Consider the following 57,671-nt stretch of genomic DNA (forward strand, 5'->3'; position numbering starts at 1 on the left):
CGCGCGAGCGGGTGACCCTCGCCGATCTCGCCGATCTGCCGCGGCTCACCTTCGACCAGGGGTCCGACAACTCCTTCTACTTCGCGGAGGAGATCCTCTCCACGCTGTCGAGCGACCGGGAGATCCGGGTGTCCGACCGGGCGACGATCTTCAATCTGATGATCGGCCTCGACGGCTACACCATCTCGACCGGCATCATCAGCGACGACCTCGACCCGGCCATCGTCGCGGTCCCGCTCGACGTCGACGAACGGATCGAGATCGGCTGGATCGGTCACTCCGCCATCCCCCTCACCGAGCAGGCGCGGCGCTACCTGACCGAGCTGCGCACCGTGGTGACCGTGGGCGGCATCACCCTGCTCGGATGAACGGCACGGGCCGACCGCCCCGCCGCAGCTGCGGTGACGACTCCGACAACTCGTCGGCATCAATCTGATCAAACGCTTGAACATCGCGAGCGACCGCGCTAGCGTCCTTCTTGTTCAAGCGTTTGATCAAAGGTGATCCCCATGACAGAGACGATCGGCACCGCCGGCGAGGCCCAGTCCTCCTCCACCCTCGACGGAACCGGCGCCCCCGCCCACGACCTCCTCTTCCAGCCCGCCCGCGGCTGGGTCGGCGACGTGATCCCCGTGGAGCGCGACGGCGAGTTCCACCTCTTCTACCTGCACGAGCTGCGCGACGATCCCAAGCCCGGCACCGCGTGGTCGCTGGTCACCACGCGGGACTTCGTGCACTTCGAGGACCGCGGCGTCTCGCTCCCTCACGGCGGGACGGACGAGGACGACTTCAACGCGTACACCGGCTCGGTCGTCCACGACCACGGCGTCGACCACCTCTTCTACACCGGTCACAACCCGTGGCGGATGGGCCCCGACGGCGTCACTCCGCTGCAGGTCGTCATGCACGCGACGAGTGTCGACGGCATGCGCACCTGGGTGAAGCAGCCGGAGGACACCTTCGGAGCGACCGAGGGGTTCGAGCCCGGCGACTGGCGCGATCCGTTCGTCTTCCGCCCGGAGCCCGAGGGGGAGTGGCGGATGCTGCTCGCCGCCCGCCACGTCGACGGCCCCTCGCGCCGCCGCGGCACGATCGCGCAGCTCGTCTCGAGCGACCTGCGCAGCTGGCGTCCGGTCGCTCCGTTCTGGGACCCCCGCCGGTACATCGCGCACGAGTGCCCGGACGTCTTCCAGTGGGGTGCCCACTGGTACCTCGTGTCGTCGGAGTTCTCGGAGGACTTCACCACGCGCTACCGCATCGCGGACTCGGTCGACGGACCCTGGCGCGTGCCGCTGCACGACTCCGTCGACGGTCGGGCGTTCTACGCCTCGAAGAGCGTCGAGCGCGACGGGCGGCGGTTCTTCGCCGGCTGGATCGCCTCCAAGGAGGACTCCCGCGACGACGGCGCCTACCAGTGGGCCGGCACGATGTCGGTGCTCGAGGCGCTGCAGCGCGACGACGGCACTCTGGCGTTCACGCTCCCGGAGGAGGTCCTCGCGGCCTTCGACGAGGAGCTGCCCGTCGTGCTCCACGACGAGAGCGGAGCGGTCGACTCCCGCGACGAGATCCGCCTCGCGGTGCCCGACGGCTACGCGGCCCGCCTCGGCGCCTTCGACCTGCCGCCGGTCTTCTCGGCCTCGGTCCGCTTCGACCTCGCCGAGGGCACGACCGAGTGCGGGATCCTCCTGCGCAGCAGCGCCGACGGGGACGAGTCCTACATCCTGCGCCTCGAGCCCACGCGGAACCGCATGCTGCTCGACCGCTGGCCGCGCCGCCTCACCGGTCCGATGCAGTGGCAGATCTCGGGCGACGTGCCCTTCGCCGTCGAGCTCGAGCGCCCGGCCGACCTCTCTCCCGGCGAGCACCGCCTCGACCTGATCATCGACGGCTCCGCGCTCGTCGCGGTCCTCGATCGTTCCGTCGCACTCAGCGCGCGGATCTACGACCGGCCCACCGGCCGGATCGGACTCTTCGCGGGGGAGGGGGAGGTCGTGTTCCGCGACCTCCGACTCCGCCGCAGGACGACCTGACACCCACCCTCCCCCACAGAAATGGAAACCCGATGAAGCGAATCCATTCCGCCGCAGCGATCGCCCTCTCGGCGGTCCTGCTGGCAGGCTGCGCCACCGCCGCCGGCGGCAGCGACCCCTCCGACGTCGACCCCTCCGGCGACGTCGTCCCCCGCGAGATCTCGTGGCTGCTCTCGCGTCCGATCGACGGACCGACCATCTCGATCATGGAGGACCTCGCCGACGAGTACGCGGCCGACCACCCCGGCTTCGCGCTCAACCTGATCACCACTCCCGACCGTCCCTCCTACGTGCAGAAGTACGAGACGCTCGCCGCGGCGAACAAGCTCCCCGAGCTGTTCGACACGGATGCGACCCCGTACGCGAAGAAGCTGGCCGACCAGGGCCGGATGATGGACGCCGAGGCCCTGCTCAAGGACCTCGGCCTCTACGACAGCTACCGCCCCAACGCCCTCGACTACCAGCGCTTCGACGACGGCTCGCTGCGCATGATCCCGTTCGAGTTCCAGCTCGAGTACTTCTGGTACAACAAGGCCCTCTTCGAGCAGGCGGGGGCGAGCATCCCGACGTCGCTCGACGACTTCCCGGCGCTGTGCACGCAGCTCCGCGAGGCCGGCATCACTCCGATCGCCCTCGACGGGCAGGACCAGTGGCCGCTCGAGCGGTACATGGCGTTCCAGCCCTTCCGCCTCGCCGGCCCGGACTACGTCCAGGGCGTGAAGACGGGGGAGACGTCGCTGAGCGACGAGGTCGGCACGAAGGCCGTCCAGTGGCTCTCGGACCTCGGCGCGGCCGGCTGCTTCGACGAGGGCTTCTCGTCGACCGGATACTCGGACGCGCAGTCGACCTTCACCTCCGGCACCGCCGCGATGTACAACATCGGCACGTGGGAGCTGGGCAACCTCGCCACCGACTCCCTCGACGCCGGAGTGCGCGACGACGTCGACTTCTTCACCCTGCCGACCGTCGCCGACTCCGCCACGGAGCCGAACGAGTACGTCGTCAGCTCGGGCATCGGCATGGCGGTCAACGCCAAGACGTACGACCCGCTGGTGCGCGACTTCCTGAAGTTCGCGCTCGAGAAGTACCCCGCGCTGTACGCCGCCACCGGTGCGCTGTCGCCGACGACGGATGTCGAGACCACCGTCCCGGCGAACGCCACTCCGCTGTACCAGAAGGCGCTCGACCAGGCCGACGACCTCGGCTCGGCGCTCGCCATGCCGTGGGACACGCAGCTCGACCCCGCCTCGAACACGCGTCTGCAGCAGGAGCTCGTGCTCCTGATCCAGGGCAACGCGACCCCGCAGGAGTTCACCGACACCGTCGACTCCACCATCGCCGAGAACGCGCCGAAGTTCTTCGGCTGATCCTCCCCCATCGGGGCGGGGGCCCACCGGCCCCCGCCCGAAAGGTGACGACATGCTTCCCAGTCGCTCGCGGCTCTCCGTCGCGGTGTTCCTCCTCCCGCCCCTCCTCGTGTACGGCATCGCCGTGCTCCTGCCGATCGTGCAGTCCCTCTTCCTCAGCCTCTTCAGCTGGGACGGCATCAGCTCGCCCGAGTTCATCGGCCTCGGGAACTACGTCCGCATGCTGACCGGCGACGACGTGTTCTGGACCGCGCTGGGCAACAGCCTCGGCTACCTCGTGATCTGCCTCGTCCTCCAGCTCGGCGGCGGCCTCCTGGTCGCCAGCCTGCTGACGGCCCTGACCCGCGGGCGCGAGCTCGTGAAGACCCTCTACCTGCTGCCGGCCGTCATCTCGACCGTCGCCATCGCCTTCCTGTTCCAGCGGATCTACTCGACCTCGCCCGAGGGGCTGCTCAACCAGCTGCTCGAGTTCGTCGGGCTGGGCTCGCTGGCACGGCCCTGGCTCTCGGACGTCAACACCGTCCTCGCGGCGGTCTCGATCCCCGAGGGCTGGCGGTTCACGGGCCTCTACGTCGTGATCCTCTACGCCGCGCTCATCGCGGTGCCGCAGGAGCTCGAGGAGGCGGCCCGCCTGGACGGCGCGTCCCGGTGGACGGTCTTCTCGAAGATCCGCTTCCCCTACATCCGCCCCGTGTGGATCACGACCACGATCATGGCCGCGACCTACAGCCTGCGCGGCTTCGACATCCCGTTCCTGCTCACGAACGGCGGACCGGGTCAGGCGTCGGAGCTGCTCACCACCTACATGTACAAGAAGGCCTTCGTCGGCACCGACTTCGGCTACGCGAGCGCGATCTCCGTGTTCATCGTCGTGGAGTGCCTCCTCGCCGTGGGCCTCATCTACCTCCTCCTGAGAAGAAAGGCCGACGCATGACCGGCACGGCCACCGCGGTCCGCTCCGCCCCGCGCACCAGCCCCCTCCCGCGGCCCCGACGCCGACGCCCCGACCGCTTCAAGGTCCTGACGGCGATCCTCGTCACGGTCATCGTGATCGTGCAGGTGTACCCGCTCGCCTGGCTGTTCCTCACGAGCCTGCGGACGGAGGAGGACTTCGTCACGGGCAACCCGTTCGCCCTCCCGAGCTCGATCACCTTCGACAACTACGTCCGCGCCTTCAGCCTCGGCAACCTCGGGCTGAACATCCTCAACAGCCTGATCGTCACCCTCGGCGCGAACGTGCTGATCGTGATCCTGGGGATGATGGCCGCCTACGCGCTGCAGGTGCTCGGCTTCCGCTTCAGCGGCGTGGTCCGCGGGCTGTTCCTGCTCGGGATCATCGTGCCGGTGCAGATCGCGCTCGTCCCGCTCTTCGTCGACTACTCGGCGGTCGGGGCGCTCGACACCTACCTGTCGATGATCATCCCGCTCGCCGGATTCGCGTTCCCGCTGTCCGTCTACCTGTTCAGCTCGTTCTTCGAGTACATCCCGCGCGAGATGTACGAGGCGGCGTCGATCGACGGGGCGGGGCCGTACCGGATCTTCCTCGGGATCACACTGCCCCTGTCGACGAACACGATCGTCAGCGTGGTGCTCGTGAACAGCATCTTCATCTGGAACGACTTCATCTTCGCGAACACGTTCGTGCTCAGCGACGGACTGAAGACGATCCCGCTGGGCCTGCAGAACTACATCGGGGCGATGGGCAACGTCGACTGGACGGCCACGTTCGCGGCGGTCTGCGTGACGGTCACGCCGCTGCTGCTCGTGTTCCTGATCCTGAACCGCGCCATGATCTACGGGCTCGAGGCCGGGGCGAGCAAGGGATAGCGATGACTAGCATGAAGGACGGCGGCGGACAGGCCCGCGCCGGGGCGGGTGGAGCATCATGACGACCGACGCGCCGGGTGCAGGAGCCCCCCGCGCGGTCACCATGAAGGACGTCGCCGATCTCGCCGAGGTCTCCGTCGCCACCGTCTCCCTCGTCGTCAACGGCAAGAAGCGCGACCGCATCGGAGAGAAGACCCGCTCGCGCGTGCTGCAGGCGGTGGCCGAGCTCGGCTACCGCCCGAATCTCCTCGCGCAGAGCCTGGTCAGCGGGCAGTCGCGGTTCATCGGCATGGTCGCCGACTCGATCGCGACGCTGCCGTTCGCCGGTCAGATCCTCCGCGGGGCGCAGGAGGAGGCGTGGCGCAACGGCTACGTCCTGCTCGTCGCCGACACGGGCGACCGGCCCGACGCGGTCGAGAACGCGATCGACATGATGGCCGACCACCAGGCCGTCGGGATCCTCTACTCCACCTGGTACCACCGCGAGGTGGAGCCGACCGCGCGGCTGCGCACGCTGCCGACCGTCTTCGTCAACTGCTTCTCGAGCGACCCGACCGACTCGTCGATCGTGCCGGACGAGGTGCAGGGCGGCTACCTCGCCACCCGCCTGCTCCTGGACCGCGGGCACCGGCGGATCGTCTTCATCAACTCCACCGAGGACGCCCCCTCGACCGTGGGTCGCCTCGCCGGCTTCCGGGCGGCCCTCGGCGTGGAGGGGATCGCGGAGGACGAGGACTCGGTCGTCGACATCTACCCGGAGCGGACCGGCGGGTTCCAGGAGGCGGGCTTCCTGGCCGCGTCGGAGATCCTCGACCGGGCCGAGCGCCCCACGGCGGTCTTCTGCTACAACGACCGGACCGCGATGGGCGTCTACGAGGCGGCGAAGGAGCGCGGGCTCCGGATCCCCGAGGACCTCGCCGTCATCGGCTTCGACGACCAGGAGGTCATCTCGGCGCACCTGCGCCCGGGACTGACCACCATCGCCCTCCCGCACTACGAGATCGGCGTGCGCGGAGTGCGCACGCTGCTCTCGCGCATCGAGCGCGGGGAGACGGAGCGGGGCGTCGAGAAGGTCGACTGCCCGCCCGTGCTGCGCCGCTCGATCTGACGCTCCGCTCGATCTGAGCCCTGCGCGCCCGTCGCGGCGCGCTCCCTCCTCCGCCGCGCTCGGATCCTCCTCCGCGACCCTTCCGCGACTCCTCCGCGACCCCTCTTCGACACCCTTCGACGAAAGGCACGACCATGTCCGACCTGCCCTCCTACCTCCGCACCGCCCCCGTGCAGAGCCGCGCGATCACCGCCGAGAACCCGACCGGTGCCCGCGGCGCCGGCGGCCGGGAGTCCTCCGCGCTCGGTCCCGGCCGCAAGGGCCGCGCCTTCCTCCCGCTCCGCTCCGGCGGCACGCTGACCCTCGCCGACATCGACGGCCCCGGAGTGATCCGGCACATCTGGATCACCGTGCCCGACAGCACTCCCGAGGCCCCGTTCGTGCTGCGCGACCTCGTGCTGCGCGCCTACTGGGACGACTCCGACGAGCCCGCCATCGAGGTCCCGCTCGGCGACTTCTTCTGCAACGGCTTCGGCGCCCGCAGCGTCGTCACGTCGGCTCCGATCGTCGTGGCGCCCACGGGCGGGATGAACAGCTACTTCGCGATGCCGTTCCGCTCGCACGCGCGGCTCACCCTCGAGAGCCAGCACGCGGGCGACATCGAGGCGGTGTTCTTCCAGATCGACTACACGGTCGGCGACGACCTGCCCGAGGAGATCGGCTACCTGCACGCCCAGTGGCGGCGGACGCGGTCGCCGCAGAAGGGCGAGGACCACGTGATCGTCGACGGGATCCGCGGAGCCGGGACCTACGTGGGCACCTACGTCGCGCTCACGGCGCTCGGCCGGTACTGGTGGGGCGAGGGCGAGGTGAAGTTCTACCTCGACGGCGACGACGACCTGCCGACGATCTGCGGAACCGGCCTCGAGGACTACGCCGGGGGCGCCTGGGCGTTCCAGGACCGCCTGACGAACGAGGTCGAGCCCGAGGTCTTCACCTACAGCGCGCCCTACTTCGGCTACCCGCAGCGGCAGACGACCGACACGTCCCGGCGCTCGCCGTACGCGACCTCGATGCCGACGACGCACGGCCTCTACCGCTGGCATCTGCTCGACCCGATCCACTTCTCGCGGGAGCTCTGCGCCACCCTGCAGCAGATCGGGCACGACGGCACCCGCCTCTTCGAGCGGACGGACGATATCTGCACGACCGCCTACTGGTACCAGAGCACCCCCGCGGCGCCGTTCCCGCCCCTGCCCTCGCAGGCCGACCGGCAGCCGCTGTAGGGCGGTTCGCAAGACCCCGCGCCGACCTCACGGCACACCCTCGATCAGCACTTCCGCGGGTCCGAACTCCCTCTCACCAGGTCTCGGGAACAAGATCTCCACGAGCCTCCCGCTCTCCGATGTGCAGTAGACGATCTCGATACCGTTCGCCAACGTCTTCGTAGCGCGCACTTCGCGGACGTGGAGCACAGGTTGCGCTCTCTCCCTGCCGTCCTCGTACAGCACCGTACGGAGCGGCCAGTACTCGCTGAGATGATTCCGACATGCAGCGACGATGTTCGCGACATCCTGAGCCGACTCCTGCGTGAAGAGAACAGTCACCGTCGATCACCCCCCTCGGCGGCCGGCGCGAGGTCGTACGCAGCCGGTAGCGCAGGGTGCGCGCGGCCCCTGCTCGGTGTGGCCCGTCGGACGCAGGCGTTTCGCTGAACGAGGACTTCCGCCGTCCTCGACCGGAGTCGACGTCACGTCGCAGGGACGCGACACGACCGACCGTCGCGCGTGCCGCCTCCTACTCGACCCAGGCGGCCGACACGGTGTCGATGCGATCCGGTCGCCGTTCGGCGCTGAATCCGATGGCGGTCCCGATCCTCCTCCACGCCTGCGCCGAGCGGCCGCGGATCGTGCCGGCGAGTATCGCCGAGGCGGTCGCTGCACCGAGACCGGTGAGCCATTCGGCCTGTTCGGCCCAGACGGTGTCATCCTCCGCCGCGGCCTGGAGGGACGCCAGGATGTCGGGAACGAGAGCCGACGGATCGTGGCCGGCCTGCGTCTGCGCGATCGCCCGATTGAGCAGTGCCACCAGGAACTGCTCGTTCTCAGCGCCCCATCTCCCCGGTGCGAGGTACTCGTGTTCGGTCTGCGGCTCCTGCAGGTCATCGGCCACCGCGCCGGTCGGCTCGAAGGACGACCAGCCCTGCTTCGACCATCGAGCTTCCCGGACGTCGCGCTCGAGGATCCCGTTCTCATCGGCGAACACCTCGTGGACGAGGCGCGTCCGTCCGGTAGCGAGTTCAGTGATGAGGAGGCGATGACCGCTGCCGTGCATCTGCTGATGCGCCGAGTCGACTCCCGCTGCGCCGAGTGTGAGCATCTCCGTGCCGTCAGGTGAGACGGACGGGTTCCAGAAGTACGGGTACTCCGGATTGATCACAGCATCTGTGCTGAGAGCAGGGAAGTCACCCGCGTACCGACCGCTGTTCAGGTCGTACAGACGGGGCACAGCGAGACCCTCCCGATGCTCGACCGTCACCACGACGGAGGGCGCCCCGGGCCACCAGCCGGTGTTCCCGATCGTCAGCGGGAGCCGGCGGCCCGACGCCACCTCGATCAGCCGGCTCCGCCGACTCCCTGAGACCATCAGCCATCGTCCGTCCCCGCTGAATCGCAACGGGTCCGCTCCCGAGTACTCGTCCACCAGCGTCAGCAGGCGGCGCGACCCGTTCCTGTCGTAGACGTAGATCGCTCCGGTGCTCGCTCCGAGGAAGGCGATGACCGCCGCGGTCTCGCTCGGGGCGTGATAGTCCACCGAACCGGCGTCGATCGTCGCATCGACGACGGTGGCTGCTCCGGTGCGGAAGGAGCCTGCGATGAGGCGGGGGACCGGGTGGAACACGCCACCGCGGTGTCCGGCTTCAGCGAACGAGAAGGCGTTGCGACCGTCGATGGCGCCGAGGTCGTGCGCGGGAGGCATCCCCCAGTTCTCGTGGGTCGGGTATCCGATCGCGAAGAACCGACCCGAGTCCTCGTCGAAGACGGACGAGGAGACCGTCGAGGTGCTCGGCAGCATCGGACGGTCGGATTCGGACCGCCACGAGTACTCGAATCCGTTGCCGCGCTCGCGTCGAAGACCGTGCGCGAGCTCGTCGAGGACGCTGAAGACGGAGTCGGCCTCGGGCAGGTTCTCGCGTATCCGTTCGGTGTAGTGGAAGCGGCCGGCGCTCGGCCGATCCACGCGGCGGGCAGGTTCTGAGCGTGCGTCCGGCCGGTTCTCCAGGACGTCCCAGAGCGATCCGCCTTCCACGACCTCACCCTGGCCGCCCTGGATCGCCCTCAGTCGATCACGGTAGGCGCGCGTGATCGAGTCGACGAACTGCTGCCCGAGGTCGATCAACCCGCCCGCGGTCGCCTGCGGCGGCAGGGGGGTCGTCGCCGTGACCGCGGGACCCAGCCACACCAGCGAATGACCCGCGCTCGTCACCCAGTCGAAGGGCGCGAGGACGCCGTCCGCGCTCTCGCCGACGTTGGTCAGGAGGAGAGGCGCGTCGTTCCAGAGGCCCGCGAAGACGTCGGTCCGATCACCCTCGAAGTCGATGAAGGTCCGTTTGTACAGCTCCGGCTGCAGCCGCTCCCACGACGACAGCGATCGGCGCAGCGCTGCAGGCAGGGTGGGGAACCCGGCGTCCGGGTCGGCGACAGCCCGAAAAGCCGACTCGGTCCAGACGGGGATCGCATCGGCGGACTCGATGAGGTCGCGGAGCGCCGGACGAGTCGTGCCCTGGAAGATCATGTCCCGACGGTACGGGTGACCGAGGGAATCGAACGGAGTCAGGATCGACGCGGTCATGCTCGAGGTGTTCGTCTGAGGACCGCAGAACACGATGACGGCGGAGCCGCGCTCGCTCTGCACCGCGACCCAGACCACGGCGTCGTCGGAATCGAGTTGCTGAAAGCCGAGACGCTGATGAGTCGATCGGGTCAGCACCGGCGCGACCCGAGCGACGGTATCCAAGAGGACTTCGACGCTAACGTCCGCCGACAGCACGACCGAGAGACCCATCGACTCGGCGAAGAGGTGGAGCAGTTGTCGAGGATCGTCGGGCGAGAGTCCGGGATCGCGGAGCGGGACATCCGCCTCGACCGGTTCCGGCTGGACAGGAGCCGGGTTCGTCGGCTTCCGGCGGAACATTGCCACGGTGCGCCTCGATCCCCTCGTCGGTCATGATGTCCGTGCACTCCGCACACTCCCAGCGGGAATCGCTCCTGTCAAGGACTCGGTGTCGCAATGATGCTCTCGCCGCTGCGGCCGACGCGCCTGGAAAGCGGGGGAACTCGTCCCTGGATGCGCGGCTATTCCCTGGTTGTCACTGGGAAAGTGACAGTCGCGCTTCCGTGCCATTTCGGGGGGTGGTAACAGCGCCGACTGTGTGTAGGAATAGACGCGATGTACTTATCTCCGCTCAGAACGGCGGAGAGCATCGTCGTCGAGGAGAAGATCATGGCGTGTGCGTGCGTTTCTGCAGGAAAGCCCCGGTGCGCGTGGTGCAACGAGGCCGTCGTCAATCGGATGCCCGTGAGTCGTCACAGCTGCCAGTGGGGCAACTGCTCCTGAGCTGACGCGCCTCTTCTTCCATGGATGCGCGGCAGGAACTCCTGACGCTGAGGCATCTCCATCGTCGACTCCGGTCTCACACCTGCCCACTGCGCGTCCGAGACCGGGACGGAAGCGACACGACAGGACGGGACAACATGAAACACGAAGAAAGTGTCTACAGTTCGACGCTGGATCTCGGCACGCTCAAGCAGATCGTGCGCATGGCCTGCGGCAACGCAGAGATCAGCCCGGTTCGATTCGATGCACTCGAAGATGCTCCGGACCTCGCGGTCCTCGTGGAGAAGAACAGTCTCCTCGGGGGTTCGTCCGCCGTTCAGATACACCTCAACGACGAGGGCGACCACCGGCTGATCGGCATCGTCGCGCTCGGCAATTCGGGACTCGAACGCGCATGGGGCGGGGCACGGAACACGGTCAGTCTCACCGGCTCCAGGAAGCTCGCTGCTGCCGTTGCGGATGCGGTCCGGCAGCACGACGTGGACGTGAAACAGGTCGGATAGCGCGCTTCAGGCGAGGAACCTGCGTGAAGCGCGGGGCATCTCCTGGGCTCGACTGCAGAGCCCGGGACGGCGGCTCCAGAACCGCACCATCAACCGATGGTGTCACCGCAATCGCATCAGGAGGAACGGCAGTGGACAGGGTCAGGGAAGCGCGCAAGTGCGCGACGTGCGACACCAACAACAACGTGAAGAACACGACGTGCATCGGATGCGGAGCGCCACTTGGAGGGTGAGCCTCGCGCGAACCGGTGAGACGCGGGCGCATCATGCGGCGACCTGGCGGCTCGGTGGGGCCAGCTTCCCCCGATCGTGCCGGTGCGGGTCATCCCGTGGTCGTCGGCGCTGACCGGGTGCGTCATCCCGCAGGGGAACGCCGGTCGCCCGCGTCGACCGTCAGGCGCCGTCCGGGGGTCTCACCTCGGGAGGGGCGCGCCGTCGCGGTGAGCCCCTCCCTCCGCCGGGTCAGCCCGGGATCGACGGGGTCGCCCGCACCGCGTTCACCGCGCGGTCGGCGACGACCTCGTCCTCGGTGCCGGAGTCGAGGATCGTGTTGCGCGTCGACGCCGCGTCCACGAGGACCGTCGTGAGCGGGAGCCGCTCCGAGGTCGCGGTCGAGAGCAGCGCATCGACCTGCGCCTCGAAGGCGGACCCGCCCGAGGCGGCGCGGACGTCCTTGCCGACCATGTGATTGCCCGAGACCTGGTTGCCGGTGCCGCCGACCAGGCGGACGATCACCGGCGCGGACCCCTCCGGGCGCACCTTCCGGGCGTCCACCACCTCCGAGACGTGGTTCGCGAGCACGGAGTTGTCGCTGCCGTCGATCCGGACGAGGCCGAAGTCGTCGTCGCGGCCGTTGTCGATGCCGAGGAACGGCGTCCACGGCTCGTGGTCGCGCAGCAGGTGGTTCGAGGCGACGAGGTTCTCGGAGCTGCCCGCGTCGAGCAGCACCATGCCGGGGTAGAACGAGTGCAGGCGGTTGGCGACGACGCTCGAGCGCGTCACTCCGCTCAGGTGCACGCTGCTCGCGCCGCGGGGGAACACGTTGTTCGCGGTGATCAGCAGCCCGCCGTGGTTCTCGGCGCGGATGGAGTGGCCGTGCGGGCCGGCGCCGATCAGGTTGTCGGTGATCTTCGACGCCTGGCCCCAGCCGAGCAGCTCGATGCAGCTGCCGCTCTCGGCGAGGAAGTTGTCGTGGATCGAGAGCGCGTCGGCGTGATGGATCGTGAGCGCGTGCTCGAGGTAGACGAAGCCCATGCCGGTGACGCGGAAGGAGTCGTTGGCGCTCGTGACGAGGATCCCGGTGCGGCCGTTCACGTAGGTGTTCTCGGGGTGGACGTCGGTGCCGTCGGCCTCGAAGTGCATCCCGTCGAGGCAGAAGTCGACGAACTCGACCGAGCTGATCCGCGGGCTGCCCTCGCGGCGGACGAGGAACGCGGCGCCCTCCTCCTGCGTGGGGCCTCCCTCCAGCAGCACCTGGATGCGGCTGCCGCCGGGCCACAGCTCGTGCAGGTCGGGCCACTCCGCCTCGGGCACGTTGAAGCGGATGCTGGAGGACGTGAAGCCGTGGCCGGACCCCTGGATGCGCAGGTAGCTGATGTCGATGACGACCTGCGTACGCAGTGGGTAGTCGCCCGGCGGGAGGTGGATGACGGCGCCGGGCCTGCCGCCCTGCTGCTCGTCGGTGGCGGTCTGACGGCTCCGGACGTCGTCGAGGATGCTGTTCAGCACCTCGCCGACGTCGCGGGTCGGATCGCCGACGGGCCAGGTCGTGACGTCGTACTGGAAGGGGCCGGGCATCGGTGCTCGCTCTCGTGTGCTGGGGGTGCCGGCGTGCGGAGGGGACGCCTCCGGATCGAGGAGCGCGCGGTGGGTGGTCGCTCCGCAGTGCCGTACGACAAAACGATTTGCCACGACCGACTGTAGGACCAATCGCGGGGGGAGGGAAGAGGGGCGGTGACGGCGAGGGACGCGCGGGTGGCGACTGGTCGCTCGTCGGTCTCTGGGGGTCGGATCGGGCCCGTTCCGAGTCCCCTCGCGGGTGCGTTCCTGCACGAGTGGACGCGATCCGGGCCCGGCGGGTCGGATGGGGCCCGCGTCGGGTCCACTCGCGTGGGCGTGGTCGCGCGAGTCGGCGCGATCCGGGCTCTACAGGCCGGGTCGGGCCCGTTCCGCGCCCACTCGCGGGTCAGCCGCGGTCCGGGTCCGCGGAGTCGGAGCCGCCGTTCGCCTCCGGCGCCCCGATCGTGCTGATGATCGGCAGGGTCCCCGTCCGCACGAGAGGCTCGTGCGGATCCGACGCAGGCGCTGCCGCATCCGCGACCGGCAGCGGCGCCGTGGTCGGGGACGACTCGCCCTCCCGGTACAGCACGTCCGCGGCCAGCGCCGCGTCCATCCCGCGGTCCCGCCGCGCCCGCGCGCGCACCGGCGCCACGGCGCGCACCACCGGAGTCCGCAGCCGGCGGTACGCGATGCGCCCGAGCGTGACGCCTCCCGCGAGCCCGACCGCGATCATCCCGGCCTGCAGCAGCAGCTCGATGCCGCTCGCCGGGTCGCCGCCGGACGTCAGGTCCAGCACGCCGCGGTAGAGCGTCAGCCCGGGCAGCAGCGGCACGATCCCGCAGGCGGTCGTCACGACGGCGGGGATCCGCATCCGGTCGGACAGGGCCTCGCCGAGCAGGCCGATGACGAGCGCGGGGGCGGCGCTGGCCATCAGCGGAGCGGCGCCGAGCGCGAGGAGCGAGTCGGAGGCGAGCCACGCGCCCGCACCCGTGAGCGCGGCGATCAGCGCTGGACGCGGCGGGGTGTGCGACGAGAGCGCCCAGGCGCCGGCCGCGATCCCCGCGCCGAGGATCTGCACGCCGGCCGGCCAGGGGCGGGCGTAGGAGTCGACGAGCACGAGCTCGACGCCGAGGGAGCGCGCCGCATCGAGCACGGCGGCGATGCCGACGACGATGCCCAGGGTGAGCAGTCCGACCTCGAGCAGGCGCCCGCCCGCGGTGATCGGGAAGCCGTTGATCGCGTCGTCCGCGGCGCCGACGAACGAGAGGCCGGCGAGCAGCACGACGACCCCGGAGGCGACCACCAGCGCCGGCGGCAGCGCGGCCAGCTCGACCGGCAGCTGCGGCACGACCGCGAGCAGCAGCACCGCCACTCCGGTCGCGACCGCCGCGCCCGCGATCTGCTGGAAGAACGCGGGCAGGCCCCACCCGCCCAGCAGGCGGGTGACGGTGTCGATCAGGGCGGCGGTGGCGGCCGCGACGAGGACCACGAGCGGTCCGCCGCCCAGCAGCACCGCGACTCCGGCGGCCATGACCGCGAGGGTGAGGGTGACGACGCCGCGGCGGTAGCGGTGCGGCTGCACGAGGATCGCGTCGAGCCGCTCGTGGGCGGCCTCGAACTGGTGCCGGGCCTCGTCGCGCGCCTCGGTCGAGTCGACGGTGTCGGCGACGCGCACCTCGGGGGAGCCGTCGGTGATCGCCGTGACCAGCGCCGTCACGCGGGCGAGCCGCTCGTAGTCGGCGCTGCGCGTCTGCACCACCCGCAGCACGCTCACGCCGGCGGAGTCGTCGCCTCCGTCGTGCACCACGAGGATCGACGTGAACGTGAGGTCGACCTGCACCTCGATGCCGTACGCCCGGCAGACGCGCTGGATCGTCTCGGTCACCTCGGCCGCCGCCGCTCCGAGCGAGAGCAGCGTCTCGCCGAGCCGCACCGCCAGCTCGAGGACGCTGCGCACGGTCTGCTCGGCGAGGGAGGCGCGGCGGGCGCGACGGCTGACGGGTGCGGCCGGCTTCTGCCCGCTGAGCGTGCCGACGACCTGCTGGAGGAGACGTGGAGGGCGCATCCGTCGAGCCTAGGCAGACCGCGGGGTGTCCGTGACCGCGCTCTCCGACACCCCCTGGCGCCTCCGCGCGGGATGTGAGGGGATGGAGCGCGGTGCACCTCGCACCTCCCCCTCTCGGAAAGGTCGAGCATGTCGCTCAGCGTGCTGTTCATCGGTGGAACCGGCATCATCAGCGCGGAGGCCGTCCGCCGCTCCCTCGCCGTCGGGCACGACGTGACCGTGCTCAACAGGGGGCGGACGTCGATCCGGCCGCTCCCCGAGGGCGTGCGGACCCTGACCGCCGATGTCCGCGACTCCGCCTCGATGCGCGACGCCCTCGGCGACGAGCGCTTCGACGTCGTCGTCGAGTTCGCCGCGTTCACCCCCGAGCACGTGCAGCAGGACGTCGACCTGTTCTCCGGGCGCACCGGCCAGTACGTCTTCATCAGCTCGGCCTCGGCGTACCAGAAGCCGCCGGCGCGCGTGCCGGTGACCGAGTCGACTCCGCTGCGGAACCCGTTCTGGACGTACTCGCAGGACAAGATCGCCTGCGAGGACCTCCTCGTCGCCGAGTACCGGCGCAGCGGCTTCCCCGTGACGATCGTGCGGCCCTCGCACACCTACGACCGCACCGCGCTGCCGGTCGACGGAGGCTGGACCGTGATCGACCGGATGCGGCGCGGCCTCGAGGTGGTCGTCCCGGGCGACGGCACCTCGCTCTGGACGCTGACCCACAGCCGCGACGTGGCCGTCGGGCTCGTCGGCCTGTTCGGCGCCGCGGCCGCGATCGGGGAGGCGTTCCACATCACCGGCGACGAGACGCCCACCTGGGACCGCATCCACCAGGACCTCGCCGCCGCGGCCGGAGTCGAGGCGCGGATCGTGCACGTCGCCTCCGACGCGATCGCCGCCGCCGATCCGGAGCTCGGCGCCGGGATCCTCGGCGACAAGGCGCACTCGATGGTCTTCGACAACGCGAAGGTGCGGAGCCTGGTGCCCGCCTTCTCGCCGGCCGTGCGGTTCAGCGACGGCGCGCGCGAGATCGTCGAGTGGTACGACGCCGACCCGTCGCGCCGGGTCGTCGACGAGCGGAGGAACGCGCTGTTCGACTCCCTGATCGAGGCGTACCGGCCCCGGCCGCTCTGAGCGCGTCGGACCGCTTCTCCGGTGGGGCCTGCGCGATCTGCAGGGGATGTGCGCCCCTCCGGACGCTGCGACGCGGCGGGAAGCGCGTTCCCGCCCGGATCCCCTGCGAATCGTGCACGCGCCGGATCGAGCGGGACCTGGATCGTGCGTGCGCCGACTCGAGAGCGGCCTGCGCCGTCCGGAGCGGCACCCGTGAGCGAGGATCGGAGACATGAGTGCGCAGCGAGGTCTCCCCGACGGACGTGCCGACGGCGTCTGGTGCCAGCTCGGCGAACCCCTGACCGCGGTGCAGATCGCGCGCAGCGGAGTCGGCTGGCTCTGCCTCGACGCGCAGCACGGGGCCTTCGACGACTCCGCGGTCGTCGCGACGCTGCGGGCCGCGGCGGTGCTCGAGGAGCGGCCGCCCGTCGCCGTGCGGGTCGCCGAGCTCTCGGACGCCCTGATCGGCCGGGCGCTCGACGCCGGCGCCGACGTGGTGATCGTGCCGATGATCGAGACGGTCGCGCAGGCGGAGGCGGCCGTCCGGGCCGCGCACTACCCGCCGGTCGGCCGTCGCAGCTGGGGTCCGATGGCGGGTCTGTGGGGAGCGGTCGCCCCGACGCCCGTCGACGCGCGCCCCGAGCTGTGGGTGATGATCGAGACCCGCGCCGGTCTCGACGCGGTCGACGGGATCCTCGCGGTGCCGGGAGTCGCGGGCGTCTTCGTGGGTCCGTTCGATCTCGCGATCGCACTCGAGGTGCCGCTGCCCGACCTGATCGCCGCCGACGGATCCGGCGACCCGCTGCCCGCGATCGTGGCGGCGGCCCGTCGCTCCGGTGCGCGCGCAGGGGCGTTCGCCGGCGATCCGGAGCGGGCGGAGCGACTCCGCGCGCTCGGCTTCGAGGTCGTCGCGGTCGTCACCGATCAGGCACTGATCGGCCTCGGGGTCGCCGCCCTGCGATCGGGCGAGCGCGACTGATCGCTCACGGGTCGCGGATCGTCCGCTGTTCCCGCGCCCGCGCCCCGCCGTTCACCGCGCCCCCGTAGCGTCGCCGCATGGCGATCACCGAGACGGCACCCCGCGGCACGGCCCGCGTCGTCCTCGCGCTCGTCGCCTTCGCGAGCGGCGTCCTGCTGCTGAGCCACGCCGCGGTGCAGGGGGTCGGCGCCCTCGCGTTCTGGCAGCCGTGCTGGTCGCAGGGCTACGGGAGCGGCGCCTGCGCCTCCCTGCAGTACGAGGCGCCGACGCCGGAGTGGCTCGCTCCGCTCTGGGTCTGGTTCGCCGAGCTGCTGCTCTCGATCGCCGTGCTCGCGCTGTCGATGCGCGCGCAGGGGCGCATCGTGCCGGCGGCCTTCGCGCTGCTGGCGGTGCTGGGCTCGAGCATCCTCGTCGACTACGTCTTCACCCCGGCGATCAACGGCGGCTACCTCTCGGCCGACAACCCTCCGGGCTTCGGGCTGATCGGCGCGGTCTGCCAGGCGGTGGCGGGCGTGCTGCTGCTGGTGACGGCGGTCCCGCCGCGCCGCTGAGCCGCCGGCGCGCTCTGAGCCGCCGCCACCCCGCCGCGGTTCCTCAGAAGTTGCGGTAACGGCTCGCGCTTCCCGCAACTATCGGAGGAGCGAGCCGAGCACCGTGCCGCGGTTTCTCACTAGTTGCGGTAACCGCTCGCGCTTCCCGCAACTTTCGGAGGAGCGACGCCCTGCACCCGGACCCGCCGCGGTTCCTCACTAGTTGCGGTAGTGGCTCGCGCTTCCCGCAACTTCTGGAGGACCGAGGAGGCGCCACATCCGGAGCCGCCGCACCGGCCGCCCCCCCCGCGTCACCCCACGTGCACCGCCGGCCGGCGCCCCGGATCCGGCTCCGCGCGACGCAGCACCTCGCGCGTCACCGGCGCCACCTCGCCCGCGCCCGTGATCAGAAAGCGGAACATGTTCGACAGCGGGCTCCCCTCCGTCCACTCGAAGTAGATCTCGGGGATCACGCCCGTCTCGGAGCGGATCTCGAGCAGCACCGCGGCCAGCGTGTTCGGCACGTTGCCGCTGCTCACCTGCAGCACGCGGAAGCCGTGCCGCACGACTCCGCGCACCTCCAGGTCCTCCTCGAAGTTGGACGAGTCGGCGCGGTGCACCTCGAGGAACAGCACGGGCGAGCGGGCCGGGATGTTGCTGTCGCGACGCTCCTCGCTGAGCTTCGTGCGGTACTCCTGCTCCGAGTCCTCGTCGGGCTCGTGCGAGACGATGCGGATCACTCCGTAGTCGTCGGCGTCGGAGCGGACGAACGCGAGCGCCTGGTCGTCGAGCACGACGGAGGTCGCGCGCAGCTGGAACGACCGCTGCACCCGCGAGATCAGCGAGACGACGACGATGCCGACGATGAAGACCGCCGCGATCCTCACTCCGTCGGGCCGCTCGATCACGTTGACGACGGTCGTGTAGACGAAGACGAGCGCGATCAGCGCGAAGCCGACGGTGCGCTTGCGCTGCCTCTGCCGGCGCGCCGAGAGGAACACGGCGACGGACGCCGAGGTGATCAGCACGAGCACGCCCGTCGCGTACGCCCCGCCCTGCGCGTTGACGTCGGCCTGGAACAGGATCGTGATGAGGAACGCGATCGCGGTGAACACGAGCACCAGCGGCCGCACGGCCGCCGCCCACTGCGGAGCCATGCCGTAGCGCGGCAGGTACCGCGGCACGATGTTCAGCAGCCCCGCCATCGCCGACGCGCCCGCGAACCAGAGGATGCAGATGGTGCTGACGTCGTAGACGGTGCCGAAGCCGTCGCCCAGGTACTCGTGCGCGAGGTAGGCGAGCGCGCGTCCGCTCGCCTCGCCTCCGGGCTGGAACTGCGCCTGCGGGATCAGCAGCGTCGTCACGATGCTCGACGTGATCAGGAAGCTCGACATGATGATCGCCGCGGTCAGCAGCAGGCGCTTCGCCCCGCGGATGCGACCGGCCGGGTTCGCGGGGGTGTCGCCGGGCGCGCCGGTGATCTGCGGCATCACCGCGACTCCGGTCTCGAACCCCGAGAGCCCGAGGGCGAGCTTCGGGAACACGATCAGCGCGATCCCGACCATGACCAGCGGATTCCCGTGCTGCGTCGTCAGCGCGCTCCACCAGTCGGTGATCACGACCGGGTTCTCGGCCACGTGCCCGAACGACACCGCGATCACCACCAGGTTCAGGAGGAGGAACACGGCCACGAGGACGACCGCGATGCCGATCGCCTCCTTGAACCCCTTGAGGAACACGAGCCCGAGAAGCGCCACGAGTCCGAGGGTCAGCGGCACCTCCGCCCCCTCGAACCAGGCGGGTGCGAACGGGTTCTCGACGGCGTGCGCCGTGGCATCGGCCGCCGAGAGGGTGATCGTGATCATGAAGTCGGTGGCCGCGAAGCCGAGCAGCACCAGCACGAAGAGCTTGCCACCCCACCAGGGCAGCAGCCGCTCGAGCATCGCGATCGAGCCCTCGCCGCGGAAGCTCTCGCGCGCGACGCGACGGTAGACGGGCAGCGCGCCGAACAGCGTGAGCAGCACGAGCACGATCGTGGCGAGCGGAGAGAGGAGCCCCGCGGCGACCGCGGCGATGGCCGGCTGGTAGCCGAGCGTGGAGAAGTAGTCGACGCCCGTCAGGCACATCACCCGCCACCACGAGTGCGTCTTCTCGACCGTGGTCGCGTGCGGACCCTGGTGCGCGCCGGACTCCTCGGACAGGCCGGTGAGCATCCAGGCGCGGAGGGCGCGGCGCTTCACGGGCGGGGGAGGAGTGGCGGCGGCACGCGCCGGAGAGGAGGTCACCTCCCGTTTCTACGCCCCGCGGGTGATCAGCCAGGACCGATCCGGGAAATCACCCGTGAGGATTCCGTAGGGATTTCGGGCGCAGTGCCGCTGAGGGGGATCGAACTTCGGAGATAAGGCTGGAACGGGCGGACGAGGACGGATCGGGGCGTGACGAGCTCTCGGCCTTAGCGGTGCCGGCGGTCACCAGTCGACGAGCGCGTCGAGGTCCTCCGCGACGAAGATGCAGAACGGATGACCGGACGGATCCGCGAAGACGTACAGCGGTCCCTCCGCGTCGTCGCTCTGGTCGTCGATCACCTCGGCGCCCAGCTCCACGGCGCGCTCGCGCTGCTCCTCCAGCTCGGCGGCGTCCGCCACCATCAGGTCGAGGTGCAGCTGCTGCGGGTGCTCGCCCTCGGGCCACGTCGCGCGCTGCAGCCGGTCGACGCGCTGGAACGCGAGCCGCACCCCCTCGGGCGTGCGCAGCGCGACCCACTCCGCGCGGTCGTCGGAGCCGTCGGCCGGCGGCTCGTCGTCGGGCCGGTAGCAGCCGCCGAGGAGGGCGGCGTAGAAGGAGGCGAGACCTCGCGCGTCCTCCGTGTCGAGCACGATCTGTCGCAGTCGGAGTGCCATGGCGGCAGGGTACGCCGCCCGCAGCGGGCCCGACAGGTCCCGTCAGGCGTCCCGGCGCCGCGGCCAGGCCGCCCAGTCGCGCGACCAGGGCGCCGAGGTCCCACGCCCCTCGAGGTCGGCGAGCCGGTCCGGCTCGGCGATGCTCCACCCGCTCGACTCGCCGGAGCCGTCTGCGCGCACGAGGCGGGAGCCGATCCGGAGCTCCTCGCCGTCGACGACGCTCTCGGACAGGCCACCGGCGACCACGCCGAGCACGTAGCCCTCGAGCTCGTCGGCGACGCGCGTCCACTCGTCGTCGCAGGCATCGCACCCGCAGACGGGGAGCGCGGCGCGCTGGAACTCCCCGGCGTGGACGAGGACGCCGGGGAAGTCGGTGAAGACGAACGTCAGCGGGGAGGCCTCGGGTGAGGCCGGAACCACGCGCACGGCCCGCGCCTCCCGGCCGATCTCGGCCCCGTCGCCGGCGGCCGCCGCCGGATCGTCCGACGCGGTCGCGGCGTACTCCTCGACGAGGTGGGCGATCAGGGCGTCGGCGACGACGTGCAGCGGACGGAAGCGCTCCGCGTGCGCGACGACCGAGTACGCCTCCTCCGGAGGCGCTCCGTCCCACCGGCTGCCGTAGGGGATCACCGCCCCGTTCTCGTCGGTGAAGACCGGCTGCTCGACGGCGGGGCGGACGTACTCGCTCATGCCGACGACGCTACGGGCTCCCCGACCTGCGGCGCCCGGACAGCCGATCGGCTGCTCCGCTCGCCCGTGCGGAGCATGCGCGGCCACCGTGCGGCCGGGATGATGTGCGGGTGACCTCCGTGCTGATCGTCGATGACGAAGCCCTCGTCCGCTCGGGACTCTCGCTCATCCTCGAGGCCGACGACGGGCTCGAGGTCGTCGGCGCCGTCACCGGAGTCGCGGCGCTCGCCGCCGTCCGCGAGCACCGTCCCGAGCTCGTCCTGCTCGACATCCGCATGCCGCAGATCGACGGGCTGCAGGTGCTGGGTGCGCTTCGCGCGCTGCCCGATCCTCCGATCGTCGCGATGCTGACCACCTTCGACAGCGACGATCTGCTGGCGGCGGCGCTGCTGGGCGGTGCCGCGGGCTTCCTCCTGAAGAACACCGACCCCGTCGCGCTCACCCGCATGGTGCACGCGCTCGCCAGCGGAGGAACGGTCCTCGCGCCCGGAGTGGGGCGCGCCCGCCTCGCCGCCGCCTCCGTCGATCTGGGTGCGCGCGCCCGCGTCGACGCACTGGCCCCGCGCGAGCGCGAGGTGCTGCGCCTGATCGCGGAGGGGGCGACGAACACCGAGATCGCGCAGAGGCTGATGGTGAGCCTGGGCACCGTCAAGGACGACGTCAGCGCCGTGCTCGACACCCTCGGGGTGCGCAGCCGGGTGCTCGCCGCGCTGACCGCCGCCCGCGCCGGTCTCGTCGTGCCGTGAGCCGCCCGAGCGGATCCGCGGTGCGCGCCGCGCTGATCGACGTGGGCCTCGTCGTGCTCTCGGCGTCGTACTCGGCGCTGAGCGTCTACTTCGACACGGACGCCGGATCCAAGTGGGTGCTCACCATGATCGCGGCGGCGGGACTCCTCCTGCGCCGCCGGTGGCCCTACGCCAGCCTGCTGCTCGCGCTGCCCGGCTTCGCCTGGGGCTTCGCCGTCTTCGCGATGATGATCGCGCTCTACAGCGTGGCGCGCAGGGAGGCGCGGCTCGGCCGGGTGATCGCCGCTGCGGTGGTCTCGTGCCTCGCGACTCCGTCGTGGACCCTCGTGTTCCAGGGCATGCGCGCCGATCTGATCACGCTGCAGTCGATCTGGACGGCGACGCTCTTCGCGGTGCTCTACTCGGCGGCCCCTGCCGCGCTGGGAGTCGCCGTGCGCACGCAGGAGGTGCTGCGGGCCGAGGTCCTGCGCGTCCGCGTGCTGCAGGAGCAGCGGAGCCGGCTCGCGGCCGAGCAGGTGCTCGAGCGCGAGCGGGCGGTGCTCGCGCGCGAGATGCACGACGTGGTGTCGAACCAGGTGAGCCTGATCGCCGTGCAGGCGGGGGCGCTGCAGGTGGGCGCACCCGACGACCGGACGCGCTCGTTCGCCGCCACCATCCGTCGTCTCAGCGTGACCACGCTCGATGAGCTGCGGGTGATGATCGAGGTGCTGCGCGCCGCGGGCGGGACCGATCGCGGACCGGCTCCGCAGCCCGCGCTCGAGGATCTGCCCGTGCTGATCGAGGACTCCGGCATCGCCGTCACTGCGCGCACGCGGGTCGACGGAGCCGTGCCCCTGGCCCATCAGCGGGCGGCGTACCGGGTGGTGCAGGAGGGGCTCACCAACGCGCGCAAGCACTCTCCGGGCGCCGCCGTGGCGGTCGAGCTCCTCGAGGACGGTGCCGAGTTGACGGTCGAGGTGAGGACGGGCCGCACCGACGCCCCCGCCCTCGAACTGCCGAGCTCGCGGCACGGGCTGATCGGCCTCCGCGAGCGCGCGGAGCTGCTCGGCGGCTCTCTTGAGCACGGTCCGCTGAAGGGTGGCGGTCACCTGCTCCGGATGCGGCTGCCCCTGCCTGCGGTGCAGGAGGGGCGCTGACGGCTCCGGCGCTCGGGAGGGGCGCCGGCCCTTTCGGCGGGACCGCCGCGTCGACGCGCGGTCAGACCGCGCCGAGGCCCGCGACGAGCGAGATCGCACCCAGAGCGAGGAGCACCGGGCCGCCCAGCGCTCCGCACCAGAAGCTCGGAGCGGCGAGGCGGCGGGGAGGGAGGACCGAGACCGCGCCGATCGCGGTCAGGAGGGCAGCGGCGACGAACAGGATCGGCTGCCCGAGCACGAACCCGAGCGGCAGGAAGTGGACGCCGACGACGATCATGGCCGCGGCGGCGATGAGCTCCGCCCGCTTCGCGCGCACGAACCGGATCGAGAGCACGACGATCGCGACGACCTCGATCCAGGCGACGACGACGTACCAGACGAAGGCCGGCGTCCCCGGGACGAGGGCCGACGGCGACCCCCAGTTCCGCACGAGCGGCGGGAGGGCGGACCCGAGAAGGGCGAGCCCCGCCGCCTGGATCGCGACGAGCACGACCCGCGGACCCGCGCCCTTCGGCGGCCGCTCGTGCGCCCAGCCCGCCCAGACGAAAGCGGCGAGCCCGAACAGCGCGCCGACGAACAGCAGGTCGCGCGGGACAGCATCATCGATCATGGGGACCCCCGGCTTCCGACGGTAGCCGCGCGAGGGGTGCCGGGCATCCGCCCCCGGCGGGAGATCCGCGCCGGGAGTGGACCGCGAGCGGGAGCGGTCAGCGGCTGGGCGGGGCGCCCGCACCGCCGCCGGGAGCCGTCCCCGCGGTCGGGGCGGTCGTCGTGTCGACGCGGGCGGTGAGCGCCACGGAGTAGCCCGACGCGACGTCGCCGGTCGTCGTGCCGAGCTGCAGCACGCCTCCGTCGTCGCCGAAGACGTTGTCGTCGGCGAGCGAGACCTGCGCGAGGTTCGCCGTCGATCCGCTGTACTCGTCGAGCGCGTAGACGGCGGCGCAGGCGTCCTCGGGGAGGGCGACCTGCGAGGTCGCGATCGCGTTCGCCGCGTCGGTGATCGAGGCGGCGTCGGGGTAGACCTCGAAGTGGATGTGCGGCCAGCGGCCGGAGTAGCAGGCGGGGAAGACCGAGGTGAACGTCACCGCTCCGTTCGCGTCGGCGACCTGGACCCCGCGCAGGTAGGTCTCGTCCTCGACCCCGGAGGAGTACATCGAGTATTTCCCGCCCGCGTCGCAGTGCCAGACGTAGACGGCCGCGCCCGCGAACGGCACGTCGCCGTTCGCGGTGTCGAGGATCGTGAGCGTCAGCGTCATCGGCACGCCCGCGGCGGTCGCTCCGCCGTCGATGCTCGAGCGGATGTCGCTGCGGACGACTCCCGAGTTCTCGAGCACGTCGACGCCGTTCGATCCGTCGCCGGGGTACGGGCCGGCGGTCTCGTCGGGGATCTCGCCGGTCGCCGTCGTGCCGGTCGAGGCGGTTCCGGAGGAGGCGGTGCCGGAGGATCCGCTCGCGGACGACGTGTCCGTGCTGCCGCCCGCATCGGTCGTGCACGCCGCGAGCCCCATCGTCGCCGCTCCGACTCCGATCAGCGATAGCACCCGCCGGCGGCTGAACAGCGTGCCGACGTCGAAGAGCAGCCCCTGGTCGACGACCTCCTCGTGCGGCCGGTCGAGCCGCCGTCCCTGGTAGGCGGGTCCCTGCGGGGTGAGGTCGGGCTCGGGGATGCGGGTCATGGGGTCCTCCTCGGACGTCGGCTGCGCATCCGACTCTGGCGGCGGGCGCTATGAGCCTCCGATGTGGAACCGATGACGCGGCGAAGGGTCCGCTCGAGGCTCTGCTGACCCGATCGGCGAGGCGCGACAACGTTGAGCGCGGGCGCTGAACGTAAAGGTTAGAGGCGCTAACCTTGACTCCACATCAATCCCCGCACTTGTGAGGTACCCGTGCACCACGTCGACCGTGAGTGGAACCCGCGCGAGACCGCGGGGCTCACTCGTCGAGACCGCAGCCCCGGCGTCTACCGCGCTCTCGTGCCCGACGAGCTCGGACTCGCGCTGCCTCCGCTGGGCCGAGAGGCAGCCGGTGCGGCGGAGGACGCTCTGACTGTGCTGGCTCGGGCCGACGAGCGCATCGGCGCCAGAGGCGGCTATCTCAACCATCTCCTGATCCGCTCCGAGAGCATCTCGTCCTCGTGGATCGAGGGGAATCGCGTCACTCCGAAGAAGCTCGCGATCGCCGAGGTGCTCCAGCAGGGGAAGAAGGTCGCACTCGATGTGATCGCGAACGTCCGGGCGACGGAGACCGCCATCGCCGGACTGGCCGATCGTGAACGACGCATCACGCTCGCGGACGTCGAGGCGCTGCAGCACACCATCGAACCGTCGCTCCCGTTCGGCGTCCGTGAGGAGCAGAACTGGGTGGGCGGCACCGGGTGGTCTCCCCTGCGAGCTGATCTCGTCCCGCCGCCGGAGTCCGAGGTGCGACGGCTCGTCGAGGACCTGGCCGCCTTCGTGACGGCGACCGACGGCAACCCCGTCGTCCGAGCCGCGCTCGCCCACGCCCAGTTCGAGACCATCCATCCGTTCATCGACGGCAACGGACGCACCGGTCGAGCGCTCATCCACACGGTGCTGAAACGCAGCGACGCCCTGCGCAACGTCCTCGTGCCCATCTCGACAGTGTTCGCCGGCGACAAGGACGAGTACATCGCCGGCCTGACCGCGTTCCGAGCCGGCAGGGTGGACGACTGGGTGATCGGATTCGCGCGGGCGACCGAGGTGGCCGCCTCGAACGCGGTCGCCCTCTCCGAGGCCGTCGAGAGACTGGACTCCGCGGTCCTCGAGCGCCTGGTCGCCTATCGCGCTGAGGCCGGTCTTTCTCCCGCCCGCCCGCGGAAGGACGCTGTCGTGCTCCGGATACTGGACCGACTCGCGATCGATCCGGTTCTGACGGCGGAGACCGCCGCCCGGAACCACGGCGTCTCGACCGTCGCCGCGCACGGAGCCCTGGCCCAGCTGTCCGCCGCCGGGATCCTCTCCCGGAACAAGGACCACAAAGGACGGCTGTTCTGCTGGACGGCGGACGAGCACCTCGCGCACGTCGCGCTGACGGAGCGCAGCAACCGCATCGGCGGAGGGGACACGCTCAACGAGGTGCCCCGGCACGGGCCCGCCCGACCCGACACGCGTGTCGTCGGTCGGCTCCTCCGGTGACGCCGTCGATCGCCTCGGCGTCCGGGGCAGCCCGCGACCGGGCTCGGCGGGGCAGTCCCTCCAGGGGAGGACGATCGTGACGCGCGGGTTCCGCACCCTCCCGCTCCTCGCTGCCGTCGCCCTGCTCGCAGGCTGCGCCGGGAGCCTCGACGGCTCGCCCGAGGCGTCCGCCGAGGCCGCCGAGACAGCCGCTCGGGAGTCGGAGGCCGCGCTCGCCGACGGCATCGGCACCGACCGCCCCGACGACATCGACGAGGTCGCGCGCGAGGCCGTCGCGGCGGGCGCCGACCTGATCGCGATCGAGTCCCTCGAGGCCCCCGAGCTGATCGACCCCTTCGGCGCGCTCACGACGCGCATCACCGGCGTTGACGGAGAGGCCTACTGCTTCCGCATCGAGTACGGCTTCTACGGCCGCCACAGCGATGGCGGCGAGACGGTCTTCGGCACGACGACCGGGGTGGAGGACGTCGAGTGCGACGCGGCGACCCCGGGCGTCGCTCCGCCGCCGGACACCCGCGAGATCGTCGTGCCCGCTCCGAACGCCGAGGAGGCGGCGACGGAGGTGCTCGCCGGGCTGCCCGAGGATCCGGGTCCGGCGGACGCCGTCGTCGCCGCGATCACCGAGCGGCTGGCCGCCCCGACGGGGGTGCGGGAGGTCGCGGCGCCGCCGACGGCGGTCGTGCGGGGGAGCGATGTCGGAGTGGCGATGGGCCGCGCCGAGGACTGCGTGCTCGTCAAGCGGGAGGACGGAGTGGTCACTCGCGTCGTCGTCGAGCCGGTCCGGCTGCAGCCGGGCGAGCTCGGCTGCACCGCCGAGACCGCCCTGCTCCCGGCGGAGTCGCTCGGGTCGCCGCACTGACGGGTCGGCTCGCAGGCGTCCTCGACGAGGCGTCCCCCGGCAGCCCGCGCCGGGTCGACCCGTCCGGCGAGGTCGGGATGCGCGCGTCGAATCTGTCGCCCTCCTCGGGGGGTACCGGAGCCTGAGAATCCGCCCCGAACACGGGGATAGTGGGGAGCCACTCGTCCCCTCGCGTCCGAGCGCCGCCCCCGGGCGCTCACGCGCCTCCTCAGAGAGATCGTCGTGCCCGGATCCGCGCCCCCCGTCCGCTCCTCCCTCCGCTCCCGACTCGCCACCGCCCTGGCGGCCGTCGTGGTCGCCGCCGGCCTCGTCGCGATGCCGACGGCGGCGCCCGCGGCCTCGGCTGCGGCCTCCTCGGCATGCGGTGAGGCGGGAGTCGTCAATACGGCCATCGCGGCCGGCCCCGACGCCGTGGAGTGCCGGTACGTGAACCGCAGCGCCGACGGCATCGGAGGGGCCCCCGACACCTTCACGGTGCCGCCGAACACGCACTCCCTGAAGGTGCGCGTCGACGGCGGGCGCAACGGCGGACTGACGACCGCGAAGCTCTGGGTCACCCCCGGGCAGGTGCTTCAGGTCAACGTCGGCGGGGTGGGCGAGGACGCCCGTCCCAACGGAGTGTCGATCGGCAAGCGGGCCCTCGGCGGCTGGAACGGAGGCGGCACGGGAGGAACCGACGGGTTCGGCTGCACCCTGAATCCCTGCGGTGACGGCGGCAACGGTGCGACCGACGTCAGGACCGGTGACTTCGGGCTGAGCGATCGCGTCCTCGTCGCCGGCGGCGCGGGTGGCGACGCCTACTTCATGGGAGTCGGCGGAGGCGAGAACGGCCAGGACGGCGGTCAGGAGGTCAATTCCAGCGTCTACGGCGGCAAGGGCGGCGGCGGCAGCCAGAAGGCGGGAGGCTACGGCGGCGGGAACGCGAGCGGCGGCACCTTCGGCGGCGGTGGCGGCGGCGGCGACGCGAAGCCGTTCCCCGGCGCCTCGGCGAACGGCGGAACCGGCGGCGGCGGCGGCTGGTACGGCGGTGGCGGCGGAAGCGGGCGGTACTACGCGCCGTGGCTCATCTACTACCAGGGCTCGGGCGGCGGCGGCAGCGGGCACGCGGGAGCCGGCACGACGGAGGCCGTCCTCACCCAGGGCGGAGGCAGGGATCGCGCGAACGTGGTCATCCGCTCCATCCCCGACGAGTACCCCACGACGGTCTCGGTGGTCTCGGCCACCAACCCCAGCGCCGTCGGGGACGACCTCCGGTTCACCGTGACCGTCGAGACCGCCGACCCGGCGAGGATCCCTCTCGGGTCCGGACGCGCCGGCGTCGCGTACCAGATCGTGGACAACGGCGTCCCGACCATGATCGTTCCGAACAAGCTCGTCACGATCGACCCCGCCCTGCCGGGCAGGGGCACGGCCGAGATCCAGATCACCGGGGCGGATGGGGCCCTCACCTCCCGGGCGGGCGACGCGATCTTCTACGGCACGTTCTCGGGCCGCGAGACCGACACGGCCACCGGCACTTTCCGCACCCGGTCGAACGCCTCGGCCAAGCAGACGCAGACCATCGTGCGCCCGCCCGTGCCGATCATCCCGGTGGAGCAGACCATCACGTTCTCGGAGCTGCCGGAGCTGCGCATCGACGGCCCCGCGGTCGATCCCACCGCGACCTCGTCGTCCGGTCTGCCCGTCAGCTATCTCAGCAACACGCCCGAGTCCTGCACGGTGACGCCCGAGAACAGGATCACTCCGGTCGGGGGCGGCGCGTGCGTGATCGTGGCGCTGCAGCCCGGCAATGAGCGGTTCCTCCCCGCGACGCCCGTCGAGCGCTCCTTCGAGATCGCCTTCCTTCCGCTGTCGATCGAGCTCGACGCCCTCGCGAGCAACACCCTGGGTGAGGAGACCGTGACGGCCGGTGCGCGATCCTCGGCCGGCGTGCTGGTCGACATCGACACCTTCGACTACGACATCTGCGAACCCGTGGGCACCGCGCAGAGGGACGCGACCGGTTCCGTGACGCGGGACATCCGCCTCGTCGGCCCGGGGCTCTGCAGGGTCGCCGCCATCTACGGCGACGAGAGGTACGACTTCACCTGGAGCAACGTGCAGGAGTTCGAGGTCCTCCCCATCAGGCAGAGCATCTCGTTCCGGCTGCCGCAGGTCGCGGTACCCGTCGGGTACTACGAGGACGTCCTGACCTACCCGAGCTCGACCAGCGGGCTCCCCGTCGCGGTGACCACGACGACTCCGCTGGTGTGCGCCGTCAGAGACGAGGCCTTCGTGCGCACAGTGGGCGCCGGAACCTGCGAGCTGCAGTTCCAGCAGCCCGGCGACGAGCGGTACCTGCCTGCGCCCACCGCGTCCGGATCGTTCGAGGTGAGCAAGCGGGCCCAGACCATCGACTACTTCGCCCCGGCGGACGTCGATCCGCGGGCCGGCAGCACGTACTCTCCGCGCTCCATCACCAGTTCGGGGCTGTCCGCGGTCTACGGCGCGTCCGGCGCGTGCACGATCTCCGAGGGGATCGTGACCTTCACGGTCGTCCGCGGCGTGTGCACGATCACGGCCGACCAGCCAGGCGACGCGAACACGCTCCCGGCCGCTCAGAAGTCGTACGGCCTCACGGTGACCAAGGGCCTGCAGTCGATCACGGTCACCTCGACGCTGCCGGCGACCGCGGCGCTCGACACGCGCCACGTCGTCTCCGCCACCGCCGACTCGGGCCTGCCTGTCAGCGTCTCGGCCAGCGGCTGCACCCTCTCGACCGACGAGCAGGGTCGGCGGATCGTGGTGCTGACGGACGCGGGTCGGTGCGGTCTCGCCTTCAACCAGGCGGGCGACGCCGACCACGAGGCCGCTCCCGAGGAGCAGCGGACGATCACCGCGACGCGCCTGCCCCAGGCGATCACGGTCGGCTCGACGCCTCCTGCCCGTGCTTTCGACGGCGACACGTACAGGGTCGAGGCGACCGGAGGCGGATCCACCGCTCCGGTGGTCGTCTCGATCGTCCGGGGCGGCGACTGCACCATCGAGGGCTCGGTCGTGTCCTTCTCCGGAGAGGGCTCCTGCACGGTCACGATCGATCAGAGCGGAGACGCCCGGTACGCCGATGCTCCGCAGATCAGGCAGACCATCACGGTGGGCATTCCGGAGGGCGACCTCGCCTTCGGCGGCGAGGCCCCGGTGACCGGTCGCGTGTTCGGGACCTACACGCCCGTGATCGTCGCGGGCCCGTCGACGGGCGAGCCTGTGCTGTCGGCGAGCGGTGCGTGCTCCGTCCGGGCCGACGGGAGGACCGTGCAGAACGACAGCACCGGGACCTGCCGGATGTCGCTCGATCAGCCGGGCGACGGCGACTGGCCGGCGCGCCGGGCGGAGAGGAGCTACTGGGTCCTCAAGGCCGAGCAGACCGTCCGCATCACCAGCACGCCCCCGGCCTCGCCGGTGGTGGGCGGGACCTACACGCCGACGGTCGCCGGAGGCGGATCCAGTGAGGCGCCGCGGATCCTCACCGGCGTGCTGTGCTCGGTGAAGGACGGGGTCGTCACGTTCACGACGAAGGGCGTCTGCCTCGTCTCGGCGTACCAGAACGGCGACGCGCAGTACGAGAGCTCCCGCCCGGACAACCAGGAGATCGAGGTGGGCTACGCGCCCGGCTCCGTGTCGTTCGGCAGTGCGGCTCCGACCGACGCGAAGGTGGGCGGTTCCTCCACTCCGGTGATCGTCGCCGGTCCGGCTGCGGGCCGTGCGGTGCTGTTCGCCTCGGGCGCCTGCTCGCTGGGCGAGGGCGGCGTGGTCTCGTACGACTCCGCCGGCACCTGCACGCTGACCGCGCGCCAGAGCCGTGACGACACCTACGGGTCCGCGCGCGCCGATCAGACGTTCGAGATCACGAAGACCGCGCAGACGGTGGCGTTCACGACGCGCGCCCCGGCCACGGCGATCCCGGGAGACGACCACACTCCGAGCGCGACGGGCGGGGCCTCCGGGCAGCCCGTCGTGATCGGCGCCGCCGGCGCGTGCGCGATCGAGGACGGGGTCGTGACCTTCAGCGGCAGCGGCACCTGCACGATCACCGCCGACCAGGCGGGCGACGACCGCTTCCAGTCGGCGCCGCAGATGTCGCAGACCGTCGCGGTCGCGCTCCTCCCAGGCACCGTCGCGTTCGGCGGTGATGCTCCGATGGGCGCACAGGTCGGCGGATCCTCGACTCCGGCGATCATGCGCGGCCCGTCGAGCGCCGATCCGGTGCTGACGGCGTCGGGGGCCTGCTCGGTCGCGTCGGGCGTCGTCTCGTACGACTCCGCCGGAACGTGCACGCTGACGCTCGACCAGGCGGAGGATGCGCGCCACGGCGCGGCTCCCCAGGTCGTGCGCACCTTCGCGATCGCGAAGATCGCGCAGACGGCGGTGTTCACCTCCACGGCTCCGGCCGCGGCGGTCCCCGGAGGCACCTACACGCCGACCGCGACGGGCGGACCGTCGGGTCGCCCGGTCGTCGTCGCGGCGACCGGGTCCTGCTCGATCGAGGACGGAGTCGTGACCTTCGTCGGGAGCGGCACCTGCACGATCACCGCCGACCAGGCGGGCGACGACCGGCACGAGGCAGCGGCCCAGGTGTCGCAGTCGATCGCGGTCGACCTCGCCGCCGGAACGGTCGCGTTCGGCGGTGACGCTCCGGTCGGTGCACGCATCGGCGGCTCATCGACTCCCGTGGTCATCCGCGGCCCGTCGAGCGCGGATCCCGTGCTGGCGGCTTCGGGCGCCTGCTCGGTGGCCGCGGGAGTCGTGTCCTACGACTCTGCGGGGACCTGCACGCTGACGCTGGATCAGGCGGGGGATGCTCGCCACGGCGGGGCTCCGCAGGCGGTGCGGACGTTCGAGATCGGACGGGTCGCGCAGTCCCTCGCGTTCACGTCGATCGCTCCCGCCGCGGTCCCGGGCGGCGCCGGCTACACGCCGACGATCAGCGCGGGCGGGTCCAGCGCCCCCGTGGTCCTGGGCACGACGACGCCCGAGGTGTGCTCGATCACGGCCGGCGCCGTGAGCTTCGCGAAGGCCGGTACCTGCGAGCTCATCGCCGACCAGGCCGGGGACGCGACCCACGAGGCGGCCCCTCGCGTGACCCAGTCGATCACGGTCACCGCGCCGGCCCCGATCGTGAGGAAGGCCCAGAAGATCGCGTTCACGACGAAGATGCCGACCTCGCCCGAGCGCGGCGTCGCGTATCCGGTCGCTGCGACCGCCACCTCCGGCCTGCCGGTCGCCCTGTCCGCGAAGGGCGGCTGCGTGCTGAGCGCCACGGGCCCGGGCACCGCGACCGTCAGGCTCACCGGGCTCTCGAACTGCGTCGTCACGGCGACGCAGACCGGGAACGCGCAGTGGCTGGCTGCACCGTCGGCGAAGCAGTCGCTGCGGATGAAGCTCTTCACCCGCGCCGACCTGAGGATCGCCGTCGCGCCCGCTCCCGGCCTCGCCGCGAGCGCCCCGCTGTCGGCGATCGTCACGGTGAAGAACGTCGGCACCCGCGACGCGGCGACCACCACCACCCGAGTGGTCGTCTCGGGTCAGGTGGCCAGCGCCCCGGGTGCGGTGCAGACCCGGGGATCCGTGGCGGGCACCACGGTACTCACCTGGACCGCTCGGAGCGTCGGCACCGGCGCGAGCATCGCGTACCCGGTGACCTTCTCGAGCCGACCGAAGTCGACCACGTTCGACGCGAAGGTCTCGACCGCCGCATCCGACCCGACCCCGGCCGACAACACGGTGAAGCGCACGCTCCGGTAGAGCCCGGGGCCGCGCGGCCGGACCTCTCGGGTCTGCCGCGCGGCCCGGGGTGCATCGGAGGTCGGTCTCGGGCTGAGGCGCGACCGGCTCACGGGCAGCTGCGCTCCGCCTCCTCGTTCAAGGCCGGTGCGGCGCGGGAGGCCGCCTCCTCGGGAGTCCGAGCGACCGCGTTCCGTCGGACGTCCTCGAGGAGTGGCTGCGGTCCAGCGCCACTGAGGACGACGGCTCAGCGGGCCGCCCGCTCCCGGATCGCGAGGATCACGTCGGTCTTCGCGTCCGAGTACGCGTTCATGTCGTCCCAGCGGCGGCGCAGCAGGTCGCGCTTGACGCTCTCGTAGAGCGCCCGGTCGGCGGGGTCCGAGCGGAGGCGGTCCCGCAGCAGCAGGTAGGCGTCGATCGCGGCGGCGCCCCGCTCGTAGACGTGCACGTGCACGTCCCGCGCGGGGGTCCGCATGAGGCGGTGGCCCGGCTCCCGCACGCGCAGCAGGTATCCGGAGGCCAGGAGCGCGTCGAGGTACTCCTCCTCGGCCGTGATGTCGTCGACGATCACGACGATGTCGATGATCGGCTTGGCCGCGAGTCCGGGGACGGACGTCGATCCGATGTGCTCGACCCCGACGCCCGGCAGCGCCTCGAGGATCCGGCGCCGGTGCTCCTCGAAGAGCGCGGGCCAGCTCTCGTCGTACTCGTGCAGCGCGACCTCGAGCGGCTCGACCCCGCCGATCAGCTCGACGGCGGTGGCATCGGGGTGGCGGGACGACATCCGCCCATCCTCGCAAAAAGAAGGGCCGGAGGGATCGCTCCCCCCGGCCCACAGGAGCTACTCCGTCTCCTCCTGCACGTGCTTCGCGACCTTGTTCGCGCGCGCGTTCGGCACGGTGTGCGTCATGACGAGGCCCTCGACGTCCCGCGACCCGTTGCGGCCGAGGTTCGCGAGCCGGGCGAGCTCGTCCTCGGACAGGCTCTGCGACTGCAGCGGAGGCAGGTCCTTCACCTCGTCCAGCGTGATGCCGAGGCCGTCGCCGACACGGCGGCCGAGGCCGTCCTCCACGAGGTAGAAGTGCCACAGCATCCGCTCCTGCACGGGGCGGGCGGCCTGCGAGATCAGGTCGACGAAGTTCGCCACCAGGTCGTCGCGCTCCCACTCCTCCATCAGCAGGTAGCGCTGCCCGGCCTGCGTGTAGTCGTTCGTGCGCGGGATCCGCTTGCGCGTGAGCCGCCCGGTGATCTCGGGCCCCTGGTCGTCGTGGGTCGGGTACTGCGCCTCGCGCAGCCCGCCGGTGATCGAGGGCTCGTAGTTCACGTGCGGGTTCTCGCCGCCGTGGTCCTGGTGGAACGCCATCTGCCCGTCGCGCTGGTTTGTCGCGACGTGCACGTTCTTCGGCGCGTTCACCGGCAGCTGCAGGTAGTTCGGGCCGACCCGGTAGCGCTGGGTGTCGGAGTAGGAGAAGGTGCGGCCGACGAGCATCTTGTCGTCCGAGAAGTCGAGGCCGTCGACCAGCACGCCGGTGCCGAACGAGAGCTGCTCGTTCTCGGCGAAGTGGTTGGTGACGTTGCGGTTCAGGACCATGCGCCCGACCGTCTTCGGCGGGAACTCGTTCTCGGGCCACACCTTCGTGTCGTCGAGCGGATCGAAGTCGAGCTCGGGGTGGTCGTGGTCGTCCATCAGCTGCACGCGCAGCTCCCACTCGGGGTACTCGCCGCGCTCGATGGCCTCGTAGAGGTCCTTCGACGCGTGGCCGAGGTCGCCGCCCTGCACGACGGCGGCGTCGGCCTCGGTCATGCTGCTGACGCCGACCGACGGGATCCAGTGGTACTTGACCAGCTTCGTGTCACCGGCGGCGTTCACCCACTTGTAGGTGTTCACTCCGAAGCCCTGCTGGTGGCGGTAGTCGGCCGGGATGCCGCGGGGGCTGAACAGGTTGACCAGCATGTGCATCGACTCCGGCGTCTGCGACATGAAGTCGAAGATGCGCGCAGGCTCCTGCCGGAACGTGACCGGGTCGGGCTTGAGCGAGTGGATCACGTCCGGGAACTTGATCGCGTCGCGGATGAAGAAGACGCCGAGGTTGTTGCCCACGAGGTCCCAGTTGCCGTCCTCGGTGTAGAACTTCACCGCGAAGCCGCGGGGGTCGCGCGCGGCCTCGGAGGAGTCGCGGCCGCCGATCACGGTCGAGAAGCGGATCGCGACATCGGTGCGCTTCCCTTCCTCCTGGAACAGCTTCGCGCGGGTGTACCGCGAGATCGGCTCGTCGCCCCAGGTGCCGGTCGCCTCGAAGTAGCCGAAGGCGACGGCGCCGCGGGCGTGCACCACCCGCTCGGGGATCCGCTCGCGGTCGAAGTGGCTGATCTTCTCGAGGAACTGGTAGTTCTCGAGCGTGGCCGGGCCGCGGGCTCCGACGGTGCGCTGGTTCTGGTTGTCGTAGACGGGGTGGCCCTGACGGTTGGTCAGGATCTTCCGGTCATCGCCCTCGGCGGGCGGCTGGGAGGAGACGTCGGTCATGGATCAGGTGTCCTTTCCAGGTGGCGGTCCCCTCCATCCGATCAGAGACGGCCTGGACGACGCCCAGGGGTTGACGTCAGCGGTCGGCGCGCACGTGCACCGTCTCGCCCTCGAGGACGAACCGGAGGCCGCTGCCCTCGCCGAACTCCTCCCGCAGCTCGGCGGGCAGCGACGACGAGACGGTGAGCTGCGCGGTCGCGGGGAACGAGCGCGCGCTGCATCCGCTCGACACGATCACGCTCTCGCCGGACGCGGCGAGCACCACCGACAGGCACGCGCCGCCGTCGTCGCCGCTGGGCCGCTTCACCAGGCGGAGGCCGTGGAACGGCGCGGACGCGAGGGTGCTCTCGGCGCCGCCGAAGCGCGGCAGGTCCTCGGCGGGGGTCAGCGGCAGGGACGCGACCTCGTGGTCGGGGGCGGTCGTCACCCAGAGGGTCGCGCCGGCGCCGGCGGCCACGGCGACGACCAGCGACGCCGCCCAGAGCAGGGCGAGCGGCCGGCTGATCCGAGGGCGCGGTGCGGATTCCGGCTCCTCGGGGAGGAGCGGGCCGCCCGACTCGAGGGTCCGCAGCCGGGCGAGCTCCCGCGGCTCGAGGTCGGGCCGGCGCCCGTAGGCGCGGCGCTGCAGCTCGCGGAGCTCGTCCTCGTCGGTCACCCTCCGAAGTGTGCCACCGGGCGGCGCGGGCGAGGCGTCCCGCTGCCGTCGAGGCGTCCCGCTGCTCCTGGACGTCTCGACGGGACGGGGACGTCTCGACGAAGCGGAGGTGGCCCCGCCCGTACCATCGGAAGGTGCCCGAGGAGCCCCGCCTGACCGAGACCACGGCCGCCGACGCCGTGGCGCTGACGCTGTTCGTCCTGCAGGAGGCCGAGATCATGCGGCGCTACGGCGGCGACGACCCCGGGCCGCGGCCGGGCCCCGAGACTCCGACGCTCCTCCTCCGGGTGGACGGGGAGGTCGTGGGCTGCGTGGCGCTCGCCGCGGAGGGCGAGGTCGGCGAGATCAAGCGGATGTACGTGATCGAGCAGGCGCGCGGGCGCGGCTTCAGCCGGCTCCTGCTCGCGGGGGTCGAGGAGCTCGCGGCGCGTCACGGCGTCGAGCTGCTGCGCCTGGTCACGGGCACGCAGCAGCCCGAGGCCGTGGCCCTCTATGAGAGCTCGGGCTATGAGCCGATCCCGGGCTTCGGCTACTGGGGCGACGAGCCCGAGAGCCTCTGCTTCGCGAAGCGGCTCGGATGAGGCGTACGGAACCGAGGTCGGGAGCGGCCACCGGCCTCGTCCGGGGGCCTGGCGCCCCTCCGCTCCTCGGTTGCGAACGGAGAGACCCTCGGAACGAAGGCTGAGCGCCCCGATTCCGAGAGAAGAGGCTCGTTCGGCGCGCCCAGCCTTACTTCTGCAGCCGTTCGGCCGCGCACCCCGCCGCGGCGCGCACCGAGCGGACCGGCGGAGGGCACCGGTAGTCTGATCGGGACCCCGGCGCGCGCCATGCCCGCGCCGCCGTCTCCTCCTCCGCCGTCGCGGAGGTCCTCGGCTGCCCACGCGGCCGAGGCGACACCGTTCCGCAGAGCCGGAGCGCTGGTCGCAGCAGCACCGGCCCGCCCGGTGCGCCCCCATGCCACGCACATCCCGGCACGACGCCGGCCCCTCCTATCGGAAAGCACCCATGCGAAACGCCCGCACAGCCAAGCCCGCCCGCCACCACCTCGAACTGGCGGCTCCGAAGCCGCTCGAGAAGGGCGGTCTGCGCATCACCCCTCTGGGCGGTCTCGGCGAGATCGGCCGCAACATGACCGTCTTCGAGCACAAGGGCAAGCTGCTCATCGTCGACTGCGGCGTCCTCTTCCCCGAGGAGAACCAGCCCGGCATCGACGTGATCCTCCCCGACTTCGCCGCGATCCGCTCGCGCCTGAAGGACATCGAGGCCATCGTGCTCACCCACGGCCACGAGGACCACATCGGCGGCGTGCCGTACCTGCTCAAGGAGCGGGCCGACATCCCGATCATCGCGTCGACCTTCACGCTCGCGCTCATCTCGGCGAAGCTCCAGGAGCACCGCATCACCCCGCGCACCCGCCCGGTGAAGGAGGGCGACCGCGTCGACGCCGGCGTGTTCGACCTCGAGTTCCTCGCCGTGAACCACTCGATCCCGGACGGCCTCGCCGTCGCGATCCGCACCGAGGCCGGCCTCGTGCTGCACACGGGCGACTTCAAGATGGACCAGTTCCCGCTCGACGGCCGCACCACCGACCTCCCCGGCTTCGCGCGCCTGGGCGACGAGGGCGTCGACCTCTTCCTCGTCGACTCCACCAACGCCGACGTCCCCGGCTTCGCGATCTCGGAGGGCGACCTCGCCCCCGCGATCGACCAGGTCTTCCGCACCGCCCCGCGACGCATCGTCGTGTCGAGCTTCGCGAGCCACGTGCACCGCATCCAGCAGGTCCTGGACGCCGCGCACCGCCACGGCCGCAAGGTCGCGTTCGTCGGCCGCTCGATGGTCCGCAACATGGGCATCGCCGCCGAGCTCGGCTATCTCAAGATCCCGGCCGGCCTCGTCGTCGACATGAAGGTGCTCGAGAAGCTGCCCGCGACCGAGATCGTGATGATCTGCACCGGCTCGCAGGGCGAGCCCATGGCCGCACTCTCGCGCATGGCCAACAAGGACCACATCATCGACATCGGACCCGGCGACACCGTGCTGCTGGCCAGCTCGCTGATCCCCGGCAACGAGAACGCGATCTACCGCATCATCAACGCGTTCACGCGCTGGGGCGCGACCGTCGTGCACAAGGGCAACGCCAAGGTGCACGTCTCGGGACACGCGAGTGCCGGCGAGCTCGCCTACTGCTACAACATCCTCCGCCCGACGCACGTGCTGCCCGTGCACGGCGAGTGGCGCCACCTCACCGCGAACGCCGCGATCGCCACGCGCACCGGGATCGACGAGAAGAACGTCTTCGTCATCGAGGACGGCGTCTCGATCGACCTCGTGAAGGGCCGCGCCCGCATGAGCGGACGCATCGACGCCGACCACATCCTGGTCGACGGCACCACGATGGGCGTCGCCACCGAGGACGCCATGATCGACCGCCGCGTGCTCGCCGAGGAGGGCGCGATCACCGTGCTCGCCATCGCCGACCTCGACCGCGGCACGCTCGGCGAGCCCGTCGAGTTCTTCACCCGCGGCTTCGTGGAGGAGCCGGGCTGGCAGGCCAATGCGAGCAAGGCGATCGACGACGCCGTGCTGCAGGCCGCCGGATCGCCGACCGACCGCGAGGCGCTCGAGAAGCTGATCACCCGGACGCTCGGCCGCTGGCTGACCCGCCGTCACCGCCGGAACCCGGTCATCACCACGATCGTCGTCGAGGAGTAGCCCCCGCACGTCCGAGCGCCCGTCCCCTGCAGAGGGGGCGGGCGCTCCGTCGTGCTCGGTAGAGTCGATCCGATGTCCTCCCCGTCCCGCGCCCGCGCCCGTGCGGCGGCCGCGTTCCCGAACCGGCTGCTGCTGACCAAGCGCGCCTCGGGGACCAACGGATGGCTGAGCTCGTGGGGCACGAACGCGCACGGCGAGATCGCCGGCTGCCCGCCGCCGCGCGTCTAGACCGCGACCGCCCCTCCTCCGGAGACAGCGGCCGCGTCCCCGCGCTCGCCACCACTCCGGACGGAAACCCATGGCTCACCACGACCTGCCCGCCGACCAGGCACCGCACTCGATCTGGCGGGGGCTCCGCCAGACCCTGCAGAAGGACACCGTCGGCGGTGCCTTCCTCCTCACCGCCACGCTGCTCGCACTGATCATCGCGAACAGCCCCGCGTCGTCGCTCTACGAGGCGGTGCGCGACTTCCGCTTCGGGCCCGAGGCGCTGCACCTGGATCTCAGCGTCGGCTCGTGGGCGGCCGACGGCCTGCTCGCGATCTTCTTCTTCGTCGTCGGCCTCGAGCTGAAGGAGGAGTTCGTCGCGGGCTCCCTGCGGAAACCGCGCACCGCGCTCGTGCCGATCGTCGCGGCGGTCGGCGGAGTCGTCACTCCGGCCCTGATCTTCGTCGCGGTGAACCTGCAGCGCGGAGGAGCGGCGCTCGACGGCTGGGCGATCCCGGCCGCCACCGACATCGCGTTCGCGGTCGCCGTGATCGCGGTCGTCGGCAGGTTCCTCCCGCCGGCGCTGCGGACGTTCCTCCTGACCCTCGCGGTGGTCGACGACCTCATCGCGATCACGATCATCGCCGTCTTCTACACGGCGGGCATCGACGCGCTGATGCTCGGCCTCGCGCTGATCCCGCTCGCGGTCTTCGCGGTGTGCGTGCAGCGCGGCGTGCGCGCGTGGTGGGTGCTGATCCCGCTCGGAGTCGCGACGTGGGCGCTCGTGCACGCGTCCGGGGTGCACGCGACGGTCGCCGGAGTGCTGCTGGGCTTCACGGTGCCGGTCGCCGCGACGAAGCGGGCCCGCGTGCAGGTGGGCACGGATGCCGGGGGCCGGCCGGTCTACGACGGGCTCGCCGCGCATTTCGCCGACCGGTGGAGCGTTCTGTCGACGGCGTTCGCGGTGCCCGTGTTCGCGTTCTTCTCGGCCGGAGTGACGGTCGGCGGCCTCGCGGGGCTGGCGGAGTCGTTCCAGGACTCGATCGCGCTCGGCATCATCGCCGGCCTCGTGCTGGGCAAGCCGATCGGCATCGTCGGCAGCACGTTCCTGCTGACCCGGTTCCGCGGGATCTCGCTCGATCCGTCGCTCCGCTGGATCGACATGCTCGGCATGGCGTTCGTCGCGGGCATCGGATTCACGGTGTCGCTGCTCGTGGGCGAGCTCTCGTTCGGCGCCGGCAGCGAGTCCGACGACCACGTGAAGGTCGGCGTCCTCGCGGGCTCGCTCCTCGCGGCGGTGATCGGAGGCACGATCCTCGCGGTGCGGAACCGGCGCTATCGTGCGGCGCCTGCCCCTTCGCTGGTCGAGTAGCTGCGCAGCGGCGTCTCGAGACCGACGTGTCCGGCGGGATCCGGGTCCGTAGGGTGGGTCGGAGCGGGGGAGAGGCGGGCGGATGCGCGGCACGCGGTCGTCACCGGAGGTTCCCCTCGTGCAGTGGAACTGGTTCACGCGGGCGAAGACGCCGAGCGAGAGCATCCTGATCGGGATGCTCCTGCTCGCGATCCCCGCGTGGAACTTCTCCGGGATGCTCATCGACGGCATCTCGTTCGGCCTGCGGCTCGGCGTCCTCGTGGTCCTCTCCGTGATCCTGTTCGGCGTGATGGCGGTGCTCATGGCCGTCAGGCACCCCACTCCGCACGCCGATCTCGCGGCGCGCACCGTCCGCGTCCGATCGCGGGTCACTCCGTTCGCCGCCTTCACCTCGGCGAAGCGGCTTCGGATCGGCAGCAGCTCGAAGCGGGTGGTGATCGAGCTCCACGCGCCCGGGCAGACCGTGCTGCTCGAGCTCCGCGATTCCCTCGGTCGCGTGACGACCGGGCGGACGCAGGAGGCGATCCTCGAGTTCCTCCACGGGAGCGGAGTCGTGCTGCCCACGTCGAGGGACGATCCGACGGGACGCTTCACCGAGCTGAACTTCCCCGGTCACCTCAGCCGGGAGCAGGCGATCGCGCTGGCCGAGCGTCCGCTGACCGCGCCCGACGTCGGCTCGGGGGCGCACGGCTGACGTGCGCGGACCTCGTTCCGGACGCGATCCGGGTCGACCGCGACACCGTCGTCCTGCGGCGGCCGACCTCCCGGCCGACTGGACGCGGACCGGGTCCTGAGGCCGCCGGACACCCCGATCGGAGTCCGATCGCGGAGGCGGGCGGACATGAGTGGGCGTACAACGGGGTCCGCAAGCGCTGCAGGGCCCTGTTCGGGTCCACTCGATCCGGCCCGAGCGCGGAGCCGCGATCCGCATCCGGGGTGGCCCTCCGTGAACCGTCTCACTTAGAGTGTTCACGTTCACATTCCGTGCGAAGACGCGCGAATCCGCGGAGCCCTGCGGGTCGGTCGTCGACGCCGCACCGACCACAGAGGGCCTTCTGCATGACTCGATCACGTTCGGCGGTGAGGATCGCGCTGGCGATCGGCACCGTCGCCGCCACGGCGCTGCTCGGCGCCACGGTACCGAGCTCCGCTTTCGGAGCCGCGGAGACTCCGCTCCTGCACTACACGTTCGACACCGCGCCCACCGGCACGACGATCGACGACGTGAGCGGCAACGACCACGACGCGACGCTGCGTCGCACCGGCGCGGAGGTCCGCAACGGCGCGATCAGCTTCCCCGGCGGCTCCGCGGCCGCCGCGCCCTATCTCGAGATCCCCACCGCGCCGCTCGCCGGCAGGAAGGACCTCACCTTCTCGACGTGGCTCTCGCCCCGCTCCGGAGCGGCCAACACCGCCGCGGCGTTCGTCGGCGCGCCGATCGCGAGCGGCGCCCAGCACTCCTCCGGGTACTGGCTGCTGAACCCCACGAACACCGCCGGCTACGTCAAGTCCGTCGTCACCAACTCCGTCAACGCGGGTGCCCCCTGGGGCACCGAGGTCGGCCCCGGAGCGACGAACACGCAGACGCTCGGAGCGCGCACGCCCGCGGGCCTGTCGCTCTACACGACCGTCATCGACGGCACGAACGGCACACTGAAGGTCTATGTCAACGGCACTCAGATCGGGACCACGACGACGATCGCGCGCGACGTCTCGTCCTTCGGCTCCTCCCTCGTCGCCTACCTCGCGCGCTCGACCTACCCCGACGCGGGCTGGAACGGCGACATCGACGACTTCGCCGTCTACGGCAGCGCCCTCACCGGTGACGCCGTGAGCGCCCTCTACTCCTCGCAGGCCCTCGACCGCGCCGTCGCGTCGGTGACGATCCCGACCGAGGCCACCGCGAGCTTCCCGCTGCCCGCCACCGCCAGCGGTGTCGCGATCACCTGGACCTCGAGCAGCTCCGCGATCGCGGTCAGCGGAGGAACCGCCACCGTCACGCGCCCCGCCGCCGGCTCGCCCGCCGCCTCCGTGGTCCTCACCGCGACCTACGCGGTCGGCGGTGCCACCCGCTCCGTCACCTACCCGGTGACCGTGGCGGCGCAGCTCAGCGACACCGAGAAGGTGCAGCGCGACCTCGCATCGATCACCATCCCGAACGTCGGCGACATCCGCACCAACGTGACCGTGCCCTCGACGGGCGCGCTCGGCTCCGGCCTCGTCTGGAGCGTCGTCAGCCCGACCGGCGCGACCCTCCGCGACGGCAGCGCCGCCGGCACCCGCACCATCGACGTCGAGCGCCCCGCCGCCGGCGGCACCGCGATCGACGTCGTCGTCCGCGCCACGGCGACCAGCGGAACGGTGAGCCGCACCCGCGACATCACCCTCCGCGTGCAGCCCCTGCCCACGGGCACCGACGACACCGAGGCCTACGTCTGGGCGTTCTTCACCGGAGAGGGCGACGGCGCCGAGCAGGTCAGCCTCGCCGCCTCGAAGGGCAACGACGCGCTCTCGTGGAACACCCTGAACGGCGGCAAGCCCGTCTTCTCGTCGACCCTGGGCACCCAGGGACTGCGCGACCCGTTCATCATCCGGTCGAAGGAGGGCGACAAGTTCTTCATGCTCGCCACCGACCTCAAGATCGCCGGCCTCGCGGGCGGCTTCGACACGTCGCAGAAGTCGGGATCGAAGCACATCGAGGTGTGGGAGTCGACCGACCTCGTGAACTGGTCCGCGCAGCGGCACGTCAAGGTGTCCTCCGACTTCGTCGGCAACACCTGGGCGCCCGAGGCGTACTGGGACGACGCACTCGACACCTACGTGGTGTTCTGGGCCTCGAACATCTACCCGACCACGAACGTCGCCGACCGCACGTCCGTCACCTACAACCGGATGATGTACGCGACGACCGACGACTTCGTCACCTTCTCGGAGGCGAAGCCGTGGATCGACGTCCAGCGCGGCACCGGCCGCGGCACGATCGACTCGACGATCGCCGAGGAGGACGGCGTCTACTACCGCTTCACCAAGGACGAGGCGTCGATGACGCTGCGCGAGGAGAAGAGCACCGACCTGCTCGCGACCGTCTCGGGCGCGCTGCCCGGCACGGCCGGCCCCGCCGACGAGTGGACCCTGATCAAGGAGCGCGTCGCGTCGGGCCTGCCCAACGGCTCCGGCGGCACCTTCACCAGCGGTGAGGGCCCGAACGTCTTCCCCGCCAACGAGGGCGACGTGAACGGACTCGACTGGTTCCTCTTCATCGACCAGCCCGACTACCACCAGGGACCGAACCACTACGTGCCGTTCGGCACCGACGAGATCGCGGACGGGAACTCCTGGCAGCCGCTGGGCTCCAAGCTCGCCGCGAACCTGCCGCAGAACGCCGACGGAGGCAAGCCCCGCCACGGCACGGTGATCCCGGTCACCCGCGCCGAGTACCAGAAGGTGCTCGAGGGCTTCGCCCCGACCCTCGCGGTCGCCTCGGTCGCTCCGCTCACGGCGACGACCGCCCCGGGCACCGCGCCCGTGCTGCCGCGCGCCACGATCACCACGGCCGCCGGTGCCACCAGCACCGTCGACGTCGCGTGGGACGCGGTCGCCCCCGCCGCCTACGCCGTGGCCGGGACCTTCACGGTCTCGGGAGTCGCGCAGGACGCGTCGCGGATGCCGGTGCAGGCCGTCGTCACGGTGAAGGCGTCGCTGAAGGTCTCGGCGACGGCCTCGAGCCGCTGCCTCGCCGGCAAGGTCGTGCTGACGGTCGTCGCCCGCAACGGCGACACCGTGCCGATGGACGTGTCCGTCCGCACCTCGGAGGGCGTGAAGACGTTCGCCGGAGTGAAGCCGGGCGCGAACGCCTCGGCCGCCTACACGGTGCGCGCGACGCAGCTCGCCGCGGGCGAGGCGACGGTCACCGCGACGGCGACGGTCGGCGGCTCGCCCGTCACCGCGACGACCGCGGCGCCGTACACGGCCCGCAGCTGCGGCTGACCGGTCCGGATCAGCGCTGCTGATCGGCTGACGGGAGCCCGTCGCACTCCGGTGCGGCGGGCTTCCGCCGTTCCCGGAGGCGCGCCGACGCGCCGACCCGTCAGACACGGCCCGCTTCCCGCGTCGATCCGTCACGAACGGCCGCGCGGATCGCTCCGGAGCGACCGATCGTGACGGGTCGACGGCCGTTCGCGCGTGCGCGCTGGAGGTCCGTCGTCGCCCTCACTCGGGCTGTCCGCCGGTGCCGGACGCGGGTCCGCGGGTCGATCCGTCGCGAACGGCCGCTTGGATCGCTCCGGAGCGACCAGTCGTGACGGATCGGCGCCCCGTCCCTCCGCGGCGGTGCTCCGTCTGCTCGGATCGCATCGATCCGTCGGAGACGGCCTCCTGCCAGCGTCGATCCGTCGCGAACGGCCGCGCGGATCGCTCCGGAGCGACCGATCGTGACGGATCGGCGCCCGGGCCCTCCGCGGCGGTGCTCCGTCTGCTCGGATCGCGTCGATCCGTCGGAGACGGCCTCCTGCCGGCGTCGATCCGGCGACAACGGCCGCGGCGCGGGCTCCGGAGAGACCAGTCGTGACGGATGGGGGCCCGTTCATGCGCGCGGGGCGGTCCGTCGCCGCCCGGACGTCCGCTGTTCCTCCGCCGTACCCGGGGCGGCGCTAGCGTGCCGCTATGCCGGTCGTCGCGACTCCCACCCGCCGTGCCCGCACGTCCCCGTCGTGGGCGCTGCTCGCGGCGGCCGCGTTCCTCGCCTCCGCGGGCCTGCAGCTGCAGGCCGCGGTGCAGCGCTGGCTGATCGTGGGGGAGGCGGGGACGCCGGACGACCGGACGATCCAGGACCACCTCTACGACTACTCGATGCCGGCGGACCCCTGGGTGAACGTGGGGTCGGCCGCGCAGGTCTTCGGAGTCGCGACACTGCTGCTCGCCGCGGGGATCCTCGCGCTGATGCGCGCTGTCGCGCCGGTGAGCGCCGTGTTCCGCGCGAGCGCGATCGCGGTCGCCGCGGTGTTCGCGCTGAACGGCGCGCACGCGCTGGTCTCGGGGATCCTCGGCGCCCCGACGCCGATCGGAGCCCCGCTGCTGCAGATGGCGCTCAGCCTGATCCCGATCCTCGGCCTGGGGGCGCTCGCGGTGAGAGCCCTCGGGCGCTCGGTGGCGCTGGGCGTCGCGTTCGCCTGCCTGCTCGGCAGCACGCTGCCGGGCGTGCTGCTCGCGACGTTCGTGATCGCTCCGGCGGTCATGGGCTTCCAGTCGCATGACACGACGCCGTGGAGCGAGGCGGTGACCGCCGTCAGCACCGCGGCGGCCGGTCTGGCCGCGCTGCTCGGTGCGGCGGTGGGCGCGATCCGCGGGCGGGCGGGCGCCTCGTCCTGACGCGTCAGCCGTTCAGGATCGGGTTCGGCGAGGTGGACGGCCCCGCCGAGACCTCGTCGACGATGCGCAGGAACTGATCGACCGCCTGCTCGGACGTGAGACGGCCGGCGTCGACGAGGTCGGCGATCCGGAGGACGTCGAGTTTGCGGGCGGCGCGGGCCGCGGTGTCGAGTCCGGAGGCGCTGATCGCGGACGACGCGCGCACACGCGCGACGATCGCTCCGACGTGCCACCGTCTGCTGCTGGAAGCCATTCGATCTCCTTCTCTGTCGCAGGGTCTTCGGAGCGAGGCGTGCCTCGGATGGGGGTGGTAGCGGGATCGGAGCGGTCGGGCTGCTCCGGATCCCGTCACAGGTGCAGGATGCTCCAGTCGATGATCACGGCCGCGGCCGTGTAGATCGCGGCGACCGCGCCCACCGCCTTGCCCGCGCGATCGAGGTCGCTCCGCGGAGTGGGACGGATGTCGGCGACCACGCGCAGCAGCGCGCCGAGCATCGCGATGACCGTGATCGCCAGCAGCCACACCTTGAGGGCGACGTGCGAGTCGACGTCCATCAGCGTGAGCGTCAGGACCGGCGCGAGCACGAGCACGATCGAGAGCAGCACGAGCAGCACGCCGCGGTGGGTCAGCTCGGTGGGCCCGAGCGAGCCCTCGCGGAGCCACGCGCGCAGGCGGGACCGGCGGGTCGTGGGCCTGGCGGATGCCTCCGCGACGGCGGGCCGATGCGGATCGGAGGCGGACGGCCGCGGATCGGAGGCGGCCGGGCCCTGATCGGAGGCGGCCGGCCCCGTACCCGCGTCGGGCTCGCCGGAGGGCGCCGAGACCGCGACCGCGCTCTCGATCGTGCTCACAGGGCCGACCCGCACCCGGAGCGCCCGACCTCCGACACTGCGACAGCGGGAGCCGGCGCGGTCGGCCGAGGCGCGAGGTGATGCCGCACGGCGTCCTCCTGGGGATCGTGGCGGCCGTCGAGGGCCGCATCGCGAGAGGGTCGCGAGCTCTCAGTGTCCAACCGTGAGAGCGCTCTGACAAGCGCCGCTTGCGGACACGTCCGCTTGCGGACACCGTCGAGGTCGCGCTCAGAGCCGGATGATGCTCCAGTCGACGACCACGGACAGCACCGTGAACACCGCGGCGACCGCTCCGACCGCCTTGCCCGCGCGGTCGAGATCGCCCCGCGGAGTCGGCCGTGCGTCGGCGACCACCCGCAGCACCGCCCCGACGAGCGCGGTGACCGTGATCGTGACCACCGTCACCTTCAGCGACACGTGGGCGTCGACGTGCAGCAGGGTCAGCACGGCGATCGGAACCAGCACCAGGAGGATCGACAGCAGCACCAGGATCCCGCCGCGGCGCGACAGCGCGGTCGGTCCGATGGATCCGCCGCGGAGCCAGGTGCGCACGGGACGGTCGCCGACCGGCGCGGAGGAGGGCGGGGAGTCGGTCGAGGCGTGCAGAGGATCCTCCAGGATCGGGGCGGGCGGCCCCTCAGTCTCGGGACCGGTCCGCGCGCACGCAAGGTCCGCTAGCGGACACGTCCGCAAGAGGACGGCCCGCGTTCCGGGTGGTCGCCGCCTCTGCTGAACCTCTGCTCCTCCCGGCAAGGCCCTGACAAGCCCTCCCTGCCTGAGGAACCCCTCAGTAACGTGGATGTACCCCTTCGGGACGGAGCGCGAGACCCCCCGCTCGCGTCGATCCGACGTCACTCCGTCCGCCACCGCGTCGCCCGTCCCCCGTGAAAGGCCACCCCATGACGGATTCCCCACCCGTCCCGACCGCAGACCGCTCCCGCGCCCCGGAGTGGTCGTGACGACCGTGTGCGCCCCGCTCGCCCGGGCCGACGCCCGATCGGTCGTCGACGACGCCTGCTGCCGTGCCGACGCGCTCCTCGGCGCGCGCATCGCGGACCTCTGGTCGGCGAAGTCCGATCCGGAGGCGACCCGGCTGCTCCTCGAGCGCGCCCGCGCGGAGGTCGCCGCCGCCCGCACGCTGCTCGCCGAGGCGGGCTCGGGGGAGTGGTGGTCGGACCTGACCGCCGCCCGCCTGGCCGACGCCTGCGTCGCCGCCCGACTCTGGGCCGAGGGCGATCCCGCCTGCGCCGACCTCGAGCGCGTCTTCGCCTCCCGCCTGCGCACCGAGCTCGGCATCGACCTCGCCTCGATCCCGCGCCGCGCGGCTCCGCCCACCTGACCCGTCCTTGCCGGCCGAGTAGCCCCGGAGGGGTGTCTTGAGACGCGCGGTTCCCAGCGGATCGGTCGTCCGATCAGGGTGTTCCGGAGTCGGTGGATCTCGATACGCCCGCTCCGCGGGCTACTCGATCAGCAGACTGTGGACCGCGCTCGTGAGACGGCTCCTTCCTCCGGTGCGAGGCGGGGAAGCGCGGCGATCCGGCGCGATCGGCCGCTCCGAGGGGCGCCGCGCCGCCGTCCGTGACGGATGGGGCACCGGAGGGCGAGGACGCGCCTCCGGAACAGCGGAGGAGCCGCCGGCTCCGCACTTGACGGCGGCGCCCGCAGCCGGGACGCTCGGCGCGGGGGCCGCGCGGGTGGCCCCGCCCCCGAGCCCGGAAGGCACCCCATGCGCACTCTCACCGCCGGACTGTTCGCGTCGATCGACGGAGTCGTCGAGTCGCCGAACCTGTTCCAGTTCGACAGCTTCGACGCCGAGCTCGGGGCGCTGATGGGCGCGATGATCGACGAGGTCGACACCGCGGTGCTGGGCCGCGTGGGCTACCAGGAGTGGTCGCAGTACTGGCCGTCGGCACCCGCCGACGATCCCTTCGGCGCCTTCATCAACCCGATCGAGAAGTTCGTCGCCTCGACGACGCTCACCGGCGACCTCGGCTGGAACGCCACCCTCATCGAGGGCGACGTCGAGAGCTTCCTCGCCGATCTCAAGGAGACCGAGGGCGGCCGCATCTCGCTCTTCTCGAGCATCTCGCTCACCCGGCAGCTGCTCTTCGCCGGCCTCCTCGACGAGCTCACGCTGATGGTCCACCCGGTGATCGCCGGAGCCGGCCGCCGCCTGTTCGAGCCGAGCGACCCGCTCACGCGGCTGGAGCTGTGCGACTCGTCGATCACGAGCGCCGGCAACGCGGTGCTGACCTACGCGCTGCGGAGCTGAGCGGCCCCGCGGTCACGCCCCGGTCAGCGCCTCCACGTCGGCCGCGAGGCTCTTCTGCACCGCGAACTGGGTGCGGTGCAGCTCCTCGTACCGCCCGCCGGCGGCCAGCAGCTCGTCGTGCGTGCCGCGCTCGACGATGGTGCCGTCCTCGATCACGAGGATCAGGTCGGCGCTGCGGATGGTGGACAGGCGGTGCGCGATCACCATCGCCGTCCGCCCTTCCAGTGCCTCGCTGAGCGCGGCCTGCACGGCCGCCTCCGAGGTCGAGTCCAGCGCGGCGGTCGCCTCGTCGAGGATGACGACCCGCGGCTGGGCGAGCAGGAGCCGCGCGATGGTGAGGCGCTGGCGCTCGCCGCCCGAGAGCCGGTAGCCGCGCTCGCCGACCACGGTGTCGAGCTGATCGGGCAGTGAGCGGAGGAGCGGCTCGAGCCGCGCACGGCGGACCGCGTCCCACACCTCGTCGAGGGACGCCTCCGGTCGGGCGAGGCGCAGGTTCGACAGGATCGTCTCGTGGAACAGGTGGCCGTCCTGCGTCACCATGCCCAACGAGTGCCGCATCGAGTCGAACGTGACGTCGCGGACGTCCGTCCCGGCGAGCCGCACGGCACCGCTGTCGACGTCGTAGAGGCGTGAGAGGAGCTGCGCGATCGTGGACTTGCCGGCTCCGGACGTGCCGACGAGGGCGACGGTCTGGCCGGGCTCGATCCGGAAGGAGACGCCGTGCAGCACCTCCTCGCCGCCGCGGGTGTCGAGCGTCGAGACCTCCTCGAGGGAGGCGAGGGACACCTTGTCCGCGGACGGATAGGCGAAGCGGACGTCGTCGAACTCGACGGCGACGGGACCCTCGGGGACGGAGACGGCGTCGGGCTTCTCCTGGATGAGCGGCTCGAGGTCGAGCACCTCGAAGACGCGCTCGAAGCTGACGACCGCGCTCATGATCTCGACGCGGGCGTTCGCGAGGCTGGTCAGCGGGGCGTAGAGGCGGGTGAGGAGGAGCGCCAGGGTGACGACTTCGCCCGTGTCCAGGGCGCCGCCGAGGGCGAGGACGCCGCCGAGCCCGTAGACGAGCGCGAGGGCGAGGGCCGAGACGAGCATCAGCGCCGTGAAGAAGACGAACTGCAGCATCGCGGTCCGGACGCCGATGTCGCGGACGCGGGCGGCGCGGACGCGGAACTCCTCGGCCTCCTCGTCGGGCCGGCCGAACAGCTTGACGAGGGTGGCGCCGGGGGCCGAGAAGCGCTCGGTCATCTGCGTGCTCATCGCGGAGTTGTGATCGGCGGCCTCGCGGCGGAGTGCGGCGAGGCGGCCGCCCATCCGGCGCGCGGGCACCAGGAAGATCGGGAGCATGACGACGGCGAGGACCGTGACGAGCCAGGACGTGCTGAGCATGACGATCAGGGTCAGGATGAGCGCCACGAGGTTCGTGACGACGCCCGACAGCGTGCCGCTGAACGCCTGCTGCGCGCCGATCACGTCGTTGTTGAGGCGGCTCACGAGGGCGCCCGTGCGGGTGCGGGTGAAGAACGCGATCGGCATCTTCTGCACGTGATCGAAGACAGCGGTGCGGAGGTCCAGGATCACTCCCTCGCCGATCCGCGCGGAGTACCAGCGCGTCACGAGGGACACGGCGGCGTCGGCGACGGCCACGAGGGCGATGACGACGGCGATCCGGATGATCGTGGCGACCTCGCCCCGCGCGACGATGACGTCGACCACCTGGCCGGCCAGCACCGGCGTCGCGACCGCGAGGAACGCTCCGACGATCGAGAGGGTGATGAAGATCAGCAGCTGCGACCGGTACGGCACGGCGAACGTCATGATCCGCCGGACCGAGGCGCGGGAGATGCCGTGCTTGCCGTCCCGGACGGTCGAGATCTTGTAGAGCGAGCTCCAGGCCGCGCCTTCCATGCTCATCCGCAGTTCCTTCCCTCGGCCCCAGGCCCCAACTTAGGGGGTGGGTGGCGGGGTTTCCTGCGGTGGCTCGTGGTCGCTCCGCTCGCGGTGCGCGCTCTCCTTCAGAAGCGGCCCGCGCCCTTCTCCAAAAGTTGCGGTAACGGCTCGCGCTTCCCGCAACTTTTGGAGAACGAGAGATGCGCGGAGCGGCGCGGCGCGGGCGGAGGCGCCGCCCTCCTCCAGAAGTTGCGGTAACGGCTCGCGCTTCCCGCAACTTCTGGGCAGCGTGAGGGGGAGCCGGGCCGCGAGGCGCGGTGGTTCTCCAGAAGTTGCGGTGACTGCTCACGTTTCCCGCAACTTTTGGAGGACCGGGAGGACCGTGAGGACCGGGAGGACCGGGAGGCCCGCGGGCACTCATGCCTGCGCGGGCGAGCTGTCAGTCTCCGCACCGCGACGCCCCCCATGATGGGGCGATGTTCCTCCCGACCCGAGCCGCCGGGCTCGACGCGCTCGCCGATTTCGTCCCCCGCGCCGGCGGCGCCTACGCCCGCGATCGCAATCACGACCTCGGATCGTCGCGCGACAACGTGTCCGGCCTCTCCCCGTACCTCCGCCATCGGCTCGTGACCGAGCGGGAGGTCGTCGCCGCCGTCCTCGCGCGCCACCGGCTGACCGCCGCCGAGAAGTTCGTCCAGGAGGTCTTCTGGCGCACCTACTGGAAGGGCTGGCTCGAGCAGAACCCGGAGGTGTGGCGCCGCTACCGCCGCGAGGTGGACGAGCTCGCCGCTGGCGGACTCCCCGCGGGCTACCGCGACGCGATCGGCGGGCGGAGCGGCATCGACGCGATGGACGCGTGGGTGCGCGAGCTCGTCGAGACCGGCTACCTGCACAATCACACGCGCATGTGGTTCGCGAGCATCTGGATCTTCACCCTCGAGCTGCCCTGGCAGCTCGGCGCCGACTTCTTCTACCGGCACCTGCTCGACGGCGACGCCGCGTCGAACACGCTGTCCTGGAGGTGGGTCGCCGGCCTCCAGACGCCGGGCAAGACGTACCTGGCGTCCGCCTCCAACATCGCCCGGTACACCGACGGGCGCTTCTCTCCGCAGGGCCTCGCCACCACGGCTCCCGCGCTGGTCGAGGAGCACTTCCCGCCCCGGGAGGCGATCCGATCGGACGACGTCGTCGGGACCGTCGGCGCCCGCCCCGGCCTCCTGCTGCACGAGGAGGACCTCGACGCGGAGAGCCTCCTCTCCGAGCAGCCCGGCCTGGCGGACCGGATCGTGGCGAGCGCCGCGGCCGCCGACGCCCAGGAACGATCCTCGCTCGCGGTGTCGGAGGCGGTGCAGGACTTCACCGGAGCGGCCCTCGCCGACGCGGCTTCCCGTGGGCAGGATGCAGGTGGACGGCCGGCTCGGCTGCTGGCCGACGCGCGTCCCGCGACGGTCGTCGAGTGGGCGACGTCCGAGCGGCTCGACACCGTGGTGGTCCCTTACGCTCCGGTCGGTCCTGTCCGCGAGCGGCTGGACGCACTCCGTCTCGCTCTCGCGGCCGAGGGAGTCGCGCTCGTCACCGTGCGCCGGCGGTGGGACGGCACCGCGTGGCCCTCGGCGTCGCGCGGGTTCTTCGCGTTCCGGAAGCGGATCCCGGTGCTGGTGCGCGGCCTCGACGAGCCCTCCGACGCGGTCCGCCTGTTCTGACCCGCGCCCGGGGCGGTGCCGCCTTCCGCGCTCGATCCGTCGCAGAAAGCTGACCGAGAGGTCGCGGACGGCCGCCGGTCGCGGGATCACGCGGCCCTGCGCGACGGATAGACGTGCCCGAGCGCGCTTCGCCGTGGGGAGTGCGCCGAACTCGGTCAGCCTCGGGGCGCCGGACCCGAGGCGAGGAGCGAGGCCGCCAGCTCCCGGAGCGAGCGGCCGGCGACCGAGGGGATGGTCACTCCGCTCACGACGTCGACCGGCCCCGCGTCGACCGCACTGCCGACCGCGCCGCAGAGGGCTCCCACGAGCGCCGGCAGGCTGTCCTGGTGCCGGGTGATCGAGAAGGCGAGAGGCATCGCGCGCTCGTGGTCGCCGTCCGCCCGCTCGGCCAGAGCGAGCGCGAGGGGGAGCGTCTCCGTCACCGTGCCCGGGTGGCTGTAGGTGCGCGGAGCGAAGCGCGCGACCAGCGCGGGGACCGCCGCGAACATCGTCGCGTGCTCGTCCAGGATGCGGCGGGCGTCGGCGATGCCGTCGAGCAGCCAGTCGTCGAGGTCCGACGATGCCAGCTCGGCGTCCAGCGCTTCCGCGAGAGCCTCGCCGCGCAGGGCGCGCGAGACGACCGCTGCGAACAGGCCGGCCGCGTCCACTCCGACACCGTCGTGGGTGATCTCGGCCAGCGTGCGGGCGAGCGCGGACGCCTCCGCCGGATCCTCGCTCGCGACGGCGGCGGCGAGTGCGCCCGGGAGGGCCGTGTCGTCGTAGAACGCCGGGTTGTCGCGCCCGGTCTGCGGCGGCAGGAGGCCCTCGTCGGCGTTGAGCAGGGCCGAGCGCTGCGCGGTGCCGGTCCAGGTGCCGTCGACGGACATCAGGCGGCGCCAGCTCGCGAAGAGGGCGCTCGCATCCGACGGCCCCGCCTCGAGGATCGCGAGCGCGGCGACCGCGAAGAGCTCGGTGTCGTCGGTGCCGACGAGCGACTGCGTGCCGAGGGCGCTGAGGACGAACGGGACGACGGGCCGGAGCACCAGCTCCGCGTCGAGCTCCGCGCGACCGCGGCGCAGGGTCTGCCGCACGAAGGGGTCGTGGATGGTGCGGTGCTCGCTGGCGGGGGCTCCGAGGGCGTCGCCCAGGGCGAGTCCGTGCACGGCGGCGACGGCGCGCCGCTCTCGATCGGTGGTCATGCGGCGACCCTCCTGTCGGCGATCGATCGGTCGACGAGGGCGTCGGCGAGGTCGATGAGGTCCGTCCCTGCAGTCGCCTCGATGCAGCGGCCGGCGACCGACCTCACCTGGGCGACGAGTGCGGAGTCGAGGGCGCCGGCTCCGTGGAGGGCGCCGGCGACCGCTCCGCCCATGGCGGCGATCGTGTCGGAGTCGCGGCCGATGTTGACACCCGACTCGATGACCGCGAGCGACCCCCGGGTGACCTGCAGCAGCCCCATCGTGAGGGCCAGCGCCTCGGGTGCGGCGTCCGCCCACATGTACTGCCGGAGCGGGATGCGCTCGAACAGCTCCTCCTCCGCGGCCTCGACCGACGAGGCGGAGGCGGCGACGTCCAGCGCCCGCCGCACCAGTCGCAGCGACCACGAATCGGCGGGGAGGGCGTCCAGCATCGCCTCGAGGACCGGATCGATCGAGTCCGCGACCATGGCGACGGCGACGCCCGCGGCGATCGACTCGGCGCAGAAGACGCCGTCGCGGTCGTGGCTCACCCGGGCGTCGACGACGGCGAGTCGGCGGGCGAGCGCCGGATCCCCGGCGGCGTAGATGCCGATCGGAGCCGCGCGCATGGCCGCTCCGTCGCTCCACATCTCGGAGTTGCGCTGCCCGCTGATCGGCGGGCGGAGCCCAGCCTGCAGGTTCGCCAGCGCGATCATCTCGCTGAAGCCCGCCCCGTGGAAGCCCGCCTTCTGCACCTCGAGTGCCGTGAGCCAGGCGCGGGCGACGTCGTCGGACGTCATCCCCGCGCCGCCGACCAGCACGCTCTGCGCGGTCAGCACGGCGTACTCGGTGTCGTCGGTGCCGGCGGCGTCCTCCTCGACGAAGGTCGTCACCCGCCCCCATCGCTCCCGGATGGCGAAGAGGCTCATGCCCTCGGTCGGAGCCCCCATGGCATCGCCGATGGCGAGCCCCAGCAGGGAGCCGCGTGCGCGGTCCTTCGTCATGATCCTCCCAGTGTGCAAAACGTTTTGAGTGAGCGTACCCGTGAGAGAGGACTGCGAGACGCTATTCTGCAGTGACCTCGTCGCGGAGAGGTGTAGGTCACCCCGTGCCGATGCAAAACCTTTTGACAGTGGGGGAAGCACGATGGCGGGAATCCGGGACGTCGCCGCTGCGGCCGGCGTCAGCGTGTCCACGGTCTCGCACGTCCTCTCGCGGAACCGGCCCGTCGCACCGGCCACCCGCCTCCGCGTCGAGGCGGCGATCGCGGAGCTCGGCTACAGCGCCCACCCCGGAGCCGCCCAGCTGCGCTCGGGACGCACGAACACCATCGCCCTGGTCGTGCCGACCCTCGAGAACCCCTTCTACCCCCTGGTCGCCGGGGGGATGCAGGACGTGCTCGTGCCCCGGGGGCTCTTCCTCAGCATCACCGACTCGAGCGGTGTCGGCCGATCGGAGGCGACCCTCCGCCAGCTGATCTCGCGCCGGGTCGACGGGGTGGTCGCCGCGCCCTACGGGATCACCGCGACGATCCTGCAGGAGCTGAGCTCGGCCGGGATCCCGTTCGTCACGCTCGGTCGCACCGGTGCCTCCGGCGGGGACGTCGTGCACACCGACGACGCCGAGGGCGTGCGTGCCGTCACCGAGCACCTGCTCGGTCGCGGCTACCGGAGGATCGCCTTCGTCGGCGGCGACGAGAACGCGACGACCACGACCGAGCGCCTCCAGGGCTTCGAGCGGGCCCACGGGGACGCCGGCCGCCCGATCGTCGCGAGCGGCATCCGCTTCGAGTCGTTCACGCGCGAAGGCGGCCGCGCGGGCGCCGCAGCGCTCCTGGAGGGAGCCGATCGCCCCGATGCGATCGTCGCCGCCAACGACCTCATCGCCATCGGCGTCCTCGACGCCGCGAGGGAGAGGGGACTGCGGGTCCCCGAGGACCTCGCGGTGACCGGCTACGACGACATCGACGCCGCCTCGCTGGTGAACCCGGCGCTCACCACCGTCGAGAACCCCGCCCGCGAGATCGGCCGCGCGTGCGCCCGCCTCCTGCTCGAACGGCTCGACGGAGGCACCGCAGGAGTCACGCGCACCGTCGCCCTCTCGCACCGGCTGGTCATCCGCCAGTCGTCCTGACCTGCCGGGGGGTCTCGAGACGCCGCCTGCGGCGGCAACTCGACCGGCAGGGTACCGCGGGGGTCGATCGAGCCGTCGCGAACGGCCGCCGGTCGGCGGATCACGCGGCCTTCCGTAACGGATCGCCGGTCGCGCGGGCCGCGTTCAGCTCTGCACGCGCTCCCACAACTCCGAGCCGAGCAGGGCGTCGGTCGCGTCGTCGATCAGCACCTCGCCCTGCTCCGGCGTGACGCGCTGCGCGATCACGAGTGCGGCCGTGCCCTGCACCGACGCCGCGAAGAGGAGCTGGAAGCGCTCGCGAGCGCCGGGGTCGCCCGACGGCTCGACGGTGAGGGCGCTGTCGAGCACCTGGAAGAGCCGCGCGGACGCCTCCCGCACCGGCCTCTCGTCGGCGGCGAGCCGGAACATGAGCTCCATCAGTGCGGCGTGCTCGACCGCGAAGGCGACATGGGCGCGGCCGACGCGGCGGAACCGCTTCGGGAACGCGCCGGGAGACTCGACGGCCGTGTGCACCGCCTCCGTGAGCCGGTCGAACCCGCGCACGGCGAGCGCGTCGAGCAGCGCCTGCCGGTCGACGAAGTGGCTCCGCGGGGCCCCGTGGCTGACGCCGGCCCGCCGGGCGAGCTCGCGGAGCGACAGCGCGTCGACGCCGTCGGTACGCAGCAGCGTCTCGGCCTGCTCGAGCAGCTCCGCGCGGAGGTTGCCGTGGTGGAAGGGCGGGGTCACCCGTCGATCGTACTGCTAGGCATTGACTAGATTCTAGACAGTGCCTAGTTTCGCCTCATGACCTTCTCTCCTCCCGACCAGTCCGGCCGCACCGTCGTCGTCACGGGCGCCACCAGCGGGATCGGCCTCGCCACCGCCCGCGCCCTGGCGGCGGCCGGTGCGCGCGTCGTGCTCGCGGTCCGCGACACGGCGAAGGGCGAGGGAGTCGCCGCCGCGATCGCCGGTGACACCCTCGTGCGACGCCTCGACCTCGCCGATCTCGCGTCGATCCGCCGCTTCGCCGACGAGTGGAGCGGACCGATCGACGTGCTGATCAACAACGCCGGCGTCTCGACCGCTCGGCGCGAGAGCACGGCCGACGGCCTCGAGCTGCAGTTCGGCACCAACCACCTCGGCCCGTTCGCGCTCACCAACCTGCTCCTGCCGCGGATCACGGGGCGCGTGGTGTCGCTCGCGTCGCAGGCCGAGCGGATGGGGCGCCTCGACCTCGACGATCTGAACACGGAGCGGACCCCGTACCGCGAGTCGCGGGTCTACGCGACGTCGAAGCTCGCCGGGCTGCTCTTCACGGCGGAGCTGCAGCGGAGGCTGACCGCGGTGGGATCGCCGGTCCTCGCCGTCGCCGCGCATCCGGGCTTCGTCGCCACGGGCATGACCGGGCGCGCGACGGGGTTAGCGGCGCGCCTCACGACCCTGCTCGCGCAGAGCCCGGAGGACGGCTCTCTGCCCGTGCTGCTCGCCGCCACCGGGGACGTGCCGCCCGGCGCGTTCACCGGCCCGGAGCGGTTCCTGCACATGCGCGGAGGGGCTCAGCTCATCGGCCGGTCGCGGCAGGCCCGCGACGAAGCGCTCGCGTCCCGCCTGTGGGCCGCGTCCGAGCGGATGAGCGGGGTCGTCTTCCCGCTCTGACCGAGCGCGCGGCGCTACTCCTCCGCGCGGCCCGAGTCTTCGATCAGGCGCACCTTCACGTTGACGGCGAGCGGACCGGTCACGCTCGGCTCCTCCC

Annotated in this window: 47 protein-coding genes and 1 pseudogene (1 of these 48 only partly in view); 28 read left to right on the plus strand and 20 right to left on the minus strand. The window is 71.9% G+C overall.

Annotated elements, in window-relative coordinates; genetic code table 11:
- The 7 genes and pseudogenes from ASF46_RS19825 to ASF46_RS18350 form a co-directional block, all read left to right on the plus strand.
- A pseudogene (locus ASF46_RS19825) lies at positions 1 to 368 on the plus strand (LysR family transcriptional regulator); the annotation flags it as partial.
- Between the two features lie 141 nt (positions 369 to 509).
- Complete coding sequence (locus tag ASF46_RS18325; protein ID WP_082485663.1) at positions 510 to 2,030, plus strand: GH32 C-terminal domain-containing protein; 1,521 nt, start codon at positions 510 to 512, stop codon at positions 2,028 to 2,030.
- Between the two features lie 32 nt (positions 2,031 to 2,062).
- A complete protein-coding gene (locus ASF46_RS18330) occupies positions 2,063 to 3,397 on the plus strand; it encodes an ABC transporter substrate-binding protein (RefSeq protein WP_056868943.1) in 1,335 nt (444 codons plus the stop codon).
- A gap of 52 nt (positions 3,398 to 3,449) precedes the next feature.
- Positions 3,450 to 4,331, plus strand: a complete 882-nt coding sequence (locus tag ASF46_RS18335) for a carbohydrate ABC transporter permease (protein WP_056868944.1) — start codon at positions 3,450 to 3,452, stop codon at positions 4,329 to 4,331.
- Positions 4,328 to 5,224, plus strand: coding sequence for a carbohydrate ABC transporter permease (locus tag ASF46_RS18340; protein WP_056868945.1), 897 nt, complete (start codon positions 4,328 to 4,330; stop codon positions 5,222 to 5,224). Before ASF46_RS18335 ends, ASF46_RS18340 begins: the two co-directional genes overlap by 4 nt.
- A gap of 58 nt (positions 5,225 to 5,282) precedes the next feature.
- A complete protein-coding gene (locus ASF46_RS18345) occupies positions 5,283 to 6,332 on the plus strand; it encodes a LacI family DNA-binding transcriptional regulator (protein ID WP_056868946.1) in 1,050 nt (349 codons plus the stop codon).
- Between the two features lie 134 nt (positions 6,333 to 6,466).
- Complete coding sequence (locus ASF46_RS18350; RefSeq protein WP_056868947.1) at positions 6,467 to 7,558, plus strand: glycoside hydrolase family 172 protein; 1,092 nt, start codon at positions 6,467 to 6,469, stop codon at positions 7,556 to 7,558.
- A 27-nt stretch (positions 7,559 to 7,585) separates the two neighbouring features.
- Here the strand turns inward: ASF46_RS18350 and ASF46_RS18355 are convergent, their stop codons facing one another.
- Positions 7,586 to 7,879 (minus strand): hypothetical protein, encoded by a 294-nt coding sequence (locus ASF46_RS18355; protein WP_056868948.1) that lies wholly within the window; start codon positions 7,877 to 7,879, stop codon positions 7,586 to 7,588.
- Between the two features lie 190 nt (positions 7,880 to 8,069).
- Positions 8,070 to 10,262, minus strand: a complete 2,193-nt coding sequence (locus ASF46_RS18360; protein ID WP_235577022.1) for a hypothetical protein — start codon at positions 10,260 to 10,262, stop codon at positions 8,070 to 8,072.
- Positions 10,263 to 11,026: 764 nt separating this feature from the next.
- Between ASF46_RS18360 and ASF46_RS18365 the strand changes: the two genes are divergently transcribed.
- A complete protein-coding gene (locus ASF46_RS18365) occupies positions 11,027 to 11,392 on the plus strand; it encodes a hypothetical protein (protein WP_056868950.1) in 366 nt (121 codons plus the stop codon).
- A gap of 462 nt (positions 11,393 to 11,854) precedes the next feature.
- On the opposite strand, the gene ASF46_RS18370 is transcribed toward ASF46_RS18365, so the two are convergent.
- Together ASF46_RS18370 and ASF46_RS18375 are read right to left on the minus strand one after the other, a co-directional pair.
- Positions 11,855 to 13,189, minus strand: a complete 1,335-nt coding sequence (locus ASF46_RS18370) for a NosD domain-containing protein (protein ID WP_056868951.1) — start codon at positions 13,187 to 13,189, stop codon at positions 11,855 to 11,857.
- A gap of 388 nt (positions 13,190 to 13,577) precedes the next feature.
- Entirely contained in the window at positions 13,578 to 15,236 is a 1,659-nt protein-coding gene (locus tag ASF46_RS18375; protein ID WP_056868952.1) for a threonine/serine ThrE exporter family protein, read from the minus strand.
- Between the two features lie 129 nt (positions 15,237 to 15,365).
- On the opposite strand from ASF46_RS18375, the gene ASF46_RS18380 reads away from it, so the two are divergent.
- The 3 genes from ASF46_RS18380 (at position 15,366) to ASF46_RS18390 (ending at position 17,870) form a co-directional block, all read left to right on the plus strand.
- The gene (locus ASF46_RS18380) at positions 15,366 to 16,361 is read left to right on the plus strand and encodes an SDR family oxidoreductase (protein WP_056868953.1); all 996 of its coding nucleotides are present in this window, start codon (positions 15,366 to 15,368) and stop codon (positions 16,359 to 16,361) included.
- Positions 16,362 to 16,572: 211 nt separating this feature from the next.
- The gene (locus ASF46_RS18385) at positions 16,573 to 17,319 is read left to right on the plus strand and encodes an HpcH/HpaI aldolase family protein (RefSeq protein ID WP_056868954.1); all 747 of its coding nucleotides are present in this window, start codon (positions 16,573 to 16,575) and stop codon (positions 17,317 to 17,319) included.
- Between the two features lie 77 nt (positions 17,320 to 17,396).
- Positions 17,397 to 17,870, plus strand: coding sequence for a hypothetical protein (locus ASF46_RS18390; protein WP_056868955.1), 474 nt, complete (start codon positions 17,397 to 17,399; stop codon positions 17,868 to 17,870).
- A gap of 290 nt (positions 17,871 to 18,160) precedes the next feature.
- Here ASF46_RS18390 and ASF46_RS18395 read toward each other — a convergent pair whose 3' ends face one another.
- The 3 genes from ASF46_RS18395 to ASF46_RS18405 form a co-directional block, all read right to left on the minus strand.
- The gene (locus ASF46_RS18395) at positions 18,161 to 20,062 is read right to left on the minus strand and encodes an amino acid transporter (RefSeq protein ID WP_157602815.1); all 1,902 of its coding nucleotides are present in this window, start codon (positions 20,060 to 20,062) and stop codon (positions 18,161 to 18,163) included.
- A 255-nt stretch (positions 20,063 to 20,317) separates the two neighbouring features.
- Positions 20,318 to 20,749, minus strand: a complete 432-nt coding sequence (locus ASF46_RS18400) for a VOC family protein (RefSeq protein ID WP_056868957.1) — start codon at positions 20,747 to 20,749, stop codon at positions 20,318 to 20,320.
- 42 nt (positions 20,750 to 20,791) lie between these two features.
- Positions 20,792 to 21,439, minus strand: coding sequence for a DUF6226 family protein (locus tag ASF46_RS18405; protein WP_056868958.1), 648 nt, complete (start codon positions 21,437 to 21,439; stop codon positions 20,792 to 20,794).
- 110 nt (positions 21,440 to 21,549) lie between these two features.
- On the opposite strand from ASF46_RS18405, the gene ASF46_RS18410 reads away from it, so the two are divergent.
- Together ASF46_RS18410 and ASF46_RS18415 are read left to right on the plus strand one after the other, a co-directional pair.
- Positions 21,550 to 22,185: a response regulator gene (locus tag ASF46_RS18410; protein WP_157602785.1), complete on the plus strand. Its 636-nt coding sequence runs from the start codon at positions 21,550 to 21,552 to the stop codon at positions 22,183 to 22,185.
- Complete coding sequence (locus ASF46_RS18415; protein ID WP_056868960.1) at positions 22,182 to 23,321, plus strand: sensor histidine kinase; 1,140 nt, start codon at positions 22,182 to 22,184, stop codon at positions 23,319 to 23,321. Before ASF46_RS18410 ends, ASF46_RS18415 begins: the two co-directional genes overlap by 4 nt.
- A 61-nt stretch (positions 23,322 to 23,382) precedes the next feature.
- Here the strand turns inward: ASF46_RS18415 and ASF46_RS18420 are convergent, their stop codons facing one another.
- Positions 23,383 to 23,931, minus strand: coding sequence for a hypothetical protein (locus tag ASF46_RS18420; RefSeq protein WP_056868961.1), 549 nt, complete (start codon positions 23,929 to 23,931; stop codon positions 23,383 to 23,385).
- A 97-nt stretch (positions 23,932 to 24,028) separates the two neighbouring features.
- Positions 24,029 to 24,997 (minus strand): intradiol ring-cleavage dioxygenase, encoded by a 969-nt coding sequence (locus ASF46_RS18425; protein WP_056868962.1) that lies wholly within the window; start codon positions 24,995 to 24,997, stop codon positions 24,029 to 24,031.
- Between the two features lie 210 nt (positions 24,998 to 25,207).
- Here ASF46_RS18425 and ASF46_RS18430 point away from each other — a divergent pair, with 210 nt between their 5' ends.
- The 3 genes from ASF46_RS18430 to ASF46_RS18440 all read left to right on the plus strand — a co-directional run bounded on the left by ASF46_RS18430 (position 25,208) and on the right by ASF46_RS18440 (position 33,116).
- A complete protein-coding gene (locus ASF46_RS18430) occupies positions 25,208 to 26,476 on the plus strand; it encodes a Fic family protein (protein ID WP_056868963.1) in 1,269 nt (422 codons plus the stop codon).
- Positions 26,477 to 26,552: 76 nt separating this feature from the next.
- Positions 26,553 to 27,335: a hypothetical protein gene (locus ASF46_RS18435; RefSeq protein ID WP_157602788.1), complete on the plus strand. Its 783-nt coding sequence runs from the start codon at positions 26,553 to 26,555 to the stop codon at positions 27,333 to 27,335.
- A 222-nt stretch (positions 27,336 to 27,557) separates the two neighbouring features.
- Positions 27,558 to 33,116, plus strand: a complete 5,559-nt coding sequence (locus ASF46_RS18440) for a glycine-rich protein (protein WP_056868965.1) — start codon at positions 27,558 to 27,560, stop codon at positions 33,114 to 33,116.
- Between the two features lie 226 nt (positions 33,117 to 33,342).
- Here the strand turns inward: ASF46_RS18440 and ASF46_RS18445 are convergent, their stop codons facing one another.
- The 3 genes from ASF46_RS18445 to ASF46_RS18455 all read right to left on the minus strand — a co-directional run bounded on the left by ASF46_RS18445 (position 33,343) and on the right by ASF46_RS18455 (position 36,274).
- Positions 33,343 to 33,879, minus strand: coding sequence for a GrpB family protein (locus ASF46_RS18445; RefSeq protein ID WP_056868966.1), 537 nt, complete (start codon positions 33,877 to 33,879; stop codon positions 33,343 to 33,345).
- Between the two features lie 57 nt (positions 33,880 to 33,936).
- Positions 33,937 to 35,619, minus strand: a complete 1,683-nt coding sequence (locus ASF46_RS18450; RefSeq protein WP_056868967.1) for a catalase — start codon at positions 35,617 to 35,619, stop codon at positions 33,937 to 33,939.
- A gap of 76 nt (positions 35,620 to 35,695) precedes the next feature.
- Positions 35,696 to 36,274 carry a hypothetical protein gene (locus tag ASF46_RS18455; RefSeq protein WP_056868968.1) on the minus strand — a complete coding sequence of 193 codons (579 nt, stop codon included), beginning with the start codon at positions 36,272 to 36,274 and terminating at the stop codon, positions 35,696 to 35,698.
- A gap of 134 nt (positions 36,275 to 36,408) precedes the next feature.
- Here ASF46_RS18455 and ASF46_RS18460 point away from each other — a divergent pair, with 134 nt between their 5' ends.
- The 7 genes from ASF46_RS18460 to ASF46_RS18485 all read left to right on the plus strand — a co-directional run bounded on the left by ASF46_RS18460 (position 36,409) and on the right by ASF46_RS18485 (position 45,932).
- A complete protein-coding gene (locus tag ASF46_RS18460) occupies positions 36,409 to 36,855 on the plus strand; it encodes a GNAT family N-acetyltransferase (protein WP_056868969.1) in 447 nt (148 codons plus the stop codon).
- Between the two features lie 424 nt (positions 36,856 to 37,279).
- On the plus strand, positions 37,280 to 38,986 hold the full coding sequence (locus ASF46_RS18465) for a ribonuclease J (RefSeq protein ID WP_082480882.1): 1,707 nt from the start codon (positions 37,280 to 37,282) through the stop codon (positions 38,984 to 38,986).
- 72 nt (positions 38,987 to 39,058) lie between these two features.
- Positions 39,059 to 39,214 (plus strand): hypothetical protein, encoded by a 156-nt coding sequence (locus ASF46_RS19625; protein WP_200919776.1) that lies wholly within the window; start codon positions 39,059 to 39,061, stop codon positions 39,212 to 39,214.
- A gap of 70 nt (positions 39,215 to 39,284) precedes the next feature.
- Positions 39,285 to 40,565, plus strand: a complete 1,281-nt coding sequence (gene nhaA, locus ASF46_RS18470; protein WP_056868970.1) for a Na+/H+ antiporter NhaA — start codon at positions 39,285 to 39,287, stop codon at positions 40,563 to 40,565.
- A gap of 118 nt (positions 40,566 to 40,683) precedes the next feature.
- The gene (locus tag ASF46_RS18475; protein ID WP_157602791.1) at positions 40,684 to 41,259 is read left to right on the plus strand and encodes a hypothetical protein; all 576 of its coding nucleotides are present in this window, start codon (positions 40,684 to 40,686) and stop codon (positions 41,257 to 41,259) included.
- Between the two features lie 386 nt (positions 41,260 to 41,645).
- Positions 41,646 to 44,552, plus strand: coding sequence for an immunoglobulin-like domain-containing protein (locus ASF46_RS18480; protein WP_056868972.1), 2,907 nt, complete (start codon positions 41,646 to 41,648; stop codon positions 44,550 to 44,552).
- A gap of 675 nt (positions 44,553 to 45,227) precedes the next feature.
- Entirely contained in the window at positions 45,228 to 45,932 is a 705-nt protein-coding gene (locus ASF46_RS18485; protein WP_056868973.1) for a hypothetical protein, read from the plus strand.
- A gap of 4 nt (positions 45,933 to 45,936) precedes the next feature.
- Here ASF46_RS18485 and ASF46_RS18490 read toward each other — a convergent pair whose 3' ends face one another.
- The 3 genes from ASF46_RS18490 to ASF46_RS18500 all read right to left on the minus strand — a co-directional run bounded on the left by ASF46_RS18490 (position 45,937) and on the right by ASF46_RS18500 (position 47,336).
- A complete protein-coding gene (locus tag ASF46_RS18490) occupies positions 45,937 to 46,185 on the minus strand; it encodes a hypothetical protein (RefSeq protein WP_056868974.1) in 249 nt (82 codons plus the stop codon).
- A 95-nt stretch (positions 46,186 to 46,280) separates the two neighbouring features.
- Complete coding sequence (locus ASF46_RS18495; RefSeq protein ID WP_056868975.1) at positions 46,281 to 46,784, minus strand: hypothetical protein; 504 nt, start codon at positions 46,782 to 46,784, stop codon at positions 46,281 to 46,283.
- Between the two features lie 228 nt (positions 46,785 to 47,012).
- Positions 47,013 to 47,336, minus strand: a complete 324-nt coding sequence (locus tag ASF46_RS18500) for a hypothetical protein (RefSeq protein WP_056868976.1) — start codon at positions 47,334 to 47,336, stop codon at positions 47,013 to 47,015.
- Positions 47,337 to 47,739: 403 nt separating this feature from the next.
- On the opposite strand from ASF46_RS18500, the gene ASF46_RS18505 reads away from it, so the two are divergent.
- Both ASF46_RS18505 and ASF46_RS18510 read left to right on the plus strand, forming a co-directional pair.
- Positions 47,740 to 48,123, plus strand: coding sequence for a hypothetical protein (locus tag ASF46_RS18505; protein ID WP_056868977.1), 384 nt, complete (start codon positions 47,740 to 47,742; stop codon positions 48,121 to 48,123).
- 387 nt (positions 48,124 to 48,510) lie between these two features.
- Complete coding sequence (locus tag ASF46_RS18510; protein WP_056868978.1) at positions 48,511 to 49,056, plus strand: dihydrofolate reductase family protein; 546 nt, start codon at positions 48,511 to 48,513, stop codon at positions 49,054 to 49,056.
- Positions 49,057 to 49,068: 12 nt separating this feature from the next.
- Here ASF46_RS18510 and ASF46_RS18515 read toward each other — a convergent pair whose 3' ends face one another.
- Entirely contained in the window at positions 49,069 to 50,970 is a 1,902-nt protein-coding gene (locus tag ASF46_RS18515; RefSeq protein WP_056868979.1) for an ABC transporter ATP-binding protein, read from the minus strand.
- Between the two features lie 452 nt (positions 50,971 to 51,422).
- On the opposite strand from ASF46_RS18515, the gene ASF46_RS18520 reads away from it, so the two are divergent.
- Complete coding sequence (locus ASF46_RS18520) at positions 51,423 to 52,649, plus strand: FAD-binding domain-containing protein (RefSeq protein ID WP_056868980.1); 1,227 nt, start codon at positions 51,423 to 51,425, stop codon at positions 52,647 to 52,649.
- A 155-nt stretch (positions 52,650 to 52,804) separates the two neighbouring features.
- Here ASF46_RS18520 and ASF46_RS18525 read toward each other — a convergent pair whose 3' ends face one another.
- Together ASF46_RS18525 and ASF46_RS18530 are read right to left on the minus strand one after the other, a co-directional pair.
- Entirely contained in the window at positions 52,805 to 53,827 is a 1,023-nt protein-coding gene (locus tag ASF46_RS18525) for an ADP-ribosylglycohydrolase family protein (RefSeq protein WP_056868981.1), read from the minus strand.
- Entirely contained in the window at positions 53,824 to 54,810 is a 987-nt protein-coding gene (locus tag ASF46_RS18530; protein WP_056868982.1) for an ADP-ribosylglycohydrolase family protein, read from the minus strand. The genes ASF46_RS18525 and ASF46_RS18530 overlap by 4 nt, the downstream gene beginning before the upstream one ends.
- 142 nt (positions 54,811 to 54,952) lie before the next feature.
- Here ASF46_RS18530 and ASF46_RS18535 point away from each other — a divergent pair, with 142 nt between their 5' ends.
- Positions 54,953 to 55,939: a LacI family DNA-binding transcriptional regulator gene (locus ASF46_RS18535; RefSeq protein WP_056868983.1), complete on the plus strand. Its 987-nt coding sequence runs from the start codon at positions 54,953 to 54,955 to the stop codon at positions 55,937 to 55,939.
- Positions 55,940 to 56,083: 144 nt separating this feature from the next.
- On the opposite strand, the gene ASF46_RS18540 is transcribed toward ASF46_RS18535, so the two are convergent.
- Entirely contained in the window at positions 56,084 to 56,665 is a 582-nt protein-coding gene (locus ASF46_RS18540) for a TetR/AcrR family transcriptional regulator (RefSeq protein ID WP_056868984.1), read from the minus strand.
- A gap of 57 nt (positions 56,666 to 56,722) precedes the next feature.
- On the opposite strand from ASF46_RS18540, the gene ASF46_RS18545 reads away from it, so the two are divergent.
- Positions 56,723 to 57,574, plus strand: a complete 852-nt coding sequence (locus ASF46_RS18545) for an oxidoreductase (protein ID WP_056868985.1) — start codon at positions 56,723 to 56,725, stop codon at positions 57,572 to 57,574.
- Between the two features lie 14 nt (positions 57,575 to 57,588).
- Here the strand turns inward: ASF46_RS18545 and ASF46_RS18550 are convergent, their stop codons facing one another.
- On the minus strand, positions 57,589 to 57,671 hold the final stretch of the coding sequence (locus ASF46_RS18550; protein WP_056868986.1) for a hypothetical protein. It continues 268 nt past the right edge of the window; the window shows 83 of its 351 coding nt (coding positions 269-351); its start codon lies off the right edge, out of view; its stop codon occupies positions 57,589 to 57,591.

The organism is Rathayibacter sp. Leaf296, assembly GCF_001423045.1.
Lineage (GTDB): Bacteria > Actinomycetota > Actinomycetes > Actinomycetales > Microbacteriaceae > Rathayibacter > Rathayibacter caricis.

Coding starts and splice junctions, on each gene's coding strand:
- ASF46_RS18515 (WP_056868979.1), bottom strand. CDS start 50,970: ATGAGCATGGAAGGCGCGGCCTGGAGCTCGCTCTACAAGATCTCGACC.
- ASF46_RS18525 (WP_056868981.1), bottom strand. CDS start 53,827: ATGACCACCGATCGAGAGCGGCGCGCCGTCGCCGCCGTGCACGGACTC.
- ASF46_RS18510 (WP_056868978.1), top strand. CDS start 48,511: ATGCGCACTCTCACCGCCGGACTGTTCGCGTCGATCGACGGAGTCGTC.
- ASF46_RS18485 (WP_056868973.1), top strand. CDS start 45,228: ATGCCGGTCGTCGCGACTCCCACCCGCCGTGCCCGCACGTCCCCGTCG.
- ASF46_RS18390 (WP_056868955.1), top strand. CDS start 17,397: ATGGCGATCACCGAGACGGCACCCCGCGGCACGGCCCGCGTCGTCCTC.
- ASF46_RS18450 (WP_056868967.1), bottom strand. CDS start 35,619: ATGACCGACGTCTCCTCCCAGCCGCCCGCCGAGGGCGATGACCGGAAG.
- ASF46_RS18420 (WP_056868961.1), bottom strand. CDS start 23,931: ATGATCGATGATGCTGTCCCGCGCGACCTGCTGTTCGTCGGCGCGCTG.
- ASF46_RS18330 (WP_056868943.1), top strand. CDS start 2,063: ATGAAGCGAATCCATTCCGCCGCAGCGATCGCCCTCTCGGCGGTCCTG.
- ASF46_RS18370 (WP_056868951.1), bottom strand. CDS start 13,189: ATGCCCGGCCCCTTCCAGTACGACGTCACGACCTGGCCCGTCGGCGAT.
- ASF46_RS18385 (WP_056868954.1), top strand. CDS start 16,573: ATGAGTGCGCAGCGAGGTCTCCCCGACGGACGTGCCGACGGCGTCTGG.
- ASF46_RS18340 (WP_056868945.1), top strand. CDS start 4,328: ATGACCGGCACGGCCACCGCGGTCCGCTCCGCCCCGCGCACCAGCCCC.
- ASF46_RS18335 (WP_056868944.1), top strand. CDS start 3,450: ATGCTTCCCAGTCGCTCGCGGCTCTCCGTCGCGGTGTTCCTCCTCCCG.
- ASF46_RS18395 (WP_157602815.1), bottom strand. CDS start 20,062: ATGCTCACCGGCCTGTCCGAGGAGTCCGGCGCGCACCAGGGTCCGCAC.
- ASF46_RS18405 (WP_056868958.1), bottom strand. CDS start 21,439: ATGAGCGAGTACGTCCGCCCCGCCGTCGAGCAGCCGGTCTTCACCGAC.
- ASF46_RS18545 (WP_056868985.1), top strand. CDS start 56,723: ATGACCTTCTCTCCTCCCGACCAGTCCGGCCGCACCGTCGTCGTCACG.
- ASF46_RS18380 (WP_056868953.1), top strand. CDS start 15,366: ATGTCGCTCAGCGTGCTGTTCATCGGTGGAACCGGCATCATCAGCGCG.
- ASF46_RS18425 (WP_056868962.1), bottom strand. CDS start 24,997: ATGACCCGCATCCCCGAGCCCGACCTCACCCCGCAGGGACCCGCCTAC.
- ASF46_RS18350 (WP_056868947.1), top strand. CDS start 6,467: ATGTCCGACCTGCCCTCCTACCTCCGCACCGCCCCCGTGCAGAGCCGC.
- ASF46_RS18530 (WP_056868982.1), bottom strand. CDS start 54,810: ATGACGAAGGACCGCGCACGCGGCTCCCTGCTGGGGCTCGCCATCGGC.
- ASF46_RS18445 (WP_056868966.1), bottom strand. CDS start 33,879: ATGTCGTCCCGCCACCCCGATGCCACCGCCGTCGAGCTGATCGGCGGG.
- ASF46_RS19625 (WP_200919776.1), top strand. CDS start 39,059: ATGTCCTCCCCGTCCCGCGCCCGCGCCCGTGCGGCGGCCGCGTTCCCG.
- ASF46_RS18465 (WP_082480882.1), top strand. CDS start 37,280: ATGCGAAACGCCCGCACAGCCAAGCCCGCCCGCCACCACCTCGAACTG.
- nhaA (WP_056868970.1), top strand. CDS start 39,285: ATGGCTCACCACGACCTGCCCGCCGACCAGGCACCGCACTCGATCTGG.
- ASF46_RS18535 (WP_056868983.1), top strand. CDS start 54,953: ATGGCGGGAATCCGGGACGTCGCCGCTGCGGCCGGCGTCAGCGTGTCC.
- ASF46_RS18365 (WP_056868950.1), top strand. CDS start 11,027: ATGAAACACGAAGAAAGTGTCTACAGTTCGACGCTGGATCTCGGCACG.
- ASF46_RS18345 (WP_056868946.1), top strand. CDS start 5,283: ATGACGACCGACGCGCCGGGTGCAGGAGCCCCCCGCGCGGTCACCATG.
- ASF46_RS18490 (WP_056868974.1), bottom strand. CDS start 46,185: ATGGCTTCCAGCAGCAGACGGTGGCACGTCGGAGCGATCGTCGCGCGT.
- ASF46_RS18325 (WP_082485663.1), top strand. CDS start 510: ATGACAGAGACGATCGGCACCGCCGGCGAGGCCCAGTCCTCCTCCACC.
- ASF46_RS18400 (WP_056868957.1), bottom strand. CDS start 20,749: ATGGCACTCCGACTGCGACAGATCGTGCTCGACACGGAGGACGCGCGA.
- ASF46_RS18375 (WP_056868952.1), bottom strand. CDS start 15,236: ATGCGCCCTCCACGTCTCCTCCAGCAGGTCGTCGGCACGCTCAGCGGG.
- ASF46_RS18520 (WP_056868980.1), top strand. CDS start 51,423: ATGTTCCTCCCGACCCGAGCCGCCGGGCTCGACGCGCTCGCCGATTTC.